The 52,426-nt window shown below is 61.3% G+C and carries 59 protein-coding genes and 4 pseudogenes; 39 read left to right on the forward strand and 24 right to left on the reverse strand.

From position 1 onward, the window contains the following. Nucleotides 1–555, reverse strand: a pseudogene (locus LRS09_RS26825) (DUF4158 domain-containing protein); the annotation flags it as partial. Between the two features lie 208 nt (nucleotides 556–763). Here LRS09_RS26825 and LRS09_RS26830 point away from each other — a divergent pair. From LRS09_RS26830 to LRS09_RS26900, 15 genes and pseudogenes are all read left to right on the forward strand, one after another. Further along, nucleotides 764–1,255 (forward strand): annotated as a pseudogene (locus tag LRS09_RS26830) (recombinase family protein); the annotation flags it as partial. Next, entirely contained in the window at nucleotides 1,252–1,809 is a 558-nt protein-coding gene (locus LRS09_RS26835; protein WP_203197005.1) for a hypothetical protein, read from the forward strand. The pseudogene LRS09_RS26830 and the gene LRS09_RS26835, both read left to right, overlap by 4 nt. 21 nt (nucleotides 1,810–1,830) lie before the next feature. Continuing rightward, nucleotides 1,831–2,364, forward strand: coding sequence for a hypothetical protein (locus tag LRS09_RS26840; protein ID WP_203195501.1), 534 nt, complete (start codon nucleotides 1,831–1,833; stop codon nucleotides 2,362–2,364). Between the two features lie 555 nt (nucleotides 2,365–2,919). Continuing rightward, entirely contained in the window at nucleotides 2,920–3,090 is a 171-nt protein-coding gene (locus LRS09_RS26845) for a hypothetical protein (protein WP_257810339.1), read from the forward strand. Between the two features lie 3 nt (nucleotides 3,091–3,093). Further along, nucleotides 3,094–3,291: a hypothetical protein gene (locus tag LRS09_RS26850; protein WP_257810340.1), complete on the forward strand. Its 198-nt coding sequence runs from the start codon at nucleotides 3,094–3,096 to the stop codon at nucleotides 3,289–3,291. Nucleotides 3,292–3,393: 102 nt separating this feature from the next. Next, nucleotides 3,394–3,741, forward strand: coding sequence for a hypothetical protein (locus LRS09_RS26855; RefSeq protein ID WP_257810341.1), 348 nt, complete (start codon nucleotides 3,394–3,396; stop codon nucleotides 3,739–3,741). Nucleotides 3,742–4,687: 946 nt separating this feature from the next. Beyond that, complete coding sequence (locus LRS09_RS26860) at nucleotides 4,688–5,056, forward strand: single-stranded DNA-binding protein (protein ID WP_257810342.1); 369 nt, start codon at nucleotides 4,688–4,690, stop codon at nucleotides 5,054–5,056. A gap of 27 nt (nucleotides 5,057–5,083) precedes the next feature. After that, nucleotides 5,084–5,479, forward strand: a complete 396-nt coding sequence (locus LRS09_RS26865) for a hypothetical protein (RefSeq protein ID WP_257810344.1) — start codon at nucleotides 5,084–5,086, stop codon at nucleotides 5,477–5,479. Continuing rightward, complete coding sequence (locus tag LRS09_RS26870) at nucleotides 5,476–6,276, forward strand: ParA family protein (RefSeq protein ID WP_257810346.1); 801 nt, start codon at nucleotides 5,476–5,478, stop codon at nucleotides 6,274–6,276. Before LRS09_RS26865 ends, LRS09_RS26870 begins: the two co-directional genes overlap by 4 nt. After that, on the forward strand, nucleotides 6,276–7,361 hold the full coding sequence (locus LRS09_RS26875; protein WP_257810348.1) for a ParB/RepB/Spo0J family partition protein: 1,086 nt from the start codon (nucleotides 6,276–6,278) through the stop codon (nucleotides 7,359–7,361). The genes LRS09_RS26870 and LRS09_RS26875 overlap by 1 nt, the downstream gene beginning before the upstream one ends. Continuing rightward, on the forward strand, nucleotides 7,358–7,804 hold the full coding sequence (locus LRS09_RS26880) for a DUF192 domain-containing protein (protein WP_257810349.1): 447 nt from the start codon (nucleotides 7,358–7,360) through the stop codon (nucleotides 7,802–7,804). The genes LRS09_RS26875 and LRS09_RS26880 overlap by 4 nt, the downstream gene beginning before the upstream one ends. A 323-nt stretch (nucleotides 7,805–8,127) precedes the next feature. Beyond that, a complete protein-coding gene (locus LRS09_RS26885; RefSeq protein ID WP_257810350.1) occupies nucleotides 8,128–8,676 on the forward strand; it encodes a MobC family plasmid mobilization relaxosome protein in 549 nt (182 codons plus the stop codon). Continuing rightward, complete coding sequence (locus LRS09_RS26890; protein ID WP_257810351.1) at nucleotides 8,673–9,734, forward strand: relaxase/mobilization nuclease domain-containing protein; 1,062 nt, start codon at nucleotides 8,673–8,675, stop codon at nucleotides 9,732–9,734. The genes LRS09_RS26885 and LRS09_RS26890 overlap by 4 nt, the downstream gene beginning before the upstream one ends. A 230-nt stretch (nucleotides 9,735–9,964) precedes the next feature. Further along, nucleotides 9,965–11,830: a ParB/RepB/Spo0J family partition protein gene (locus LRS09_RS26895; protein ID WP_257810353.1), complete on the forward strand. Its 1,866-nt coding sequence runs from the start codon at nucleotides 9,965–9,967 to the stop codon at nucleotides 11,828–11,830. Further along, entirely contained in the window at nucleotides 11,743–11,961 is a 219-nt protein-coding gene (locus tag LRS09_RS26900) for a hypothetical protein (RefSeq protein WP_257810354.1), read from the forward strand. The genes LRS09_RS26895 and LRS09_RS26900 overlap by 88 nt, the downstream gene beginning before the upstream one ends. Before the next feature lie 177 nt (nucleotides 11,962–12,138). Here the strand turns inward: LRS09_RS26900 and LRS09_RS26905 are convergent, their stop codons facing one another. The 7 genes from LRS09_RS26905 to LRS09_RS26935 all read right to left on the reverse strand — a co-directional run bounded on the left by LRS09_RS26905 (nucleotide 12,139) and on the right by LRS09_RS26935 (nucleotide 17,461). Then, the gene (locus LRS09_RS26905) at nucleotides 12,139–12,744 is read right to left on the reverse strand and encodes a TrbM/KikA/MpfK family conjugal transfer protein (RefSeq protein WP_257810356.1); all 606 of its coding nucleotides are present in this window, start codon (nucleotides 12,742–12,744) and stop codon (nucleotides 12,139–12,141) included. 31 nt (nucleotides 12,745–12,775) lie between these two features. Then, nucleotides 12,776–13,312: an OmpA family protein gene (locus tag LRS09_RS26910; RefSeq protein WP_257810357.1), complete on the reverse strand. Its 537-nt coding sequence runs from the start codon at nucleotides 13,310–13,312 to the stop codon at nucleotides 12,776–12,778. Between the two features lie 128 nt (nucleotides 13,313–13,440). Beyond that, on the reverse strand, nucleotides 13,441–15,288 hold the full coding sequence (locus LRS09_RS26915) for an LPD7 domain-containing protein (protein ID WP_257810358.1): 1,848 nt from the start codon (nucleotides 15,286–15,288) through the stop codon (nucleotides 13,441–13,443). A 71-nt stretch (nucleotides 15,289–15,359) separates the two neighbouring features. Next, nucleotides 15,360–15,542: a hypothetical protein gene (locus LRS09_RS26920; RefSeq protein WP_257810359.1), complete on the reverse strand. Its 183-nt coding sequence runs from the start codon at nucleotides 15,540–15,542 to the stop codon at nucleotides 15,360–15,362. A 180-nt stretch (nucleotides 15,543–15,722) separates the two neighbouring features. Beyond that, complete coding sequence (locus tag LRS09_RS26925; protein ID WP_203195501.1) at nucleotides 15,723–16,256, reverse strand: hypothetical protein; 534 nt, start codon at nucleotides 16,254–16,256, stop codon at nucleotides 15,723–15,725. Nucleotides 16,257–16,277: 21 nt separating this feature from the next. Further along, nucleotides 16,278–16,835, reverse strand: coding sequence for a hypothetical protein (locus LRS09_RS26930; RefSeq protein ID WP_203197005.1), 558 nt, complete (start codon nucleotides 16,833–16,835; stop codon nucleotides 16,278–16,280). After that, nucleotides 16,832–17,461 carry a recombinase family protein gene (locus LRS09_RS26935; RefSeq protein WP_203197004.1) on the reverse strand — a complete coding sequence of 210 codons (630 nt, stop codon included), beginning with the start codon at nucleotides 17,459–17,461 and terminating at the stop codon, nucleotides 16,832–16,834. The genes LRS09_RS26930 and LRS09_RS26935 overlap by 4 nt, the downstream gene beginning before the upstream one ends. 94 nt (nucleotides 17,462–17,555) lie before the next feature. Here LRS09_RS26935 and LRS09_RS26940 point away from each other — a divergent pair, with 94 nt between their 5' ends. Beyond that, nucleotides 17,556–20,471 (forward strand): Tn3 family transposase, encoded by a 2,916-nt coding sequence (locus LRS09_RS26940; protein ID WP_257810360.1) that lies wholly within the window; start codon nucleotides 17,556–17,558, stop codon nucleotides 20,469–20,471. Here the strand turns inward: LRS09_RS26940 and LRS09_RS26945 are convergent. Both LRS09_RS26945 and LRS09_RS26950 read right to left on the reverse strand, forming a co-directional pair. Then, nucleotides 20,455–20,688, reverse strand: a complete 234-nt coding sequence (locus LRS09_RS26945; RefSeq protein ID WP_203197002.1) for a DUF6429 family protein — start codon at nucleotides 20,686–20,688, stop codon at nucleotides 20,455–20,457. The genes LRS09_RS26940 and LRS09_RS26945 overlap by 17 nt on opposite strands. Before the next feature lie 85 nt (nucleotides 20,689–20,773). Then, nucleotides 20,774–20,944, reverse strand: coding sequence for a hypothetical protein (locus tag LRS09_RS26950; RefSeq protein WP_257810364.1), 171 nt, complete (start codon nucleotides 20,942–20,944; stop codon nucleotides 20,774–20,776). 374 nt (nucleotides 20,945–21,318) lie between these two features. Here LRS09_RS26950 and LRS09_RS26955 point away from each other — a divergent pair, with 374 nt between their 5' ends. The 3 genes from LRS09_RS26955 to LRS09_RS26965 all read left to right on the forward strand — a co-directional run bounded on the left by LRS09_RS26955 (nucleotide 21,319) and on the right by LRS09_RS26965 (nucleotide 23,938). After that, nucleotides 21,319–21,657, forward strand: a complete 339-nt coding sequence (locus tag LRS09_RS26955) for an antitoxin VbhA family protein (protein WP_257810365.1) — start codon at nucleotides 21,319–21,321, stop codon at nucleotides 21,655–21,657. Further along, nucleotides 21,647–22,600, forward strand: coding sequence for a Fic family protein (locus LRS09_RS26960; protein WP_257810366.1), 954 nt, complete (start codon nucleotides 21,647–21,649; stop codon nucleotides 22,598–22,600). Before LRS09_RS26955 ends, LRS09_RS26960 begins: the two co-directional genes overlap by 11 nt. Nucleotides 22,601–22,663: 63 nt before the next feature. Continuing rightward, nucleotides 22,664–23,938 carry a replication protein RepA gene (locus LRS09_RS26965; protein WP_257810368.1) on the forward strand — a complete coding sequence of 425 codons (1,275 nt, stop codon included), beginning with the start codon at nucleotides 22,664–22,666 and terminating at the stop codon, nucleotides 23,936–23,938. Here the strand turns inward: LRS09_RS26965 and LRS09_RS26970 are convergent. Next, nucleotides 23,935–24,066, reverse strand: coding sequence for a hypothetical protein (locus tag LRS09_RS26970; protein ID WP_257810370.1), 132 nt, complete (start codon nucleotides 24,064–24,066; stop codon nucleotides 23,935–23,937). The genes LRS09_RS26965 and LRS09_RS26970 overlap by 4 nt on opposite strands. Before the next feature lie 171 nt (nucleotides 24,067–24,237). Between LRS09_RS26970 and LRS09_RS26975 the strand changes: the two genes are divergently transcribed. Next, the gene (locus tag LRS09_RS26975) at nucleotides 24,238–24,471 is read left to right on the forward strand and encodes a DUF6429 family protein (protein WP_203197002.1); all 234 of its coding nucleotides are present in this window, start codon (nucleotides 24,238–24,240) and stop codon (nucleotides 24,469–24,471) included. On the opposite strand, the gene LRS09_RS26980 is transcribed toward LRS09_RS26975, so the two are convergent. After that, entirely contained in the window at nucleotides 24,455–27,370 is a 2,916-nt protein-coding gene (locus tag LRS09_RS26980; RefSeq protein ID WP_257810371.1) for a Tn3 family transposase, read from the reverse strand. The two genes, LRS09_RS26975 and LRS09_RS26980, sit on opposite strands and share 17 nt — an antisense overlap. A gap of 94 nt (nucleotides 27,371–27,464) precedes the next feature. On the opposite strand from LRS09_RS26980, the gene LRS09_RS26985 reads away from it, so the two are divergent. The 14 genes from LRS09_RS26985 to LRS09_RS27050 all read left to right on the forward strand — a co-directional run bounded on the left by LRS09_RS26985 (nucleotide 27,465) and on the right by LRS09_RS27050 (nucleotide 38,787). Then, nucleotides 27,465–28,094 (forward strand): recombinase family protein, encoded by a 630-nt coding sequence (locus LRS09_RS26985; protein WP_203197004.1) that lies wholly within the window; start codon nucleotides 27,465–27,467, stop codon nucleotides 28,092–28,094. Then, nucleotides 28,091–28,648 carry a hypothetical protein gene (locus LRS09_RS26990; protein WP_203197005.1) on the forward strand — a complete coding sequence of 186 codons (558 nt, stop codon included), beginning with the start codon at nucleotides 28,091–28,093 and terminating at the stop codon, nucleotides 28,646–28,648. The genes LRS09_RS26985 and LRS09_RS26990 overlap by 4 nt, the downstream gene beginning before the upstream one ends. Nucleotides 28,649–28,669: 21 nt before the next feature. Next, complete coding sequence (locus tag LRS09_RS26995) at nucleotides 28,670–29,203, forward strand: hypothetical protein (RefSeq protein ID WP_203195501.1); 534 nt, start codon at nucleotides 28,670–28,672, stop codon at nucleotides 29,201–29,203. A 555-nt stretch (nucleotides 29,204–29,758) separates the two neighbouring features. Further along, on the forward strand, nucleotides 29,759–29,929 hold the full coding sequence (locus LRS09_RS27000; RefSeq protein ID WP_257810339.1) for a hypothetical protein: 171 nt from the start codon (nucleotides 29,759–29,761) through the stop codon (nucleotides 29,927–29,929). 3 nt (nucleotides 29,930–29,932) lie between these two features. Further along, nucleotides 29,933–30,130, forward strand: a complete 198-nt coding sequence (locus LRS09_RS27005) for a hypothetical protein (RefSeq protein ID WP_257810372.1) — start codon at nucleotides 29,933–29,935, stop codon at nucleotides 30,128–30,130. Nucleotides 30,131–30,135: 5 nt separating this feature from the next. Next, nucleotides 30,136–30,579: a hypothetical protein gene (locus LRS09_RS27010; protein WP_257810373.1), complete on the forward strand. Its 444-nt coding sequence runs from the start codon at nucleotides 30,136–30,138 to the stop codon at nucleotides 30,577–30,579. A gap of 946 nt (nucleotides 30,580–31,525) precedes the next feature. Continuing rightward, nucleotides 31,526–31,894 carry a single-stranded DNA-binding protein gene (locus LRS09_RS27015; RefSeq protein WP_257810342.1) on the forward strand — a complete coding sequence of 123 codons (369 nt, stop codon included), beginning with the start codon at nucleotides 31,526–31,528 and terminating at the stop codon, nucleotides 31,892–31,894. 27 nt (nucleotides 31,895–31,921) lie between these two features. Then, a complete protein-coding gene (locus tag LRS09_RS27020) occupies nucleotides 31,922–32,317 on the forward strand; it encodes a hypothetical protein (RefSeq protein WP_257810344.1) in 396 nt (131 codons plus the stop codon). Then, nucleotides 32,314–33,114: a ParA family protein gene (locus tag LRS09_RS27025; RefSeq protein ID WP_257810374.1), complete on the forward strand. Its 801-nt coding sequence runs from the start codon at nucleotides 32,314–32,316 to the stop codon at nucleotides 33,112–33,114. The genes LRS09_RS27020 and LRS09_RS27025 overlap by 4 nt, the downstream gene beginning before the upstream one ends. After that, nucleotides 33,114–34,199: a ParB/RepB/Spo0J family partition protein gene (locus LRS09_RS27030; RefSeq protein WP_257810348.1), complete on the forward strand. Its 1,086-nt coding sequence runs from the start codon at nucleotides 33,114–33,116 to the stop codon at nucleotides 34,197–34,199. The genes LRS09_RS27025 and LRS09_RS27030 overlap by 1 nt, the downstream gene beginning before the upstream one ends. After that, the gene (locus LRS09_RS27035; protein WP_257810375.1) at nucleotides 34,196–34,777 is read left to right on the forward strand and encodes a DUF192 domain-containing protein; all 582 of its coding nucleotides are present in this window, start codon (nucleotides 34,196–34,198) and stop codon (nucleotides 34,775–34,777) included. Before LRS09_RS27030 ends, LRS09_RS27035 begins: the two co-directional genes overlap by 4 nt. 178 nt (nucleotides 34,778–34,955) lie before the next feature. Beyond that, entirely contained in the window at nucleotides 34,956–35,504 is a 549-nt protein-coding gene (locus LRS09_RS27040) for a MobC family plasmid mobilization relaxosome protein (protein ID WP_257810350.1), read from the forward strand. After that, entirely contained in the window at nucleotides 35,501–36,562 is a 1,062-nt protein-coding gene (locus tag LRS09_RS27045) for a relaxase/mobilization nuclease domain-containing protein (protein WP_257810351.1), read from the forward strand. The genes LRS09_RS27040 and LRS09_RS27045 overlap by 4 nt, the downstream gene beginning before the upstream one ends. Nucleotides 36,563–36,792: 230 nt before the next feature. Beyond that, the gene (locus LRS09_RS27050) at nucleotides 36,793–38,787 is read left to right on the forward strand and encodes a ParB/RepB/Spo0J family partition protein (RefSeq protein WP_257810376.1); all 1,995 of its coding nucleotides are present in this window, start codon (nucleotides 36,793–36,795) and stop codon (nucleotides 38,785–38,787) included. Between the two features lie 178 nt (nucleotides 38,788–38,965). Here LRS09_RS27050 and LRS09_RS27055 read toward each other — a convergent pair whose 3' ends face one another. The 7 genes from LRS09_RS27055 to LRS09_RS27085 form a co-directional block, all read right to left on the reverse strand. Continuing rightward, the gene (locus LRS09_RS27055) at nucleotides 38,966–39,571 is read right to left on the reverse strand and encodes a TrbM/KikA/MpfK family conjugal transfer protein (RefSeq protein ID WP_257810356.1); all 606 of its coding nucleotides are present in this window, start codon (nucleotides 39,569–39,571) and stop codon (nucleotides 38,966–38,968) included. 31 nt (nucleotides 39,572–39,602) lie between these two features. Further along, complete coding sequence (locus tag LRS09_RS27060) at nucleotides 39,603–39,821, reverse strand: OmpA family protein (RefSeq protein WP_374684941.1); 219 nt, start codon at nucleotides 39,819–39,821, stop codon at nucleotides 39,603–39,605. Further along, nucleotides 39,781–42,114 (reverse strand): LPD7 domain-containing protein, encoded by a 2,334-nt coding sequence (locus LRS09_RS27065; RefSeq protein ID WP_257810377.1) that lies wholly within the window; start codon nucleotides 42,112–42,114, stop codon nucleotides 39,781–39,783. Before LRS09_RS27065 ends, LRS09_RS27060 begins: the two co-directional genes overlap by 41 nt. Before the next feature lie 70 nt (nucleotides 42,115–42,184). After that, a complete protein-coding gene (locus LRS09_RS27070; protein ID WP_257810359.1) occupies nucleotides 42,185–42,367 on the reverse strand; it encodes a hypothetical protein in 183 nt (60 codons plus the stop codon). A gap of 181 nt (nucleotides 42,368–42,548) precedes the next feature. Next, nucleotides 42,549–43,082, reverse strand: coding sequence for a hypothetical protein (locus LRS09_RS27075; RefSeq protein WP_203195501.1), 534 nt, complete (start codon nucleotides 43,080–43,082; stop codon nucleotides 42,549–42,551). A 21-nt stretch (nucleotides 43,083–43,103) separates the two neighbouring features. Next, nucleotides 43,104–43,661, reverse strand: coding sequence for a hypothetical protein (locus tag LRS09_RS27080; RefSeq protein WP_203197005.1), 558 nt, complete (start codon nucleotides 43,659–43,661; stop codon nucleotides 43,104–43,106). Further along, complete coding sequence (locus LRS09_RS27085) at nucleotides 43,658–44,287, reverse strand: recombinase family protein (protein WP_203197004.1); 630 nt, start codon at nucleotides 44,285–44,287, stop codon at nucleotides 43,658–43,660. Before LRS09_RS27085 ends, LRS09_RS27080 begins: the two co-directional genes overlap by 4 nt. Before the next feature lie 94 nt (nucleotides 44,288–44,381). Between LRS09_RS27085 and LRS09_RS27090 the strand changes: the two are divergent. Beyond that, nucleotides 44,382–47,295 (forward strand): annotated as a pseudogene (locus LRS09_RS27090) (Tn3 family transposase). Here the strand turns inward: LRS09_RS27090 and LRS09_RS27095 are convergent. Beyond that, entirely contained in the window at nucleotides 47,279–47,512 is a 234-nt protein-coding gene (locus LRS09_RS27095) for a DUF6429 family protein (protein ID WP_203197002.1), read from the reverse strand. The pseudogene LRS09_RS27090 and the gene LRS09_RS27095 overlap by 17 nt on opposite strands. 85 nt (nucleotides 47,513–47,597) lie before the next feature. Then, entirely contained in the window at nucleotides 47,598–47,768 is a 171-nt protein-coding gene (locus LRS09_RS27100; RefSeq protein WP_257810364.1) for a hypothetical protein, read from the reverse strand. A 374-nt stretch (nucleotides 47,769–48,142) separates the two neighbouring features. Between LRS09_RS27100 and LRS09_RS27105 the strand changes: the two genes are divergently transcribed. The 3 genes from LRS09_RS27105 (at nucleotide 48,143) to LRS09_RS27115 (ending at nucleotide 50,763) form a co-directional block, all read left to right on the forward strand. Then, entirely contained in the window at nucleotides 48,143–48,481 is a 339-nt protein-coding gene (locus LRS09_RS27105; RefSeq protein ID WP_257810365.1) for an antitoxin VbhA family protein, read from the forward strand. Next, entirely contained in the window at nucleotides 48,471–49,424 is a 954-nt protein-coding gene (locus LRS09_RS27110) for a Fic family protein (RefSeq protein WP_257810366.1), read from the forward strand. Before LRS09_RS27105 ends, LRS09_RS27110 begins: the two co-directional genes overlap by 11 nt. A 193-nt stretch (nucleotides 49,425–49,617) precedes the next feature. Next, nucleotides 49,618–50,763, forward strand: a complete 1,146-nt coding sequence (locus tag LRS09_RS27115; RefSeq protein WP_257810379.1) for a replication protein RepA — start codon at nucleotides 49,618–49,620, stop codon at nucleotides 50,761–50,763. On the opposite strand, the gene LRS09_RS27120 is transcribed toward LRS09_RS27115, so the two are convergent. Beyond that, nucleotides 50,760–50,891 carry a hypothetical protein gene (locus LRS09_RS27120; protein WP_257810370.1) on the reverse strand — a complete coding sequence of 44 codons (132 nt, stop codon included), beginning with the start codon at nucleotides 50,889–50,891 and terminating at the stop codon, nucleotides 50,760–50,762. The two genes, LRS09_RS27115 and LRS09_RS27120, sit on opposite strands and share 4 nt — an antisense overlap. A gap of 171 nt (nucleotides 50,892–51,062) precedes the next feature. Between LRS09_RS27120 and LRS09_RS27125 the strand changes: the two genes are divergently transcribed. Beyond that, a complete protein-coding gene (locus LRS09_RS27125; protein ID WP_203197002.1) occupies nucleotides 51,063–51,296 on the forward strand; it encodes a DUF6429 family protein in 234 nt (77 codons plus the stop codon). On the opposite strand, the pseudogene LRS09_RS27130 reads toward LRS09_RS27125, so the two are convergent. Together LRS09_RS27130 and LRS09_RS30470 are read right to left on the reverse strand one after the other, a co-directional pair. Beyond that, nucleotides 51,280–52,052, reverse strand: a pseudogene (locus tag LRS09_RS27130) (Tn3 family transposase). The gene LRS09_RS27125 and the pseudogene LRS09_RS27130 overlap by 17 nt on opposite strands. After that, nucleotides 52,001–52,426 (reverse strand): Tn3 family transposase (locus LRS09_RS30470; protein ID WP_374684942.1); only part of this gene is annotated, 426 nt, incomplete at its 5' end. The gene LRS09_RS30470 and the pseudogene LRS09_RS27130, both read right to left, overlap by 52 nt.

A 52,426-nucleotide genomic window follows, 5' to 3' on the forward strand; every position in this document is an offset into this window, starting at 1 on the left:
CGATCCGGCGCTCGGCTTCCACCAGAGCATCGGCGCACAACCGCTCGATCGTCGTGATTGCCGGAAGAATGATCTGGGTTTGGCGGCATCGTTCGACAAACCGGCGCACGAGGTCCTCGTTTGAACGCGCGTCTTCGGCTTGAGTGGCAAGCCAGTCCCGCAGTTCCTGGGCGCCACGATTCGGCAAAGCTCCTGTAGCTGTAGATCGCACAACGCGGCCAGATGCTCATGGCGTGTTTCCTCCCGCGCCGCGTATTCGGCCAGGTCCCCGACGCTCAGCCCAAGCTGCGCTGCCAGAAACCGGGACAGCTCTTGCGGGATAAGCTCTCCAGGGGACAGCAGCCGACCGGGATAGCGCAGGGCACACAGTTGCAGGGCAAAGCCGAAACGATTGCGCGCTCGGCGTCGCTCCCGAATATGGGTGAGATCGTCATCGGACAAAATGTAGTGCCGCAACAGTGACGCTTCGTCCGTCGGCAGATCAAAGAGTGCGGAGCGCTGTCGCTCGGTCAGAATTTGGCGTCCGAGGCATAAACAATCGTCCCTCTTGAACATTAGTCTGTTTTGGACAAAAATCGGACCAGCAAAATCAACGGCTTGCAAGGGCAAAATCCAAAGGGGTTCTATTGGGACAGCGCGCCGCCATCTACTGCCGCGTTTCGACCGCCGACCAGTCCTGTGAGCGGCAGGTCGATGAACGACCGCGTTCGCGGAGCGCGGCGACTATGAAGTCCTCGGCGTCTTCAAGGAAACCGCCTCCGGAGCATCGGCAAACCGGACTGCCCGCAACCGGATCATCGATCTGGCCCAGGCCAGGCAAATCGATGCCGTCCTCGTGACGGAACTGTCGCGTTGGGGCCGTTCCACACAAGACCTGCTGAACACACTCGACAAACTGGCCGGCTGGAAGGTCTCGGTTGTCGCCATGAGCGGCATGACCTTCGAACTCGACACACCGCACGGCCGCATGATGGCGACCCTGCTCGCCGGCATCGCTCAGTTCGAGCGCGATCTTCTGAGCGAGCGCGTGAAATCAGGCCTGGCCGCAGCAAAGGCACGCGGTAAGAAACTCGGCCGACAATCTGGACAACGTCCTAAATCCGATCGGCTCGCACCGAAGGTCATTGCGTTGAGCGCCGAAGGTCGCAGCTACCGATGGATCGCTCGCGATCTCGGCATCAGCAAGAATACCGTCGCGGAGATCGTCAAGCGCCGCAAGTCTTCTGAGGCTCCACAGGTGGAGACCGCATTATGACCAAGCCAGTAAGACTGCCTCGGCCCGATCCGTATCGCAAGGCGCGCTTCAGGGAAATTGCCCGGGAAATCGTTGCGAAAGACCGCTACAATCGAAAATACGGTCTGTCCGTCGATACGGCGGGCGCAATCGCCAATGCGCTTGAGAGGGCCTACCGGGAAGGCATCAACGGCGGCGAAAACAGGCCCGCTCCCATAATCGAATATCCAGACAACGGGCCAATGGATTGGGCGTTGATACCGCCACGTCCAAGAAACGCGTTCTGGAGCATCTGCCTGTTCACGCTTTCGCGCGGCGACAGGCCCGCCCGAGGCGGACGCCTTGTCCCTGCCATCACCGAACGCGGAACATCGGGATGGATGCTTGTCGTGCCCGGGCACACCTATGAAAAGCAATTCGGTGACAAGACGGTCGCACCGCTCGTACGTCTTGGCCTGCTTGAGGCTGATGACGATGATCCTGCACACCGGGTCGTCTCGAAACGTGGCGAGGAAACCTGGAGCCAATTCGTCCAGAGAGGCGGTCAGTTCCCGGAAGACCTGACCAATCTCTAGCCCTATTCAGAAAGCTATTCCATGTCACAAGAAAACCATCGGATCGCCGCCGCCATCGATCTGCGAATGCGACAACTGGAAAAGCAGGGCATTCAAGGAGCGGCGGTCGTCCATCATATGCTTGGCTATATGCAGGGTCTTCAGCAGATTTACGACACGGCTTCGGACAAGGTGCTGTCGAACCTGTGTCAGCGCTATCCGGGCTTCTATCGCTATGCGGATATGATGGAGTCCATGTCCGAGAGAAATCAGCAAATGATCGAGGCGGGAACGCACCCCTACCGCGATCTGCCTGAACTTCCCGAGAAGCTGAAGCGGAGCTTGGCTGCATTGATGGCCAGTGCGGCCGATCTCGAACGTGCCTTCCAGTCTGCCGTGGATTGCGGTGACTTCGCCCGTCACGTCGACCAACTCGACAGCCTGAAACGGCAATGGGGCGCGGATTTGCAGCGCCTGGTCGAGTTGTTTCGCTCTTCAGACGTTGCTCCCCAAAGCCAACTCATCGTGCAAAGCGCCCTCAAAGCCATGGCTGAGCGAATTAATCGGCTCGGGTGAGCAATTGGTGAGCAATCTGGTCCCTGAAGCCGCCGCTAAACGTAGGACATTGATAAAACCCTTAACGTAGGATTCCGCCCTCAGCCGGAGCCGACCCCTTATTGGCGCAATTTCCCATGCGGTTTCGTCGTTCACCGCTCTATCCCCGTGTCCCGAGGCGCGTGCCCTGATCGTAGCCGCGTCGCTGCCGGCACAAAGGTAGCTTCGCCAACGCCTACGCTGCGCTTCTGGCGTCGCCTTTGCGCTCTGCAGCTCGATCCGCGGCTGATCCCCGGGCAACGGCTCAGGGCTCTCGGCGAAGCAGCGGAAATCGATGGACGGTTCCGTCCTGGTCGCCTGCAGCCGCGACCTATGACGGCAGAGAGCCACTGTTCCGGCTAAGGCAACTCGCAAAGCAGCGGAGCAAAAGCGGTCTGCAGTGAGAAGCTGGTCGGTCTCGAATCCCTCGCAAAAACGAGGGGTTGACATTCCGATAAGTGGTGACACAACATCGCCAAAATATGCTATTGTGGCGTTGTGTCGTCACCATTCCGAAACGACGGCAAAGGAGGAGGTATGAAGTTCTTCGATGATCTGGTGGTGGGTTTCGCGACGCGTGTGATCCGTGGCGCGTTGGCGGTCGGAACTGTGTTCGTCTATGTCCAGGCGGCGGGCCTATTTCTGCTGCTGGCTGGCGCGGTGGTGCTGGCCGTCTACTACGCCGGCCGCCTCGCCCTGGGAATCTAAGCCATGAGCACCCCGACCTACGCTGAAATCGCCGCCAGCTGGGATATTTGGATCGAGTGCGTCGACACCGACGCCACAATGACCGCCGAAGAGTTCGACGCGATGAGCATCGAAGACAAGGTTGCGCTTCAGGTCGTGGCGTTCGGCGCGGAGATCCCCTCGCCTACCGAAAGGGCCGCTGTCGTGGATCGGGAGCGGTAATCGCCATGGCCCGACCTCTCGCCCAGGAGATGAGAGTACAGGGCTCGCTTACCGGCGAGCTGCAAAACCTGATCTATGACCTGCTGCCAACGCTCGAAGAGCTTGAGGCCAAGCGACGTCGACCTCGTAGGTCAGACTGCGAAACTCAAAGCTGCCGGACTGATCTACGCAACGGAGTGGTGGCGGCCGGACGGCAATGGCGCCCCCCGCTACCTCTATCTGCTCTACCCACAGCAGCCCGGCCAACCGCGACGCCGCGACTACGTTGGTGCGGACGACGACAAGATCCAGGAAGCGCGGGAGAGCATCGCCAGGGCCAAGCAATTCGACACGCTGACTGCGGAGGCGCAGCAGATACGAGAGAAGATTGAGAACGCAGCCGAATTCCTCGATCAAGGCTGCGCCGTCCTCAAGGGCAAACCGCGCTTCATGCTACGCCGACGGCCGTAGTCAATACTGTTAAGCGCTGCCCTCCGCAGGCCCGGCTACCGCCGGGCCTTTCACATGGTCCCTCGGCAGCCACTGCCATATCGCAATCATGGCGATAAGCGGTGGGTAAGTCTGTGCATAACCCTGTGGATCAAAGACGTTATCCACGCTGAAATTGTCTTGTGTGCAATCTCTTGGATTCATTGCGGAAAACACGCTTGTCCACAGAAACTGACGCTGAAACACTCTTATGCCCAGACGCTGAAACAGTCTTGCGTCCGGAATCGAAAATGAGCGTTAAAGCATTGAAAAAAAAACGGATTTCGCGCAGGCGGTGAACTCTCCCTATATTGATTCAGATTTACCTATATCTATACCTGTAGCTAGAGCACTTCAATCAACCACTCCCCCAGCTAGAAGCTCACAACAACACCTACCCTCCGCGCCTTCGGCGCTCCGCCCCGTCGCCATTGGCGACGGCCTGTCGGCGGCAAGCCGCCTCCAATAGCGTGCCCTACGGGCACTGGTCTACTACTTGATCTTCCATCAACCACCAGAACTCACACTTCCAACGTCGAGCCCGGCAGAACCGCCGCAATGGCTTTTGAAAAAAATGGGGGCGACCGTTGAGTTTTAAGTGGCTCAAATCGGCTCGCATTCGACCGTGGAAGGCGCTCTAGCGCATCAGGTGGAGCGAAGCGGCCGCCGGCGCGGTCACGCTCCTAGGGCCTCCCAGGCGCTTTTGGTGCGATTTGTCTTTTCGGGGCGGCGCTGCGGTTTTGCAGCTCGCTTTTCAGCCCGCGCGAATTGGCGGTGAACTGGCGAAGAAGATGGAAAAATCCCCTCGATTTTGGATGCTCAGCCCACGGAAACTGTTTTCCGGATTGTTGTCTAGTTGTTGTCTGTTTGTTTTCCCTTCTGTTATACTTGATTCGCGGCGAATTCCGTCGCTCCATCGGAGAAATCCATGCAAAGCAATACCTTTGCCGGCCGCCTCGCAGACGCGCCGGCTCTGCGCAGAACGGCATCTGGCGCCGTCTGCAGGTTCACGCTGATTTCCAACGAGTACGCGGGCAAGGACGACAACAACAACAGCCTCGAACGCGCGGTGAGGGTCCAGTTCGTGGCCTTCAACAAGAAGGGCGAAGCCATCGCCGAAAACTGTCGCAGGGGCGATCAGCTGATCGTCCAGTGGTCGTTGCGCAACAACGACTACCAGGACAGCAAGACTGGCGAGACCGTCTATGGCTTCGATTTCCGGGTCGAAGATTTCGAATTCGGTGCGCCGGGTTCGATCAAGCGAGCCGAGCTGCAAGAGCGCCAGGGCGCAAACTGAACCATGACGCAAGGGACAGTGCCACAGATGGACGCCGTGCAGTTCGCAGCTGTAGCGGCGTCGTGTCGATGGTCCAAAAAATCGCTGGCCATCGCGCGCCACATTCTCGTGGATGGTGTTTCGCTGCCGGAAACGGCGGCGAAACACGCCGTTACGCCGAAGCACGCTCGCGTGCTTCTGGCGCGGTTTAAGGAGAAGGCCGAGCGAATGGCCGAACGAATGACCGAGCGGAAGCGGCTCGAAGCATTCATGCAAAAAGAGCAGCCCAAGCTGGCGGTGCACCCCCTCACCTCTTTTCTCAACGACATGCAGACCCTTCGCGAGAAGGGTTACACCTTCGCACAAGTCGTCGCCTACCTCAAAACCAACGGCGTGACGACTTCGGAGACGACAGTTCGCAATTTCCTACGGAGCAACGGATGAAAACGATTGTCCTGGCCAATCAGAAGGGCGGCGTCGGCAAAAGCGCCGTCGCCTGTCAACTGGCTTATTTTTTTAGCCAGCCGATCAACCAACCCATGAACAAGCGCGTCCTGGTGATCGACCTCGACCACCAGCGCAACACCACCAAAGCGTTGAGAACCGGCGGTTTTTGCGTCGTGTCCGCTACGACCAGCAGCAAGCTCCTGACCGACCCGAAAGCCGACATCGAGCACGCTGAATTTGTCTTGGTCCCGGGCGATGGCGACTTGCTCAAGATGGAAAAGAAGGCGGCGGAACACAACGCCTACGCCTCGAATCTTCTGGCGTTCCTGGCTCGCGTTGCAGACAGTTTCGATGTCTGCATCATCGACACGAACCCGAATCCGGACATCCGCCAACTGTCTCCGCTCGTCGTCGCCGATTACGTGCTCGCGCCGATCGAACTCAACCAGGAGGCCATCGATGGGATCGGCGACCTGTTGAACCACGAAAATATCGGCATCCGGCGAATTCAGGCAACGCTCAACAAGAAGCTGAAATTCCTCGGCATCTTGCCAAACAAAGTGGAGCCGACGCCGTTCCAGCGCGACAACTTCCGCGCCCTTTCCACGGCGTACCCGAAATACCTCATCGCAATGTCGCCCGGCTTCGCTGCAATCAAGAAATCGACAGCGATCGCCGAGGCGCAAGCGGCCGGCGTGCCGGTGTGGCGGCTCGGCAAAACGTCCGGCCGCGACGCTTGGCGCGAAATGCGCCCCGTCTTCGACAAAATCGCACAACTGATGGAGGTTGCATAATGGCGCTCGACCTTTCTGCGCTCGATGAAGCGCCCCCTACCCCGGCCACCGCCGCCGGCGAGCCTTTGATGATCCGTCTCGCCGACATCGAAGTCGATCCAAACCAGCCGCGAAAGTCGTTCGATCCGGTCAAGATGGCCGAAATGGTCGCTTCCGTGAAGGCGCGCGGCGTTAAGTCGCCGGTTTCGGTGCGCCCTCACCCGGACAAGCCCGGCAAATGGATCTTGAACTACGGCGAGCGTCGCTATCGTGCTTCGATAGACGCTGGCCGCGAGGAAATCCCCGCTTTCGTCGATCAGCAGCACGACGACTACGATCAGGTTATCGAAAACCTGCAGCGCGAAGACCTGCGGCCCATGGAACTCGCACTGTTCATCAACCGCAAAAAGAAGGACGGTGACAGGAACGCGAAGATAGCCCGGGAACTCGGAGTCGATGCGTCGTTCATCACTTACCATCTGGCCCTGATCGACCCACCGGCCGCAATCGAAGCGCTCTATGCGAGCGGCCGCTGTACGTCGCCGAAAATTCTCTATGACCTGTCTACGCTTCACGGCAAATACCCCGACGAAGTGGATGCATGGGTGGAGCAAGCGGAAGAGGTGACGCGGGCGGCCGTGTCCGCGCTTTCCACCTCGCTCAAGAATGGTACGAGCCAAGAACCGCCGCAGCCGCCGAACGGCAGCGGTATCTCCGGCGGCGGAAACCTTGGAATGTTCCAAGGTTCCGGCCCTGATGGCGGCCATGGAGGATCAGCCACCGTGGCTAAGGACGAAGGCAAACCGGCCAAGACAAAGCCGGGTGCAAGTGCTGACGGCAGGGGCAACAACGGGGAAGGCGGTGAGGGCGGCGAACCTCCCGAGGAAGGTCGCACCAGCTGGCCGAGGGGGAAAGTCGCGTCCGACCCGACGCTGATGCGCAAGCCATTGCTGCTGGTGACCATCGACGGTCGAAGCGCTGCCATCCTGCTGAATCGCAAACCGACTTCGACGGGTCTGGTGCATATTCGCTACGAGAACGGCGAGAACGCGGAAGTCTCCGCCGCGGACTGCGTCATCGAAAGCCTCAGCGAGGAAAACGGGTGAGGGCGGTTCTCGCCGCCTTCGCCCTGGTACTAGCGCTTCCGGCAGCAAGCGCTAGTGCCGCCGGACCGGATGAGGTCTGCGACCTGCATTTTTCCGGCGGCGCGATCCTACCTGCCGTCCCGGTTGCCAAGACAGTTGCAGCGCAGGCGACCGGGCTCGCGAACCGCGACGACGCAGGCCCGGGGCTGCTGTTTAGTTGGCCCAAGGCCGAACCTCGCGTGTTCTGGATGCGGGACACCCATTTCCCGCTGACCGTTGGCTTTTTCGGCGCAGACGGCGTGCTATTCGCCCAGGCGAACATGCAGCCGATGACCGACACCTACCACTTCTCGGTGAGCCCGGCGGCCGACGCGCTCGAACTCGCGCAAGGTCAGTTCGAGCGGCACGGCTTGCGGATCGGCTCGAGAATCGTTTCTCGTGAGTGCCGGCCGGCGGGTCCATAGCCGGCGTAGGGTAGGGCGCGTCAGAAATCGGCCGAAAAAGGGACAGGCGATGCCTGTCCCTTTTTCATTTCCGCCGCCTGATGGGCGAGGCGCGATGCGCCCGCCGCTGTCGCCCAACGGGCGCAGCTTAACTCGTCTGCGTGACCGCAGACTGAATAGCCCACCCCTGCGCCTCGTAAGAGGGCAGGGGCGGCGTAGCTCCTTGGAACCTTCCAAGGAGCGGAGGCGCGTAGTGGGCTATTGCAGGATAGGCCGAAGGCCGGTAGAGTACGCGCGTACAGCGCTCCTCTGGCACCCTGTCGGGTGCGTATGACAGGCCCACAATGACCACTGAGAAGCCGAACAGCCCCTATCTCAATCTCTACCTCGGCGAACTGAAAGAGCCGTGGGAGGCCTATTGCGCCGCGCGCAATCTCAAGCCCGGCGCTGCCATCCGCGCAGCCATCCAGGCACAGTTGAAAGCAGCACGGCCGCCGTATGACTCGCAGCCCTTGGCCGCATCGCAGGCCCCAGCGCAGGCCGAGCCGCGCAGGCGTTACGAAATCACCTTGATCCCTTCCGAAATGGACGCCATCCGCCGCAGGCTGGACGGCAAGCGCACTCCGCGCGATTGGATTGCGGCCGTGATCCGCGCCGCCCTTACTCGTGAACCTCAGTTCGGCGACGCCGAGGTCCAAGTCCTCGCGAACTCCAATTACCAGCTGCAGGCGATCGGTCGGAACCTCAACCAGATCGCTCGCAGGCTCAACGAGCGCAAGGCGCAGGACTTTCCCGCGAGGCGCGTCGCGGACATTGAGCGCACCATCGCCCAGCACACCGAGGCCGTCACCGCCCTCATGCGCGCCTGTCAGGAGCGCTGGCCCCTCGCATGAGCGCGTCGATTGACCATTGGCTTGACGAATTCGGAGCCGAGCTAGACCCGATCTATTCGCGTGGCCGCCATGTCAAAGCGCCCCGTAAGGCGCCCGGCACAGGCTCCAAGGCGAAGCGCGGTAAACCCACGGGGCCGGCGACCAGGGAAAGTCGGCGCGCAACCCTTGAACGGATTGCGCGGAAGTCGCCGGAAGTCATGGTCAAAATCACCGGGGGCGGGCGAAACATGCGTCAAATCAAGGCGCACATGGATTACATCTCGCGCAACGGTCTTGTGGAACTCGAAGACGAGCAAGGGCTCGCCTATCTCGGCAAGAAGGATGTCCGCAGCGTTCGCGATACATGGCGCGATGGCGGTCATTCCATTCCCAGCGACGGCGACGACGGGCCGCGCGAGGCTTTCAACATCATGCTTTCAATGCCTCCGGGTACCCCGCGGGATGAAGTCAAGGCGGCTGTGCGTGCCTTCGCCGCTGATGAGTTCCAGGGCTTCCAGTACTGTTTCGCCGCTCACAACGACGAGAAACATCCGCACGTCCATTTGACGGTGAAGGCAACCGCCTTGGACGGTTCGCGGCTCAACCCGCGCAAGGGCGATTTGCATCGCTGGCGCGTGAAGTTCGCCCAAGAGCTTCGCGACAGAGGCGTTGACGCCAATGCTTCTCCCCGCAAGGCTCGGGGCGTCGTGCGGAAGGCACAACGCCAGGCATTGATCCGAATCGCCGAACGTGGCGGTCAATCGCGCGTCGCGCGCACGCAGGAAGACCAAGCGAATCGCGAGGCGATGGGGAAGGGCGCTCATCCCAATCCTGCGCAAGACAGAATCAGCGTGACGCGCAAGCGCGTCCTGCTGGGGTATGGGCAGATGGCAAAGGCGCTGGCGAGAGGGTCCGCCAACGATCGCGCGCTTGCCGTCAGCCTCGTCGACCTGGTGCGAGCTATGCCCGCACCAACCACCGCGCACGAGGCGCGCGTAGAGGCCGCCAGAGCGGCCATTGCGGAGCGCCAAGGGCAAAGAGAGGCCGCACGCGGCCGCGAGGGCCAGAACCGCGCCTAAGCGCGCCTATTGCGGGCTGCGCCATCTTTTTTCGACGCCAATAGCACCTTCGGGCCGGCTGCCCCGCCCGTGCGTTCGACTGCGCCATACGTTCGTCCGACCTCGCAGTCGCGCAAGGGGCGCTTCGCTCAAGCCCTTGCCCGCCTGCTTTCCCGGGTCGGACGTATCGAGGCGCTACGTCGAAAGCACTCAAGAGCGTGGCATCAACACCAACCCCGAAGGAGGGAACCATGGCAACGCAAACGAAAAAGTCGCAGACCCCGAAGAAGGCCGCCAGGGCGGCATCCGAAAAGCCGTCTCTTGCATCTAAGAGCGTGGTGGGAGCGGAGCAGAACGCAGTCAAGGGCGAGGCTAACCCGGAGATCGTATTCATCCCGGTTTCCAATCTGGTCTGGTCGGCGCGGAACGTGCGCAGGGCACCGAGTGGCGACGTTTCCGACCTGAAAGCGAGCATTGCGGCGCTGGCTGGCCGCTTGGTGCAAAACCTCGTGGTCGTGAAGGAAGGCGAGGGGTTCGGCGTGGTGGCGGGCGGGCGTCGGCTCAAGGCGTTGATGGAACTGGTGGCGGAAGGCGTTTTGAGCGCGAGCCATGCAGTGGCGTGCGTCGTCGTGGACGATAGCGAAGCGGTCGAATTCAGCCTTACCGAAAACCTGCAGCGTGAAGCGATGCACCCGGCGGACGAGTGCGCGGCATTTCTGGCCCTGACCGAACAGGGCAAGTCTCCGGATGCGGTCGCCGCGTTCTTCGGCGTCGAACCGGCATACGTCAAGCGGCGTCTAGTGCTCGCATCCGTGGCTCCGGCGGTGTTCGAGCGGTTCAGGGCAGGCGAAATTGACCTCGATCAAATCATGGCGCTGACCCTCACCGACGATCATGCGTTGCAAGAGAGCATCGTTGGCAAGGGTCGCGTGCCGGGGGCGCACGAAATCCGCCGCCAACTGTCGCAAGCCAGTGTGCGGGCGAGTGACCGGCGGGCGAGGTTCGTCACGGTGAAGGCCTACGAAAAGGCAGGCGGGGCGGTGCATCGCGATCTTTTCGCCAATGCTCGCGACGACATGGACGATGGTCAGGTGGAAGTGGTGCTGCTGGACGCCGGGCTGTTGGAACGGCTCGCCATCGAAAAGGCGGCAAGGCTCGGCGCGGACGAGCAGAGCAAGGCAGGCGGGGCGTGGGTGGACGTGGTGCTGAATTACGAGACTTACCACGATCAGGGCTATTCGCGTGCGCCGTCGGTGCTGCGGCCGGAAACCGAAGCCGAGGCGGCGGAGCGGGCGCGGCTGGAAGCCGAGCATGAGCGTCTTGAACAGGCCTATCAGAAGGAAGACGACGACGAAGCCAGCGAAGCCCTCTATGCGCAGCAGGAGGAAGTTTCCGAAGCACTGGACCGGTTGACGGAAGCCCGCAGCGGCGAGCATCCCGACATTGCCCGCCTTACCGGTATCGTCGTGAGCCTCGGCCATGACGGCAAGGCGCGGTTCCATCATGGCCTGATCCGTCCGGGCGACAAGAAGGCCGCGCAGCAGATCGCGAAAGGCGGTGAAGCAGGGGAGGGCGGTTTGGGTGCTGCCAGCAATGGCGGGTCGGACCAGACCGAGCCGCAATCGCTTGTGCAGGAACTGACCGCGATCCGCAGTGCCGTCATCCGCGACGCGCTCGCGAAGAATGTGGACTATTCGTTGCGCCTGCTGGCGTTCCAGCTTTGGGGATCACTGGCGCGTCACTGGACCGGTTCCCAGCTGCACATCAGCACGACCGCATGCCATCGCGAACTGACCCGACGCGTTCCCGCGATGGAGGGCATCCGATCCACATCGAGCAGGAGCAGCGCGCCGAAACGTGGGCCGAAAAGCTGGGCGGCGGCATGGAGGAGGACGACTTCGACGCGGCATGGGCTTGGTGCCTCGCTGCCGATCAGGCCGAAATCCTCGATCTGCTGGCCTACTGCACGTCCTGCTGTTTCGATGACGTGCGCCAGTTCGTCGGGAACGACGGAGGCCGCAGCCGGGTCATGCTGTCGGACCTCGGGGCGAGTGTTGCCGCGCACTGGACGCCCACGGCGGACAACTATTTCGGCAAGCTCAAGAAAGGGCCGCTGATTGGTCTGCTGGGTGAGCATGCGCCGGCCGGTGCCGACAAGGCGAAGCGTGCAGCCCTCGCGAGCGTCGCCGAGGACAAGCTCGGAAATGCTGGCTGGATGCCGGAAGTCCTGTTGCCGCTGGCCAGCTGATCCGGCGAGCAGGGAGCCAAGAGGCCGGGGAACCCCGGCCTCTTCATAGCTTGTGTCATTGGGCAACAGCGCCATCAGGGCGGGCAAAAAAGAAACCCCGGCGAAAGCCGGGGTTTCGGTTGTGCTGCGTTTGGTGACGCAGGCGGCGCGATCGCCGGCGAGATCCGTCACCAAACTTCAATGGCCGCCGCCCAGCCAGTAAACGCCGCCGGCATTTCCGCCGGTGTTCTGGCTGCGGTTCCGCAGCTCGGCGTTGTATCTGGCCAGGGCGGCGTCGTAGTCGGCCGCATCGACCCAGAAGCCACCATTGTTCGGGTCGCCCACGTAGCGGGCGACTGTGCCGTTCGTGTGGTCGGTGTAGCCGTGACTTCCGTAGGCGGCGCAGTGCGACGGCAGGGTGTTGCGGATGTAGGTCGGGCGATCGTCGTCCCGAGGACGCCACACGCGCATCGAGGCGTTCAGCGCGGCCGCGTCGCAGCGACCGGCGCCGTTGGCGATGGAATCGACGAGCGACCGCATGTTGTCGTCCTGCGACGCGCTCGGGCACAGGTTCAGGAAGTTCTTGCGCGCTTTGATCGTGTCCGAAATGCGCCGCGCATCGATGCTGAAATACCGCCGGATCGAGGGAGCGCATTCGCTCGGCTGCTGCCCGGTGGACAGGCAGAGGATTGCTTCGCAAGCCAGTTTGGTGTCGCCGGTGAACATGCCTTCGGCCTTCGCCGGCGAGGCCAGGCCGGCGATCGCGATCGCGAGCGCGAGCAGGGTGCCGATTACCGTCTTCATCAGTCATTCTCCTTGGTGGTTGCCGCAAGGCTCACTTGCGGATGATTTCGATGTCCACGCGCCTGTTGAGCGCGCGACCTCCCGAATAGTTGTTGCCGCCGATGGGATCGGCGGCCGACGCGTAGTTCACGCTGATGACCCGGGCCGGGACGCCCTGATGGATGAGCCAGTCACGCGCGGCGGCGGCACGCCTGGCAGCGATCGTCTCGTCACCCGCGCTCGGGCGGGCGGCATCGGTGCGGCCACGCACTTCGATCCGTGCATAGCCGTCGCCCAGCAGCGACCTCAGCGCGGCCGCTTGCTGTCGAGTCGGCTGGAACGTCGACCTGTTCCAGGGGAAATGCACCGACACGGTTCTCGACGCCGGCGCGACGGCATCGACCTTGTGCGCAGGCTCTACGGCCGCAGGTGCTTCCGGAAAAACCTGCAGCGCCAGCCCTCGCACGTCGGCGGTGCTGTTGATGTCGACGCGCTTTCGGCCGCTCACATTCGGCGGCTTCGGCGCAGAGGCACATGCGGCCAACATCGAGGCGATGACCGCGGCCAGTATTGCGGAATGGATCTTCACGTTGGTCTCCGAGATAGATGGTGGTGACGCCGGCGGCGCGTCGACGCGCTGCAGTTGTCACCAAACGGAAAGGGCAGGGGTGGTGACAGGGGATGCGCCTTGATCGGCGATCCCCGTCACCAAATGCGCTAACGGGTGCGCTCCGCTCGACGCTCGACCTGCGGCCGGGTCTTATCTGCGCCGTGATCCTTCGACGGCGCGCTGTGGTCGTACACCTGGACGGGCGGGAGCCGCCCGGCCTTGTCTTCACGGTCGATGCGAGCGTTGAGCGCGTCAAGCGCGATTTGCCTCGCCTCGGGATCTTTCACCTTTTCGGCGACTACGGCCGCGGCGACAGACTTGACGATTTTCGCCCGGTCGCTGTCGGGCGCCTTCGCGACCTCCCAGCTGTTGCGATGCGTATTGACCGGTTCGCGACCGATGGCTTTGCCTTGGGCGTCACGTTTCACGGCATCTACCGTCACCGGTTCATTGCCACGGTAGCTGATCGTGATCGCGTCGCCACGCTGTGCCGCGCTTTCCCTGATCGACCGGGCCAGATCCTTGCCCCAAACAGTTTCGTCGCCCTTGGCCGTGGCCAGCGTGACGAAATAGCTCTGGTTCTCCTTCGGGTCGTTCCGGTAGGGCGCGGCTCCATGTGCCACCAGAAGGCCCGTGAAGGCCTTCAGAGCGTGTTCCGTAGCGCTTTCTGTTGCCGCGGCCCGTTCGTGTCCCCTCCCGGTCTCCTGTGCCCTCTCCGGGGCCTTGGCGGGGGATTTCTCCGCATTTGCGTCAAGCCCAGGCTTGGAACGCTCCGGCACGCGCTCGATCCCGTTGCGCTCCTGTCGCTCGCGTAGCGCCTGCAGATCCTTCAAGTCCTGGTCCTGCGGCTTGTAACCCCGAACTTCCAGCCCGCGCAGGCTCGCTTCGAGCCAGACCTCGCGCCGGAAGTCCGGATGACCGGAAACCGAAATGGTCTTCCAGCCCTTGGCTTCCGCCATCGTCGCCATCGCCCGCGCCACGCGATCATCGTTGGAAGCGGTCTTGAGGGTATCGCCAGCATCACGGAACGCGATCTTGCCCGGCTGATCCTTGAACCGGTATTCCGACCCATGGACGCGGAATTGCGCATGCAGCTGTTCGCTCAGCTCGATCCGCCGATTCTTTTCATGTTCCGTCATCGTCAGCGGTGCGAAACTCGGTTTGCGGCCCGCCAGCTCGTCGAGATCGTTCTCGTTGTCGCGGCGCTTGGCGTCCTGAGCGAGATTGCCGACGCGCAGCCGTTCGGTCTCGATCGCATCGCGATCACGCTCGCGCAGACGTTGGGCCGCCTGCAGCGCTTCGTCGACGTCGACCATATCGCGGGTCCGCACCCGGTCCGGTCTGACCTGGTTTGGCTCTCGCTCTTCGATCAGTTCGCGGAAGCCGGAACGGACGTGATATTCCGCCACGCGTTCGCCGCGTCGTTTCTCGTCCGGCGAATAGTCGGCTGCGAAATCGCCGATCTTGTTATCGAGGACGCGAAACTGCGGGCCCTGCTGAAACAGACGATGCGCCTCATGGGCGTCGTCTGTTGTCACGAGGTCGCGGTAGAGCCCGTCAGACTGGCGGATCTGAACGGTCCACTGTCCGGCGGCCGCGTCTTGTACCGCAGGATGGCGGCTCTGCATTTCCTGGACGAAGGACGCCGCGCGGTCGCCCTGAGACTTCGCCGTCTCGCGAGCCTCCCGTTCGGCGGGGCTCAAGCCATAGGCATTCGCCAGCGACTCGCCCGACAGGGTTCCGCGAAGGTTGCCGCCCGCCAAGCCGAGATCCGATCGTGTGAGGATCTTCTCGGCATTCTCCTCGCCGACTATGCCCTCCAGTTCCGCGGGCTTGATGCCCTTGAAACGCGCCACTTGCAGGCCGGCCAGATGGAAAGACAATGTGAATGAATCGTCGTCGCCCTTCTCCTGGCGCTCGAAACGCAGGGAAGTCGCCGGCATGTCGTTGATCATCGTGACCCCCCCAGGCTGGCACAGGGCCAGCCTGGGGGGCGTCGTTTGTCGTCGTCGCCATGGTGTTTACCTCACCGCTCGATCGGGGCGGATTCGCGCGACTTGCTCTTGTCCGGCGCTTCCTGCCTCTGCTCGGCCGGAACAGCAGCCCGCTCCATGGCCGTGTCCATCACATTGCGAAGATGGTCCATGAACGTCGTGCGCTGTTTCGGCGACGAGATATTTTTCTCGGCGTATTCCTGCGCCGTGGCCATGATCCGCTCTGCGGTGTTCTGCCGGCGTTCGGAGGCCGAGGCCGCACGCTGCTCGGACTCCTTGTCCGGATTGAACGGGCATGGGGTCGGCTCCGGCTGAGGGCGGAATCCTACGTTAAGGGTTTTATCAATGTCCTACGTTTAGCGGCGGCTTCAGGGACCAGATTGCTCACCAATTGCTCACCCGAGCCGATTAATTCGCTCAGCCATGGCTTTGAGGGCGCTTTGCACGATGAGTTGGCTTTGGGGAGCAACGTCTGAAGAGCGAAACAACTCGACCAGGCGCTGCAAATCCGCGCCCCATTGCCGTTTCAGGCTGTCGAGTTGGTCGACGTGACGGGCGAAGTCACCGCAATCCACGGCAGACTGGAAGGCACGTTCGAGATCGGCCGCACTGGCCATCAATGCAGCCAAGCTCCGCTTCAGCTTCTCGGGAAGTTCAGGCAGATCGCGGTAGGGGTGCGTTCCCGCCTCGATCATTTGCTGATTTCTCTCGGACATGGACTCCATCATATCCGCATAGCGATAGAAGCCCGGATAGCGCTGACACAGGTTCGACAGCACCTTGTCCGAAGCCGTGTCGTAAATCTGCTGAAGACCCTGCATATAGCCAAGCATATGATGGACGACCGCCGCTCCTTGAATGCCCTGCTTTTCCAGTTGTCGCATTCGCAGATCGATGGCGGCGGCGATCCGATGGTTTTCTTGTGACATGGAATAGCTTTCTGAATAGGGCTAGAGATTGGTCAGGTCTTCCGGGAACTGACCGCCTCTCTGGACGAATTGGCTCCAGGTTTCCTCGCCACGTTTCGAGACGACCCGGTGTGCAGGATCATCGTCATCAGCCTCAAGCAGGCCAAGACGTACGAGCGGTGCGACCGTCTTGTCACCGAATTGCTTTTCATAGGTGTGCCCGGGCACGACAAGCATCCATCCCGATGTTCCGCGTTCGGTGATGGCAGGGACAAGGCGTCCGCCTCGGGCGGGCCTGTCGCCGCGCGAAAGCGTGAACAGGCAGATGCTCCAGAACGCGTTTCTTGGACGTGGCGGTATCAACGCCCAATCCATTGGCCCGTTGTCTGGATATTCGATTATGGGAGCGGGCCTGTTTTCGCCGCCGTTGATGCCTTCCCGGTAGGCCCTCTCAAGCGCATTGGCGATTGCGCCCGCCGTATCGACGGACAGACCGTATTTTCGATTGTAGCGGTCTTTCGCAACGATTTCCCGGGCAATTTCCCTGAAGCGCGCCTTGCGATACGGATCGGGCCGAGGCAGTCTTACTGGCTTGGTCATAATGCGGTCTCCACCTGTGGAGCCTCAGAAGACTTGCGGCGCTTGACGATCTCCGCGACGGTATTCTTGCTGATGCCGAGATCGCGAGCGATCCATCGGTAGCTGCGACCTTCGGCGCTCAACGCAATGACCTTCGGTGCGAGCCGATCGGATTTAGGACGTTGTCCAGATTGTCGGCCGAGTTTCTTACCGCGTGCCTTTGCTGCGGCCAGGCCTGATTTCACGCGCTCGCTCAGAAGATCGCGCTCGAACTGAGCGATGCCGGCGAGCAGGGTCGCCATCATGCGGCCGTGCGGTGTGTCGAGTTCGAAGGTCATGCCGCTCATGGCGACAACCGAGACCTTCCAGCCGGCCAGTTTGTCGAGTGTGTTCAGCAGGTCTTGTGTGGAACGGCCCCAACGCGACAGTTCCGTCACGAGGACGGCATCGATTTGCCTGGCCTGGGCCAGATCGATGATCCGGTTGCGGGCAGTCCGGTTTGCCGATGCTCCGGAGGCGGTTTCCTTGAAGACGCCGAGGACTTCATAGTCGCCGCGCTCCGCGAACGCGGTCAGTTCATCGACCTGCCGCTCACAGGACTGGTCGGCGGTCGAAACGCGGCAGTAGATGGCGGCGCGCTGTCCCAATAGAACCCCTTTGGATTTTGCCCTTGCAAGCCGTTGATTTTGCTGGTCCGATTTTTGTCCAAAACAGACTAATGTTCAAGAGGGACGATTGTTTATGCCTCGACGCCAAATTCTGACCGAGCGACAGCGCTCCGCACTCTTTGATCTGCCGACGGACGAAGCGTCACTGTTGCGGCACTACATTTTGTCCGATGACGATCTCACCCATATTCGGGAGCGACGCCGAGCGCGCAATCGTTTCGGCTTTGCCCTGCAACTGTGTGCCCTGCGCTATCCCGGTCGGCTGCTGTCCCCTGGAGAGCTTATCCCGCAAGAGCTGTCCCGGTTTCTGGCAGCGCAGCTTGGGCTGAGCGTCGGGGACCTGGCCGAATACGCGGCGCGGGAGGAAACACGCCATGAGCATCTGGCCGCGTTGCGTACGATCTACAGCTACAGGAGCTTTGCCGGTCGTGGCGCCCAGGAACTGCGGGACTGGCTTGCCACTCAAGCCGAAGACGCGCGTTCAAACGAGGACCTCGTGCGCCGGTTTGTCGAACGATGCCGCCAAACCCAGATCATTCTTCCGGCAATCACGACGATCGAGCGGTTGTGCGCCGATGCTCTGGTGGAAGCCGAGCGCCGGATCGAGATGAGGATTGCCGAGCGTCTTGATCAACCCATGCGTGACCAGCTCAACGCGCTGCTGACGGAAATGGTCGAGGGCAACATCAGCCGCTTCATCTGGTTGCGCAAAATCGAGACCGGCGACAATTCGGCCATGGCCAATCGTTTGCTCGACAGGCTCGAATTCCTGCAAAACCTCGCTCTCGACCCACAGGTGCTGGCCGGTGTTCCGCCACACCGGGTTGCTCGGCTCCGCCGACAGGGTGAGCGGTATTTCACCGATGGTTTGCGCGATATTGGCACAGACAGGCGTCTGGCTACACTCGCTGTCTGCGCGGTGGAATGGGCCGCCGCGACCGCCGATGCCATTGTCGAAACCCATGATCGAATCGTCGGCAAAACCTGGCAGGAAGCCAAACGGCTCTGCGACGGACGAGCCGCAGATGCCAGGACCGCCGTAACCGATACCTTGCGGGCCTTTTCCGGTCTCGGCATGGTGATGCTCGAAGCGCGAGACGACGGCACCTCCCTGGAAGCGGCGATCGCCACATCACCAGGCTGGACGGAACTGGAGAAACTGGTCGCCACTGCCTCGCAACTCACCGATACACTTGCCGCCGATCCGCTGGCCCATGTCACGCAAGGTTTTCATCGCTTCCGGCGTTATGCGCCGCGTATGCTGCGCAGGCTGGATATCAAGGCGGCCGCCGTGGCCACGCCGCTCATGGAGGCGATTGCCCTGGTCAGGGGAAAATGCGATCCACCGTCACTGCCTACAGCTTTTTTGCGATCGACCTCCAAATGGAACCGGCATCTCAAAACGCAAGACGAAGGCGACAATCGTTTGTGGGAGGTGGCGGTCCTGTTTCACTTGCGCGACGCATTCCGCTCCGGCGATGTCTGGCTTGCGCACTCACGCCGCTATGCCGATCTCAAACAGGCACTGGTGCCGATGGCGGCCGCCCAGGCCACGGCAAGATTGGCGGTTCCATTCGAAGCCGAGGCGTGGCTTGCCGATCGCAAGGCCAGAATGTCGGACGGGCTGAAACGCCTGGCGAAAGCTGCCCGAACCGGGACCCTTCCGCTCGGCAGCATCGAGGACGGTGTCCTGCACATGGAACGCCTGACAGCAGTGGCGCCCAAGGATGCCGACGAGCTGATCCTCGATCTTTACCGGCGTATGCCGGAGGTGCGCATAACCGACATTCTACTGGATGTTGAAGCGGCGACGGGGTTTGCCGATGCCTTCACCCATCTTCGCACCGGCGCACCCTGTCAGGACAAAATCGGTTTGCTGAATGTGATGCTTGCCGAAGGCCTCAACTTCGGACTGAGAAAGATGGCCGAGGCTTCAAATACCCATGACTACTGGCAATTGTCGCGCCTGTCGCGCTGGCATGTCGACAGCGACGCCATCGACCAGGCTCTCGCCATGGTCGTCGCGGCCCAGGGGCGTTTGCCCATGGCCCAATTCTGGGGAATGGGCACTTCGGCTTCCAGCGACGGTCAGTTCTTCCCGACCGCCCGACAGGGCGAGGCGATGAATCTCGTCAACGCCAAATACGGCAACGATCCCGGCCTGAAAGCCTATACGCACCTGTCAGATCAGTTTGCCCCTTTCGCAACCCAGCTCATTCCGGCAACCGTCAGCGAGGCACCTTACATTCTCGACGGACTGCTCATGAACGAGGCCGGCCAACGCGCACGGGAGCAATATGCCGATACCGGCGGCTTCACCGATCATGTCTTCGCCACCGCCTCGATCCTCGGCTACCGCTTCATCCCCCATATCCGGGATTTGCCATCGAAGCGCCTTTATGTGTTCAACCCCGCCGGGACACCGAGCGAGTTGCGCGGCCTGGTCGGCGGCAGGGTCAGGGAAGACTTGATCGTCTCGAACTGGCCCGACATCCTGCGCAGCGCCGCGACCATGGTCGCCGGCATCATGCCGCCGAGTCAGTTGCTGCGAAAATTCGCATCCTATCCGCGCCAGCACGATCTCGCGCTCGCCCTTCGTGAGGTTGGCCGCATTGAGCGTACGCTCTTCATCATAGAATGGATCCTCGATGCCGACATGCAGCGGCGGGCTCGTATCGGCCTCAACAAGGGCGAGGCGCATCACGCGCTCAAGAATGCCTTGCGCATCGGCCGGCAAGGCGAAATCCGCGACCGAACGACTGAGGGCCAGCACTATCGCCTCGCCGCCCTCAACCTGCTTGCCGCCATCATCATCTACTGGAACACGGTGCATCTTGGTCAGGCCGTCGCGCAACGTAGCAATGCCGGCCTCCCCGTACCGCTAGAATTGCTCTCCCATATCTCGCCGCTTGGATGGGCGCACATCCTGCTGACCGGCGAATACAGATGGCCAAAAAATGGCAGCAGGCAATCTATTTTGGGGAGGTGAACAAGATCTGGAAAAGCTCCTCCGCTCGCTTCAACCCTTCATCCGTCAGAACGACAGATTTCGCCTTATTGACCGGATCGGCAATCAGCCCCTTGCGGTGCAACCGATCCAACGCATCCCAGTCATGCCCCCTCCAGGCTCGCCGCTCGTCATGCACCGTCAGCCACAGCAGCCCCAAAACCGCATCATCAATTCTATCGATATCAACGTCATCCATGCCGCCAAAACTACCACAAAGCGCTCAAAATCACTCGCTTGCTATCCAATTCAGACCAGAAATCCCTTAACGTAGGATTCCGCCCTCAGCCGGAGCCGACCCGCACATGGCCGTCCTTATGTTCGTGGATCTGATCGCGGGTCGGCCGCACTGCGGCCCCGGCGTGGTGAACTTCGGCCCGCATCGGCTGCGTAATAAGCCACCCGTGGCGGGTAGGATGCCGGTAGATTTTCGACGTGGCATCGATGAAATTCATGCGGGCAGCCTGTTGTAAGGACCGTTTATGTGACGCACGAGCCGGCCATCTCTGCCGTAGCGGCCGTTTCTACGAGAGAAACGAAGCGCGTCGCCAAACCGGCACGCGCATTCATACACGCGGCAAGGGATGTGATAGGCGAGCGACGACATCTCGCCGTCCAGCAGCGCCCTCTCAAAACCACGGACGAGCCGTGCGGCTCGGTATTGGGAGCGCCAGTGGGCGCGGATAGTGTTTGTCTGCATGTCCTGCTCCCTGTTGGCGTGAGCCAATTATAGCAGGAAGCGCGGCGCGTGTTATTACAATGAACATACATTGTAATAACAGCCGATGAGCGGTATCCTCCACTCAGTGCCGATTCTCAGGAGAATGTAATGTCCGAAGTGTCAGAAGTCACCATCACGTTCCGCGTTCCGCGCGATCTTAAGGATGGTTTCGCCAAGATCGCCAAGAACAACCATCGGAATTCGTCCCTGCTCTTGCGCGATTTCATGCGCGAAACGGTCGAATCCGGCGGCCGAAATGTCGCTCCGCTCACCGATGCTCAGCAACTGGAAAGAGCGCGGGCGGTTGCCTACGGTCAGGCCTCGGCCGCGCTTGAAGGCTTCCCCGTCTCTCCCGAAGCGGCAGACCTCGGCAAGCGCTTTGTCTCTGGCCAGATCGAGTTGAGCGAATTCGCGGCCGCCAGCCACGGTGCCGGCCGTGGCCGCTGAAACCGAGCGGTCGGAGCTTCGCGAACGCCTTGAGGGTTTTCATACCTCCAAGCGGCTGACCGAGCTTTACCTCTCGCCTGTCGGGGGAAACTTCGACAGCGCGCATCTGCGCGAAATCAATCGCCGGATCTTCCAGGACTTGCCCGCGGCCGGATTTCCCGAAGTGAAGCCCGGCCAGTTCCGCGAGCCGGCTCCGGCAGGCATGGATTGGGTGAAGCATCGGCAGCTGGACGGGCTGAATGTTATCTCCCACGTCGCCTACTCGCCGATGGACAACGCCTCGATCGCGCGTCTCGACGACGCCCTGCAGCAGATCGACGTTGCCAAGCTGTCGCGCCTCAAGACAACACCCTTCGTCCGCGCCATCGGACGCCTTTATTCCGAACTCGACTACATCCATCCGTTTCCGGATGGAAACAGCCGCACGCTTCGCGAATTTACCCGCGAGCTGGCCGAGGCCTGCGGCTACAACATCGACTGGACCCGCTTTGCGGCCCATCCGAACGGACGCAACCTGCTCTACGTCGGCCGAGACCTGGCTGTGAACGAACTGGCGATGCCGCATCTGCGCAACGACCAGACGCGGCGCAGCGTGGCATTCACTCAGGACCAGCTTGCGGGGAACCGCGACCTTACCGACCTGCTGCGCGATGCCGTGCTGCCGGGCCGCGCTATCGCCTTCCGGAAGCTGCGCGAGCCTGCAGCTCTTGCCGCCTTTCCGGAACTCGCAACCGCCTTCGAGACAATGCACAAGGCCGAGGCCTTCAGCCGCGAGAAATATGCAGACGATGCCGGACAGCGGCGCGAATTCATGGACGCCGTGCGTAAGACGGTCCTTGAACGCCTGGACGCCGGACACACGAATGATTTCGGGATGAAGAAGAACAGGCCGCAGGAGGCGGAACGCGTCCGTTCCCCTCCTTCGGGAGAACGCGACAGATAAGAAAAAGCCGACAGGTCGCACAACCTGCCGGCTTTGGCCACCATCGAGTGATTGAGGACTGCAATGATGACGAAAAACCACTCTAGCACAGGTGTACTAGACCGATCCAGTTACGTTGACCCGCACGCCGAGGAACGCAATCGGTATTACCGCGAAATGATCGCGGAAGGGTTTCTGCCGGAGGACGCCCGGATGATCGCTGACAAAACGAATTACAACATGCGGACGAGGCAATCGCCCGAAGCACGAGAGCGAGAGCCGGTCGCCATCGGCGACTTCTTCGGCCATGTGCCGAAACCCAAGCCCACTTCAAAGCGCACGCAGACCAAGATCGACGCGCAGATCGCTATCGACGCCCGTGCCGACGCGGCCGACAAACCGAAACCGCGCAAGCGTGTCGCCGAGAAACCGGTTGTAGCTGTCTACGACTACAACCGCTACGAAGACCTGCCAGCGCGTGTCCGCGACCTGATCGAGGCGTATCTCGCCATCGAGAAGACCGACGCCAAGGCCGCCGGCTCCCTCGGTTTTATGACCCGGGCCCTCGCCATTGCCACCCTGCCGCACAAACGCGTGCAGGATCACCGGTTCATGCGCAAAAACGGCGATTTCACCCTAACCATGCTGACAGCGCATCCCGATGGCCTCCCCTATGGCACCCTGCCCCGCCTGTTGCTGACCTGGGTATGTTCGGAGGCGGTTCGCACGGGCGAGCCCGTCCTATCCCTCGGCCCGACGCTCGCCGCGTACCTGCGGGAGCTGGGCCTCAAGAACACGGGCGGCGCCCGTGGCGACATTACGCGGCTCAAGCACGCAATGACGACGCTATTCAGCTCGATCATTTCCTGCCGTTACGAGGGCCGCGACTCCTGGGCACTGCAGAACGTGCTGCTTGCCGATCGCGTCGAATGGTGGCAACCGCAGGACCGCGAAGATGCGGGCGCTTGGCAATCGAAATTGCACCTGTCGCGCCCATTTTTTAAAGAGTGCGTCGATCACCCGGTTCCGGTCAATCTGGTCGCGATGAAAGCACTGCGCCATTCGCCGCTGGCGCTCGACATCTATGTCTGGATGACGCACCGCATGTCATATCTGTCCAAGCGCACTGTGATCCCGTGGTTCTCGCTCAGCGCGCAGTTCGGCGCTTCCTACGCTCAGAATGATCAGGGCCTGCGGGACTTCAAGCGCGCATTCCTGCGCGAGTTGAAACACGTCGTCACCATCTATACCGAAGCCCGAATTTCCACATCGGAACACGGCTTGGTGCTGTATCCCAGCCCGACCCACGTCCCGCCGAGAATCACGAAACAGCAAGCCATTTTGCCATTCCTCGACTAACCGTTGGTGACGGTCGCGGCGCGATCGCCGGCGAGATCCGTCACCAACAGCACCGCGGCCGCCTCCGGGCGGCCGTTTTGTTTCTTGGTGACCGGCGCAGCGCCTCGATGCGCTACAACTGTCACCATGGCGCTTGACAGCGCGGACGGCGCGCATCCGCAAGACAGAATCAGCGCTACATTTCCAGTCGCTTATTCGGGTCGGCTCCGGCTGAGGGCGGAATCCTACGTTAAGGGATTTCTGGTCTGAATTGGATAGCAAGCGAGTGATTTTGAGCGCTTTGTGGTAGTTTTGGCGGCATGGATGACGTTGATATCGATAGAATTGATGATGCGGTTTTGGGGCTGCTGTGGCTGACGGTGCATGACGAGCGGCGAGCCTGGAGGGGGCATGACTGGGATGCGTTGGATCGGTTGCACCGCAAGGGGCTGATTGCCGATCCGGTCAATAAGGCGAAATCTGTCGTTCTGACGGATGAAGGGTTGAAGCGAGCGGAGGAGCTTTTCCAGATCTTGTTCACCTCCCCAAAATAGATTGCCTGCTGCCATTTTTTGGCCATCTGTATTCGCCGGTCAGCAGGATGTGCGCCCATCCAAGCGGCGAGATATGGGAGAGCAATTCTAGCGGTACGGGGAGGCCGGCATTGCTACGTTGCGCGACGGCCTGACCAAGATGCACCGTGTTCCAGTAGATGATGATGGCGGCAAGCAGGTTGAGGGCGGCGAGGCGATAGTGCTGGCCCTCAGTCGTTCGGTCGCGGATTTCGCCTTGCCGGCCGATGCGCAAGGCATTCTTGAGCGCGTGATGCGCCTCGCCCTTGTTGAGGCCGATACGAGCCCGCCGCTGCATGTCGGCATCGAGGATCCATTCTATGATGAAGAGCGTACGCTCAATGCGGCCAACCTCACGAAGGGCGAGCGCGAGATCGTGCTGGCGCGGATAGGATGCGAATTTTCGCAGCAACTGACTCGGCGGCATGATGCCGGCGACCATGGTCGCGGCGCTGCGCAGGATGTCGGGCCAGTTCGAGACGATCAAGTCTTCCCTGACCCTGCCGCCGACCAGGCCGCGCAACTCGCTCGGTGTCCCGGCGGGGTTGAACACATAAAGGCGCTTCGATGGCAAATCCCGGATATGGGGGATGAAGCGGTAGCCGAGGATCGAGGCGGTGGCGAAGACATGATCGGTGAAGCCGCCGGTATCGGCATATTGCTCCCATGCGCGTTGGCCGGCCTCGTTCATGAGCAGTCCGTCGAGAATGTAAGGTGCCTCGCTGACGGTTGCCGGAATGAGCTGGGTTGCGAAAGGGGCAAACTGATCTGACAGGTGCGTATAGGCTTTCAGGCCGGGATCGTTGCCGTATTTGGCGTTGACGAGATTCATCGCCTCGCCCTGTCGGGCGGTCGGGAAGAACTGACCGTCGCTGGAAGCCGAAGTGCCCATTCCCCAGAATTGGGCCATGGGCAAACGCCCCTGGGCCGCGACGACCATGGCGAGAGCCTGGTCGATGGCGTCGCTGTCGACATGCCAGCGCGACAGGCGCGACAATTGCCAGTAGTCATGGGTATTTGAAGCCTCGGCCATCTTTCTCAGTCCGAAGTTGAGGCCTTCGGCAAGCATCACATTCAGCAAACCGATTTTGTCCTGACAGGGTGCGCCGGTGCGAAGATGGGTGAAGGCATCGGCAAACCCCGTCGCCGCTTCAACATCCAGTAGAATGTCGGTTATGCGCACCTCCGGCATACGCCGGTAAAGATCGAGGATCAGCTCGTCGGCATCCTTGGGCGCCACTGCTGTCAGGCGTTCCATGTGCAGGACACCGTCCTCGATGCTGCCGAGCGGAAGGGTCCCGGTTCGGGCAGCTTTCGCCAGGCGTTTCAGCCCGTCCGACATTCTGGCCTTGCGATCGGCAAGCCACGCCTCGGCTTCGAATGGAACCGCCAATCTTGCCGTGGCCTGGGCGGCCGCCATCGGCACCAGTGCCTGTTTGAGATCGGCATAGCGGCGTGAGTGCGCAAGCCAGACATCGCCGGAGCGGAATGCGTCGCGCAAGTGAAACAGGACCGCCACCTCCCACAAACGATTGTCGCCTTCGTCTTGCGTTTTGAGATGCCGGTTCCATTTGGAGGTCGATCGCAAAAAAGCTGTAGGCAGTGACGGTGGATCGCATTTTCCCCTGACCAGGGCAATCGCCTCCATGAGCGGCGTGGCCACGGCGGCCGCCTTGATATCCAGCCTGCGCAGCATACGCGGCGCATAACGCCGGAAGCGATGAAAACCTTGCGTGACATGGGCCAGCGGATCGGCGGCAAGTGTATCGGTGAGTTGCGAGGCAGTGGCGACCAGTTTCTCCAGTTCCGTCCAGCCTGGTGATGTGGCGATCGCCGCTTCCAGGGAGGTGCCGTCGTCTCGCGCTTCGAGCATCACCATGCCGAGACCGGAAAAGGCCCGCAAGGTATCGGTTACGGCGGTCCTGGCATCTGCGGCTCGTCCGTCGCAGAGCCGTTTGGCTTCCTGCCAGGTTTTGCCGACGATTCGATCATGGGTTTCGACAATGGCATCGGCGGTCGCGGCGGCCCATTCCACCGCGCAGACAGCGAGTGTAGCCAGACGCCTGTCTGTGCCAATATCGCGCAAACCATCGGTGAAATACCGCTCACCCTGTCGGCGGAGCCGAGCAACCCGGTGTGGCGGAACACCGGCCAGCACCTGTGGGTCGAGAGCGAGGTTTTGCAGGAATTCGAGCCTGTCGAGCAAACGATTGGCCATGGCCGAATTGTCGCCGGTCTCGATTTTGCGCAACCAGATGAAGCGGCTGATGTTGCCCTCGACCATTTCCGTCAGCAGCGCGTTGAGCTGGTCACGCATGGGTTGATCAAGACGCTCGGCAATCCTCATCTCGATCCGGCGCTCGGCTTCCACCAGAGCATCGGCGCACAACCGCTCGATCGTCGTGATTGCCGGAAGAATGATCTGGGTTTGGCGGCATCGTTCGACAAACCGGCGCACGAGGTCCTCGTTTGAACGCGCGTCTTCGGCTTGAGTGGCAAGCCAGTCCCGCAGTTCCTGGGCGCCACGACCGGCAAAGCTCCTGTAGCTGTAGATCGTACGCAACGCGGCCAGATGCTCATGGCGTGTTTCCTCCCGCGCCGCGTATTCGGCCAGGTCCCCGACGCTCAGCCCAAGCTGCGCTGCCAGAAACCGGGACAGCTCTTGCGGGATAAGCTCTCCAGGGGACAGCAGCCGACCGGGATAGCGCAGGGCACACAGTTGCAGGGCAAAGCCGAAACGATTGCGCGCTCGGCGTCGCTCCCGAATATGGGTGAGATCGTCATCGGACAAAATGTAGTGCCGCAACAGTGACGCTTCGTCCGTCGGCAGATCAAAGAGTGCGGAGCGCTGTCGCTCGGTCAGAATTTGGCGTCGAGGCATAAACAATCGTCCCTCTTGAACATTAGTCTGTTTTGGACAAAAATCGGACCAGCAAAATCAACGGCTTGCAAGGGCAAAATCCAAAGGGGTTCTATTGGGACAGCGCGCCGCCATCTACTGCCGCGTTTCGACCGCCGACCAGTCCTGTGAGCGGCAGGTCGATGAACTGACCGCGTTCGCGGAGCGCGGCGACTATGAAGTCCTCGGCGTCTTCAAGGAAACCGCCTCCGGAGCATCGGCAAACCGGACTGCCCGCAACCGGATCATCGATCTGGCCCAGGCCAGGCAAATCGATGCCGTCCTCGTGACGGAACTGTCGCGTTGGGGCCGTTCCACACAAGACCTGCTGAACACACTCGACAAACTGGCCGGCTGGAAGGTCTCGGTTGTCGCCATGAGCGGCATGACCTTCGAACTCGACACACCGCACGGCCGCATGATGGCGACCCTGCTCGCCGGCATCGCTCAGTTCGAGCGCGATCTTCTGAGCGAGCGCGTGAAATCAGGCCTGGCCGCAGCAAAGGCACGCGGTAAGAAACTCGGCCGACAATCTGGACAACGTCCTAAATCCGATCGGCTCGCACCGAAGGTCATTGCGTTGAGCGCCGAAGGTCGCAGCTACCGATGGATCGCTCGCGATCTCGGCATCAGCAAGAATACCGTCGCGGAGATCGTCAAGCGCCGCAAGTCTTCTGAGGCTCCACAGGTGGAGACCGCATTATGACCAAGCCAGTAAGACTGCCTCGGCCCGATCCGTATCGCAAGGCGCGCTTCAGGGAAATTGCCCGGGAAATCGTTGCGAAAGACCGCTACAATCGAAAATACGGTCTGTCCGTCGATACGGCGGGCGCAATCGCCAATGCGCTTGAGAGGGCCTACCGGGAAGGCATCAACGGCGGCGAAAACAGGCCCGCTCCCATAATCGAATATCCAGACAACGGGCCAATGGATTGGGCGTTGATACCGCCACGTCCAAGAAACGCGTTCTGGAGCATCTGCCTGTTCACGCTTTCGCGCGGCGACAGGCCCGCCCGAGGCGGACGCCTTGTCCCTGCCATCACCGAACGCGGAACATCGGGATGGATGCTTGTCGTGCCCGGGCACACCTATGAAAAGCAATTCGGTGACAAGACGGTCGCACCGCTCGTACGTCTTGGCCTGCTTGAGGCTGATGACGATGATCCTGCACACCGGGTCGTCTCGAAACGTGGCGAGGAAACCTGGAGCCAATTCGTCCAGAGAGGCGGTCAGTTCCCGGAAGACCTGACCAATCTCTAGCCCTATTCAGAAAGCTATTCCATGTCACAAGAAAACCATCGGATCGCCGCCGCCATCGATCTGCGAATGCGACAACTGGAAAAGCAGGGCATTCAAGGAGCGGCGGTCGTCCATCATATGCTTGGCTATATGCAGGGTCTTCAGCAGATTTACGACACGGCTTCGGACAAGGTGCTGTCGAACCTGTGTCAGCGCTATCCGGGCTTCTATCGCTATGCGGATATGATGGAGTCCATGTCCGAGAGAAATCAGCAAATGATCGAGGCGGGAACGCACCCCTACCGCGATCTGCCTGAACTTCCCGAGAAGCTGAAGCGGAGCTTGGCTGCATTGATGGCCAGTGCGGCCGATCTCGAACGTGCCTTCCAGTCTGCCGTGGATTGCGGTGACTTCGCCCGTCACGTCGACCAACTCGACAGCCTGAAACGGCAATGGGGCGCGGATTTGCAGCGCCTGGTCGAGTTGTTTCGCTCTTCAGACGTTGCTCCCCAAAGCCAACTCATCGTGCAAAGCGCCCTCAAAGCCATGGCTGAGCGAATTAATCGGCTCGGGTGAGCAATTGGTGAGCAATCTGGTCCCTGAAGCCGCCGCTAAACGTAGGACATTGATAAAACCCTTAACGTAGGATTCCGCCCTCAGCCGGAGCCGACCCCTTATTGGCGCAATTTCCCATGCGGTTTCGTCGTTCACCGCTCTATCCCCGTGTCCCGAGGCGCGTGCCCTGATCGTAGCCGCGTCGCTGCCGGCACAAAGGTAGCTTCGCCAACGCCTACGCTGCGCTTCTGGCGTCGCCTTTGCGCTCTGCAGCTCGATCCGCGGCTGATCCCCGGGCAACGGCTCAGGGCTCTCGGCGAAGCAGCGGAAATCGATGGACGGTTCCGTCCTGGTCGCCTGCAGCCGCGACCTATGACGGCAGAGAGCCACTGTTCCGGCTAAGGCAACTCGCAAAGCAGCGGAGCAAAAGCGGTCTGCAGTGAGAAGCTGGTCGGTCTCGAATCCCTCGCAAAAACGAGGGGTTGACATTCCGATAAGTGGTGACACAACATCGCCAAAATATGCTATTGTGGCGTTGTGTCGTCACCATTCCGAAACGACGGCAAAGGAGGAGGTATGAAGTTCTTCGATGATCTGGTGGTGGGTTTCGCGACGCGTGTGATCCGTGGCGCGTTGGCGGTCGGAACTGTGTTCGTCTATGTCCAGGCGGCGGGCCTATTTCTGCTGCTGGCTGGCGCGGTGGTGCTGGCCGTCTACTACGCCGGCCGCCTCGCCCTGGGAATCTAAGCCATGAGCACCCCGACCTACGCTGAAATCGCCGCCAGCTGGGATATTTGGATCGAGCACGTCGACACCGACGCCACAATGACCGCCGAAGAGTTCGACGCGATGAGCATCGAAGACAAGGTTGCGCTTCAGGTCGTGGCGTTCGGCGCGGAGATCCCCTCGCCTACCGAAAGGGCCGCTGTCGTGGATCGGGAGCGGTAATCGCCATGGCCCGACCTCTCGCCCAGGAGATGAGGGTACAGGGCTCGCTTACCGGCGAGCTGCAAAACCTGATCTATGACCTGCTGCCAACGCTCGAAGAGCTTGAGGCCAAGTACGTCGACCTCGTAGGTCAGACTGCGAAACTCAAAGCTGCCGGACTGATCTACGCAACGGAGTGGTGGCGGCCGGACGGCAATGGCGCCCCCCGCTACCTCTATCTGCTCTACCCACAGCAGCCCGGCCAACCGCGACGCCGCGACTACGTTGGTGCGGACGACGACAAGATCCAGGAAGCGCGGGAGAGCATCGCCAGGGCCAAGCAATTCGACACGCTGACTGCGGAGGCGCAGCAGATACGAGAGAAGATTGAGAACGCAGCCGAATTCCTCGATCAAGGCTGCGCCGTCCTCAAGGGCAAACCGCGCTTCATGCTACGCCGACGGCCGTAGTCAATACTGTTAAGCGCTGCCCTCCGCAGGCCCGGCTACCGCCGGGCCTTTCACATGGTCCCTCGGCAGCCACTGCCATATCGCAATCATGGCGATAAGCGGTGGGTAAGTCTGTGCATAACCCTGTGGATCAAAGACGTTATCCACGCTGAAATTGTCTTGTGTGCAATCTCTTGGATTCATTGCGGAAAACACGCTTGTCCACAGAAACTGACGCTGAAACACTCTTATGCCCAGACGCTGAAACAGTCTTGCGTCCGGAATCGAAAATGAGCGTTAAAGCATTGAAAAAAAAACGGATTTCGCGCAGGCGGTGAACTCTCCCTATATTGATTCAGATTTACCTATATCTATACCTGTAGCTAGAGCACTTCAATCAACCACTCCCCCAGCTAGAAGCTCACAACAACACCTACCCTCCGCGCCTTCGGCGCTCCGCCCCGTCGCCATTGGCGACGGCCTGTCGGCGGCAAGCCGCCTCCAATAGCGTGCCCTACGGGCACTGGTCTACTACTTGATCTTCCATCAACCACCAGAACTCACACTTCCAACGTCGAGCCCGGCAGAACCGCCGCAATGGCTTTTGAAAAAAATGGGGGCGACCGTTGAGTTTTAAGTGGCTCAAATCGGCTCGCATTCGACCGTGGAAGGCGCTCTAGCGCATCAGGTGGAGCGAAGCGGCCGCCGGCGCGGTCACGCTCCTAGGGCCTCCCAGGCGCTTTTGGTGCGATTTGTCTTTTCGGGGCGGCGCTGCGGTTTTGCAGCTCGCTTTTCAGCCCGCGCGAATTGGCGGTGAACTGGCGAAGAAGATGGAAAAATCCCCTCGATTTTGGATGCTCAGCCCACGGAAACTGTTTTCCGGATTGTTGTCTAGTTGTTGTCTGTTTGTTTTCCCTTCTGTTATACTTGATTCGCGGCGAATTCCGTCGCTCCATCGGAGAAATCCATGCAAAGCAATACCTTTGCCGGCCGCCTCGCAGACGCGCCGGCTCTGCGCAGAACGGCATCTGGCGCCGTCTGCAGGTTCACGCTGATTTCCAACGAGTACGCGGGCAAGGACGACAACAACAACAGCCTCGAACGCGCGGTGAGGGTCCAGTTCGTGGCCTTCAACAAGAAGGGCGAAGCCATCGCCGAAAACTGTCGCAGGGGCGATCAGCTGATCGTCCAGTGGTCGTTGCGCAACAACGACTACCAGGACAGCAAGACTGGCGAGACCGTCTATGGCTTCGATTTCCGGGTCGAAGATTTCGAATTCGGTGCGCCGGGTTCGATCAAGCGAGCCGAGCTGCAAGAGCGCCAGGGCGCAAACTGAACCATGACGCAAGGGACAGTGCCACAGATGGACGCCGTGCAGTTCGCAGCTGTAGCGGCGTCGTGTCGATGGTCCAAAAAATCGCTGGCCATCGCGCGCCACATTCTCGTGGATGGTGTTTCGCTGCCGGAAACGGCGGCGAAACACGCCGTTACGCCGAAGCACGCTCGCGTGCTTCTGGCGCGGTTTAAGGAGAAGGCCGAGCGAATGGCCGAACGAATGACCGAGCGGAAGCGGCTCGAAGCATTCATGCAAAAAGAGCAGCCCAAGCTGGCGGTGCACCCCCTCACCTCTTTTCTCAACGACATGCAGACCCTTCGCGAGAAGGGTTACACCTTCGCACAAGTCGTCGCCTACCTCAAAACCAACGGCGTGACGACTTCGGAGACGACAGTTCGCAATTTCCTACGGAGCAACGGATGAAAACGATTGTCCTGGCCAATCAGAAGGGCGGCGTCGGCAAAAGCGCCGTCGCCTGTCAACTGGCTTATTTTTTTAGCCAGCCGATCAACCAACCCATGAACAAGCGCGTCCTGGTGATCGACCTCGACCACCAGCGCAACACCACCAAAGCGTTGAGAACCGGCGGTTTTTGCGTCGTGTCCGCTACGACCAGCAGCAAGCTCCTGACCGACCCGAAAGCCGACATCGAGCACGCTGAATTTGTCTTGGTCCCGGGCGATGGCGACTTGCTCAAGATGGAAAAGAAGGCGGCGGAACACAACGCCTACGCCTCGAATCTTCTGGCGTTCCTGGCTCGCGTTGCAGACAGTTTCGATGTCTGCATCATCGACACGAACCCGAATCCGGACATCCGCCAACTGTCTCCGCTCGTCGTCGCCGATTACGTGCTCGCGCCGATCGAACTCAACCAGGAGGCCATCGATGGGATCGGCGACCTGTTGAACCACGAAAATATCGGCATCCGGCGAATTCAGGCAACGCTCAACAAGAAGCTGAAATTCCTCGGCATCTTGCCAAACAAAGTGGAGCCGACGCCGTTCCAGCGCGACAACTTCCGCGCCCTTTCCACGGCTGCCCCGAAATACCTCATCGCAATGTCGCCCGGCTTCGCTGCAATCAAGAAATCGACAGCGATCGCCGAGGCGCAAGCGGCCGGCGTGCCGGTGTGGCGGCTCGGCAAAACGTCCGGCCGCGACGCTTGGCGCGAAATGCGCCCCGTCTTCGACAAAATCGCACAACTGATGGAGGTTGCATAATGGCGCTCGACCTTTCTGCGCTCGATGAAGCGCCCCCTACCCCGGCCACCGCCGCCGGCGAGCCTTTGATGATCCGTCTCGCCGACATCGAAGTCGATCCAAACCAGCCGCGAAAGTCGTTCGATCCGGTCAAGATGGCCGAAATGGTCGCTTCCGTGAAGGCGCGCGGCGTTAAGTCGCCGGTTTCGGTGCGCCCTCACCCGGACAAGCCCGGCAAATGGATCTTGAACTACGGCGAGCGTCGCTATCGTGCTTCGATAGACGCTGGCCGCGAGGAAATCCCCGCTTTCGTCGATCAGCAGCACGACGACTACGATCAGGTTATCGAAAACCTGCAGCGCGAAGACCTGCGGCCCATGGAACTCGCACTGTTCATCAACCGCAAAAAGAAGGACGGTGACAGGAACGCGAAGATAGCCCGGGAACTCGGAGTCGATGCGTCGTTCATCACTTACCATCTGGCCCTGATCGACCCACCGGCCGCAATCGAAGCGCTCTATGCGAGCGGCCGCTGTACGTCGCCGAAAATTCTCTATGACCTGTCTACGCTTCACGGCAAATACCCCGACGAAGTGGATGCATGGGTGGAGCAAGCGGAAGAGGTGACGCGGGCGGCCGTGTCCGCGCTTTCCACCTCGCTCAAGAATGGTACGAGCCAAGAACCGCCGCAGCCGCCGAACGGCAGCGGTATCTCCGGCGGCGGAAACCTTGGAATGTTCCAAGGTTCCGGCCCTGATGGCGGCCATGGAGGATCAGCCACCGTGGCTAAGGACGAAGGCAAACCGGCCAAGACAAAGCCGGGTGCAAGTGCTGACGGCAGGGGCAACAACGGGGAAGGCGGTGAGGGCGGCGAACCTCCCGAGGAAGGTCGCACCAGCTGGCCGAGGGGGAAAGTCGCGTCCGACCCGACGCTGATGCGCAAGCCATTGCTGCTGGTGACCATCGACGGTCGAAGCGCTGCCATCCTGCTGAATCGCAAACCGACTTCGACGGGTCTGGTGCATATTCGCTACGAGAACGGCGAGAACGCGGAAGTCTCCGCCGCGGACTGCGTCATCGAAAGCCTCAGCGAGGAAAACGGGTGAGGGCGGTTCTCGCCGCCTTCGCCCTGGTACTAGCGCTTCCGGCAGCAAGCGCTAGTGCCGCCGGACCGGATGAGGTCTGCGACCTGCATTTTTCCGGCGGCGCGATCCTACCTGCCGTCCCGGTTGCCAAGACAGTTGCAGCGCAGGCGACCGGGCTCGCGAACCGCGACGACGCAGGCCCGGGGCTGCTGTTTAGTTGGCCCAAGGCCGAACCTCGCGTGTTCTGGATGCGGGACACCCATTTCCCGCTGACCGTTGGCTTTTTCGGCGCAGACGGCGTGCTATTCGCCCAGGCGAACATGCAGCCGATGACCGACACCTACCACTTCTCGGTGAGCCCGGCGGCCGACGCGCTCGAACTCGCGCAAGGTCAGTTCGAGCGGCACGGCTTTCGAATCGCCTCAAAAATTTTTTTTTGTAAGTGCCCCCCCGCGCCCAAAAACCCCCCAAAAGGGGGGGGCCAAAAAAAAAAAAAAAAAAAAAAAAAAACCCCCCTCCCCTTTTTTTTTCTCCCCCGCGGGAGGGGGGGGGGGCGCCCCCCCCCCCCCCCCCCCAAAACACAACCAAAAAAACCCTAACACAAAAAAAAAAAAAAAAAACCCACCCCCCCCCCCAAAAAAGAGGGGGGGGGGGGAAAAAAAAAAAAAAAAAAAAAAAAGGGGGGAAGGGGGGGATAAAAAAAAAAACGAAGGCCGGTAGAGTACGCGCGTACAGCGCTCCTCTGGCACCCTGTCGGGTGCGTATGACAGGCCCACAATGACCACTGAGAAGCCGAACAGCCCCTATCTCAATCTCTACCTCGGCGAACTGAAAGAGCCGTGGGAGGCCTATTGCGCCGCGCGCAATCTCAAGCCCGGCGCTGCCATCCGCGCAGCCATCCAGGCACAGTTGAAAGCAGCACGGCCGCCGTATGACTCGCAGCCCTTGGCCGCATCGCAGGCCCCAGCGCAGGCCGAGCCGCGCAGGCGTTACGAAATCACCTTGATCCCTTCCGAAATGGACGCCATCCGCCGCAGGCTGGACGGCAAGCGCACTCCGCGCGATTGGATTGCGGCCGTGATCCGCGCCGCCCTTACTCGTGAACCTCAGTTCGGCGACGCCGAGGTCCAAGTCCTCGCGAACTCCAATTACCAGCTGCAGGCGATCGGTCGGAACCTCAACCAGATCGCTCGCAGGCTCAACGAGCGCAAGGCGCAGGACTTTCCCGCGAGGCGCGTCGCGGACATTGAGCGCACCATCGCCCAGCACACCGAGGCCGTCACCGCCCTCATGCGCGCCTGTCAGGAGCGCTGGCCCCTCGCATGAGCGCGTCGATTGACCATTGGCTTGACGAATTCGGAGCCGAGCTAGACCCGATCTATTCGCGTGGCCGCCATGTCAAAGCGCCCCGTAAGGCGCCCGGCACAGGCTCCAAGGCGAAGCGCGGTAAACCCACGGGGCCGGCGACCAGGGAAAGTCGGCGCGCAACCCTTGAACGGATTGCGCGGAAGTCGCCGGAAGTCATGGTCAAAATCACCGGGGGCGGGCGAAACATGCGTCAAATCAAGGCGCACATGGATTACATCTCGCGCAACGGTCTTGTGGAACTCGAAGACGAGCAAGGGCTCGCCTATCTCGGCAAGAAGGATGTCCGCAGCGTTCGCGATACATGGCGCGATGGCGGTCATTCCATTCCCAGCGACGGCGACGACGGGCCGCGCGAGGCTTTCAACATCATGCTTTCAATGCCTCCGGGTACCCCGCGGGATGAAGTCAAGGCGGCTGTGCGTGCCTTCGCCGCTGATGAGTTCCAGGGCTTCCAGTACTGTTTCGCCGCTCACAACGACGAGAAACATCCGCACGTCCATTTGACGGTGAAGGCAACCGCCTTGGACGGTTCGCGGCTCAACCCGCGCAAGGGCGATTTGCATCGCTGGCGCGTGAAGTTCGCCCAAGAGCTTCGCGACAGAGGCGTTGACGCCAATGCTTCTCCCCGCAAGGCTCGGGGCGTCGTGCGGAAGGCACAACGCCAGGCATTGATCCGAATCGCCGAACGTGGCGGTCAATCGCGCGTCGCGCGTACGCAGGAAGACCAAGCGAATCGCGAGGCGATGGGGAAGGGCGCTCATCCCAATCCTGCGCAAGACAGAATCAGCGTGACGCGCAAGCGCGTCCTGCTGGGGTATGGGCAGATGGCAAAGGCGCTGGCGAGAGGGTCCGCCAACGATCGCGCGCTTGCCGTCAGCCTCGTCGACCTGGTGCGAGCTATGCCCGCACCAACCACCGCGCACGAGGCGCGCGTAGAGGCCGCCAGAGCGGCCATTGCGGAGCGCCAAGGGCAAAGAGAGGCCGCACGCGGCCGCGAGGGCCAGAACCGCGCCTAAGCGCGCCTATTGCGGGCTGCGCCATCTTTTTTCGACGCCAATAGCACCTTCGGGCCGGCTGCCCCGCCCGTGCGTTCGACTGCGCCATACGTTCGTCCGACCTCGCAGTCGCGCAAGGGGCGCTTCGCTCAAGCCCTTGCCCGCCTGCTTTCCCGGGTCGGACGTATCGAGGCGCTACGTCGAAAGCACTCAAGAGCGTGGCATCAACACCAACCCCGAAGGAGGGAACCATGGCAACGCAAACGAAAAAGTCGCAGACCCCGAAGAAGGCCGCCAGGGCGGCATCCGAAAAGCCGTCTCTTGCATCTAAGAGCGTGGTGGGAGCGGAGCAGAACGCAGTCAAGGGCGAGGCTAACCCGGAGATCGTATTCATCCCGGTTTCCAATCTGGTCTGGTCGGCGCGGAACGTGCGCAGGGCACCGAGTGGCGACGTTTCCGACCTGAAAGCGAGCATTGCGGCGCTGGCTGGCCGCTTGGTGCAAAACCTCGTGGTCGTGAAGGAAGGCGAGGGGTTCGGCGTGGTGGCGGGCGGGCGTCGGCTCAAGGCGTTGATGGAACTGGTGGCGGAAGGCGTTTTGAGCGCGAGCCATGCAGTGGCGTGCGTCGTCGTGGACGATAGCGAAGCGGTCGAATTCAGCCTTACCGAAAACCTGCAGCGTGAAGCGATGCACCCGGCGGACGAGTGCGCGGCATTTCTGGCCCTGACCGAACAGGGCAAGTCTCCGGATGCGGTCGCCGCGTTCTTCGGCGTCGAACCGGCATACGTCAAGCGGCGTCTAGTGCTCGCATCCGTGGCTCCGGCGGTGTTCGAGCGGTTCAGGGCAGGCGAAATTGACCTCGATCAAATCATGGCGCTGACCCTCACCGACGATCATGCGTTGCAAGAGAGCATCGTTGGCAAGGGTCGCGTGCCGGGGGCGCACGAAATCCGCCGCCAACTGTCGCAAGCCAGTGTGCGGGCGAGTGACCGGCGGGCGAGGTTCGTCACGGTGAAGGCCTACGAAAAGGCAGGCGGGGCGGTGCATCGCGATCTTTTCGCCAATGCTCGCGACGACATGGACGATGGTCAGGTGGAAGTGGTGCTGCTGGACGCCGGGCTGTTGGAACGGCTCGCCATCGAAAAGGCGGCAAGGCTCGGCGCGGACGAGCAGAGCAAGGCAGGCGGGGCGTGGGTGGACGTGGTGCTGAATTACGAGACTTACCACGATCAGGGCTATTCGCGTGCGCCGTCGGTGCTGCGGCCGGAAACCGAAGCCGAGGCGGCGGAGCGGGCGCGGCTGGAAGCCGAGCATGAGCGTCTTGAACAGGCCTATCAGAAGGAAGACGACGACGAAGCCAGCGAAGCCCTCTATGCGCAGCAGGAGGAAGTTTCCGAAGCACTGGACCGGTTGACGGAAGCCCGCAGCGGCGAGCATCCCGACATTGCCCGCCTTACCGGTATCGTCGTGAGCCTCGGCCATGACGGCAAGGCGCGGTTCCATCATGGCCTGATCCGTCCGGGCGACAAGAAGGCCGCGCAGCAGATCGCGAAAGGCGGTGAAGCAGGGGAGGGCGGTTTGGGTGCTGCCAGCAATGGCGGGTCGGACCAGACCGAGCCGCAATCGCTTGTGCAGGAACTGACCGCGATCCGCAGTGCCGTCATCCGCGACGCGCTCGCGAAGAATGTGGACTATTCGTTGCGCCTGCTGGCGTTCCAGCTTTGGGGATCACTGGCGCGTCACTGGACCGGTTCCCAGCTGCACATCAGCACGACCGCATGCCATCGCGAACTGACCCGACGCGTTCCCGCGATGGAGGCTCCGATCCACATCGAGCAGGAGCAGCGCGCCGAAACGTGGGCCGAAAAGCTGGGCGGCGGCATGGAGGAGGACGACTTCGACGCGGCATGGGCTTGGTGCCTCGCTGCCGATCAGGCCGAAATCCTCGATCTGCTGGCCTACTGCACGTCCTGCTGTTTCGATGACGTGCGCCAGTTCGTCGGGAACGACGGAGGCCGCAGCCGGGTCATGCTGTCGGACCTCGGGGCGAGTGTTGCCGCGCACTGGACGCCCACGGCGGACAACTATTTCGGCAAGCTCAAGAAAGGGCCGCTGATTGGTCTGCTGGGTGAGCATGCGCCGGCCGGTGCCGACAAGGCGAAGCGTGCAGCCCTCGCGAGCGTCGCCGAGGACAAGCTCGGAAATGCTGGCTGGATGCCGGAAGTCCTGTTGCCGCTGGCCAGCTGATCCGGCGAGCAGGGAGCCAAGAGGCCGGGGAACCCCGGCCTCTTCATAGCTTGTGTCATTGGGCAACAGCGCCATCAGGGCGGGCAAAAAAAGAAACCCCGGCGAAAGCCGGGGTTTCGGTTGTGCTGCGTTTGGTGACGCAGGCGGCGCGATCGCCGGCGAGATCCGTCACCAAACTTCAATGGCCGCCGCCCAGCCAGTAAACGCCGCCGGCATTTCCGCCGGTGTTCTGGCTGCGGTTCCGCAGCTCGGCGTTGTATCTGGCCAGGGCGGCGTCGTAGTCGGCCGCATCGACCCAGAAGCCACCATTGTTCGGGTCGCCCACGTAGCGGGCGACTGTGCCGTTCGTGTGGTCGGTGTAGCCGTGACTTCCGTAGGCGGCGCAGTGCGACGGCAGGGTGTTGCGGATGTAGGTCGGGCGATCGTCGTCCCGAGGACGCCACACGCGCATCGAGGCGTTCAGCGCGGCCGCGTCGCAGCGACCGGCGCCGTTGGCGATGGAATCGACGAGCGACCGCATGTTGTCGTCCTGCGACGCGCTCGGGCACAGGTTCAGGAAGTTCTTGCGCGCTTTGATCGTGTCCGAAATGCGCCGCGCATCGATGCTGAAATACCGCCGGATCGAGGGAGCGCATTCGCTCGGCTGCTGCCCGGTGGACAGGCAGAGGATTGCTTCGCAAGCCAGTTTGGTGTCGCCGGTGAACATGCCTTCGGCCTTCGCCGGCGAGGCCAGGCCGGCGATCGCGATCGCGAGCGCGAGCAGGGTGCCGATTACCGTCTTCATCAGTCATTCTCCTTGGTGGTTGCCGCAAGGCTCACTTGCGGATGATTTCGATGTCCACGCGCCTGTTGAGCGCGCGACCTCCCGAATAGTTGTTGCCGCCGATGGGATCGGCGGCCGACGCGTAGTTCACGCTGATGACCCGGGCCGGGACGCCCTGATGGATGAGCCAGTCACGCGCGGCGGCGGCACGCCTGGCAGCGATCGTCTCGTCACCCGCGCTCGGGCGGGCGGCATCGGTGCGGCCACGCACTTCGATCCGTGCATAGCCGTCGCCCAGCAGCGACCTCAGCGCGGCCGCTTGCTGTCGAGTCGGCTGGAACGTCGACCTGTTCCAGGGGAAATGCACCGACACGGTTCTCGACGCCGGCGCGACGGCATCGACCTTGTGCGCAGGCTCTACGGCCGCAGGTGCTTCCGGAAAAACCTGCAGCGCCAGCCCTCGCACGTCGGCGGTGCTGTTGATGTCGACGCGCTTTCGGCCGCTCACATTCGGCGGCTTCGGCGCAGAGGCACATGCGGCCAACATCGAGGCGATGACCGCGGCCAGTATTGCGGAATGGATCTTCACGTTGGTCTCCGAGATAGATGGTGGTGACGCCGGCGGCGCGTCGACGCGCTGCAGTTGTCACCAAACGGAAAGGGCAGGGGTGGTGACAGGGGATGCGCCTTGATCGGCGATCCCCGTCACCAAATGCGCTAACGGGTGCGCTCCGCTCGACGCTCGACCTGCGGCCGGGTCTTATCTGCGCCGTGATCCTTCGACGGCGCGCTGTGGTCGACACCTGGACGGGCGGGAGCCGCCCGGCCTTGTCTTCACGGTCGATGCGAGCGTTGAGCGCGTCAAGCGCGATTTGCCTCGCCTCGGGATCTTTCACCTTTTCGGCGACTACGGCCGCGGCGACAGACTTGACGATTTTCGCCCGGTCGCTGTCGGGCGCCTTCGCGACCTCCCAGCTGTTGCGATGCGTATTGACCGGTTCGCGACCGATGGCTTTGCCTTGGGCGTCACGTTTCACGGCATCTACCGTCACCGGTTCATTGCCACGGTAGCTGATCGTGATCGCGTCGCCACGCTGTGCCGCGCTTTCCCTGATCGACCGGGCCAGATCCTTGCCCCAAACAGTTTCGTCGCCCTTGGCCGTGGCCAGCGTGACGAAATAGCTCTGGTTCTCCTTCGGGTCGTTCCGGTAGGGCGCGGCTCCATGTGCCACCAGAAGGCCCGTGAAGGCCTTCAGAGCGTGTTCCGTAGCGCTTTCTGTTGCCGCGGCCCGTTCGTGTCCCCTCCCGGTCTCCTGTGCCCTCTCCGGGGCCTTGGCGGGGGATTTCTCCGCATTTGCGTCAAGCCCAGGCTTGGAACGCTCCGGCACGCGCTCGATCCCGTTGCGCTCCTGTCGCTCGCGTAGCGCCTGCAGATCCTTCAAGTCCTGGTCCTGCGGCTTGTAACCCCGAACTTCCAGCCCGCGCAGGCTCGCTTCGAGCCAGACCTCGCGCCGGAAGTCCGGATGACCGGAAACCGAAATGGTCTTCCAGCCCTTGGCTTCCGCCATCGTCGCCATCGCCCGCGCCACGCGATCATCGTTGGAAGCGGTCTTGAGGGTATCGCCAGCATCACGGAACGCGATCTTGCCCGGCTGATCCTTGAACCGGTATTCCGACCCATGGACGCGGAATTGCGCATGCAGCTGTTCGCTCAGCTCGATCCGCCGATTCTTTTCATGTTCCGTCATCGTCAGCGGTGCGAAACTCGGTTTGCGGCCCGCCAGCTCGTCGAGATCGTTCTCGTTGTCGCGGCGCTTGGCGTCCTGAGCGAGATTGCCGACGCGCAGCCGTTCGGTCTCGATCGCATCGCGATCACGCTCGCGCAGACGTTGGGCCGCCTGCAGCGCTTCGTCGACGTCGACCATATCGCGGGTCCGCACCCGGTCCGGTCTGACCTGGTTTGGCTCTCGCTCTTCGATCAGTTCGCGGAAGCCGGAACGGACGTGATATTCCGCCACGCGTTCGCCGCGTCGTTTCTCGTCCGGCGAATAGTCGGCTGCGAAATCGCCGATCTTGTTATCGAGGACGCGAAACTGCGGGCCCTGCTGAAACAGACGATGCGCCTCATGGGCGTCGTCTGTTGTCACGAGGTCGCGGTAGAGCCCGTCAGACTGGCGGATCTGAACGGTCCACTGTCCGGCGGCCGCGTCTTGTACCGCAGGATGGCGGCTCTGCATTTCCTGGACGAAGGACGCCGCGCGGTCGCCCTGAGACTTCGCCGTCTCGCGAGCCTCCCGTTCGGCGGGGCTCAAGCCATAGGCATTCGCCAGCGACTCGCCCGACAGGGTTCCGCGAAGGTTGCCGCCCGCCAAGCCGAGATCCGATCGTGTGAGGATCTTCTCGGCATTCTCCTCGCCGACTATGCCCTCCAGTTCCGCGGGCTTGATGCCCTTGAAACGCGCCACTTGCAGGCCGGCCAGATGGAAAGACAATGTGAATGAATCGTCGTCGCCCTTCTCCTGGCGCTCGAAACGCAGGGAAGTCGCCGGCATGTCGTTGATCATCGTGACCCCCCAGGCTGGCACAGGGCCAGCCTGGGGGGCGTCGTTTGTCGTCGTCGCCATGGTGTTTACCTCACCGCTCGATCGGGGCGGATTCGCGCGACTTGCTCTTGTCCGGCGCTTCCTGCCTCTGCTCGGCCGGAACAGCAGCCCGCTCCATGGCCGTGTCCATCACATTGCGAAGATGGTCCATGAACGTCGTGCGCTGTTTCGGCGACGAGATATTTTTCTCGGCGTATTCCTGCGCCGTGGCCATGATCCGCTCTGCGGTGTTCTGCCGGCGTTCGGAGGCCGAGGCCGCACGCTGCTCGGACTCCTTGTCCGGATTGAACGGGGCATGGGGTCGGCTCCGGCTGAGGGCGGAATCCTACGTTAAGGGTTTTATCAATGTCCTACGTTTAGCGGCGGCTTCAGGGACCAGATTGCTCACCAATTGCTCACCCGAGCCGATTAATTCGCTCAGCCATGGCTTTGAGGGCGCTTTGCACGATGAGTTGGCTTTGGGGAGCAACGTCTGAAGAGCGAAACAACTCGACCAGGCGCTGCAAATCCGCGCCCCATTGCCGTTTCAGGCTGTCGAGTTGGTCGACGTGACGGGCGAAGTCACCGCAATCCACGGCAGACTGGAAGGCACGTTCGAGATCGGCCGCACTGGCCATCAATGCAGCCAAGCTCCGCTTCAGCTTCTCGGGAAGTTCAGGCAGATCGCGGTAGGGGTGCGTTCCCGCCTCGATCATTTGCTGATTTCTCTCGGACATGGACTCCATCATATCCGCATAGCGATAGAAGCCCGGATAGCGCTGACACAGGTTCGACAGCACCTTGTCCGAAGCCGTGTCGTAAATCTGCTGAAGACCCTGCATATAGCCAAGCATATGATGGACGACCGCCGCTCCTTGAATGCCCTGCTTTTCCAGTTGTCGCATTCGCAGATCGATGGCGGCGGCGATCCGATGGTTTTCTTGTGACATGGAATAGCTTTCTGAATAGGGCTAGAGATTGGTCAGGTCTTCCGGGAACTGACCGCCTCTCTGGACGAATTGGCTCCAGGTTTCCTCGCCACGTTTCGAGACGACCCGGTGTGCAGGATCATCGTCATCAGCCTCAAGCAGGCCAAGACGTACGAGCGGTGCGACCGTCTTGTCACCGAATTGCTTTTCATAGGTGTGCCCGGGCACGACAAGCATCCATCCCGATGTTCCGCGTTCGGTGATGGCAGGGACAAGGCGTCCGCCTCGGGCGGGCCTGTCGCCGCGCGAAAGCGTGAACAGGCAGATGCTCCAGAACGCGTTTCTTGGACGTGGCGGTATCAACGCCCAATCCATTGGCCCGTTGTCTGGATATTCGATTATGGGAGCGGGCCTGTTTTCGCCGCCGTTGATGCCTTCCCGGTAGGCCCTCTCAAGCGCATTGGCGATTGCGCCCGCCGTATCGACGGACAGACCGTATTTTCGATTGTAGCGGTCTTTCGCAACGATTTCCCGGGCAATTTCCCTGAAGCGCGCCTTGCGATACGGATCGGGCCGAGGCAGTCTTACTGGCTTGGTCATAATGCGGTCTCCACCTGTGGAGCCTCAGAAGACTTGCGGCGCTTGACGATCTCCGCGACGGTATTCTTGCTGATGCCGAGATCGCGAGCGATCCATCGGTAGCTGCGACCTTCGGCGCTCAACGCAATGACCTTCGGTGCGAGCCGATCGGATTTAGGACGTTGTCCAGATTGTCGGCCGAGTTTCTTACCGCGTGCCTTTGCTGCGGCCAGGCCTGATTTCACGCGCTCGCTCAGAAGATCGCGCTCGAACTGAGCGATGCCGGCGAGCAGGGTCGCCATCATGCGGCCGTGCGGTGTGTCGAGTTCGAAGGTCATGCCGCTCATGGCGACAACCGAGACCTTCCAGCCGGCCAGTTTGTCGAGTGTGTTCAGCAGGTCTTGTGTGGAACGGCCCCAACGCGACAGTTCCGTCACGAGGACGGCATCGATTTGCCTGGCCTGGGCCAGATCGATGATCCGGTTGCGGGCAGTCCGGTTTGCCGATGCTCCGGAGGCGGTTTCCTTGAAGACGCCGAGGACTTCATAGTCGCCGCGCTCCGCGAACGCGGTCAGTTCATCGACCTGCCGCTCACAGGACTGGTCGGCGGTCGAAACGCGGCAGTAGATGGCGGCGCGCTGTCCCAATAGAACCCCTTTGGATTTTGCCCTTGCAAGCCGTTGATTTTGCTGGTCCGATTTTTGTCCAAAACAGACTAATGTTCAAGAGGGACGATTGTTTATGCCTCGACGCCAAATTCTGACCGAGCGACAGCGCTCCGCACTCTTTGATCTGCCGACGGACGAAGCGTCACTGTTGCGGCACTACATTTTGTCCGATGACGATCTCACCCATATTCGGGAGCGACGCCGAGCGCGCAATCGTTTCGGCTTTGCCCTGCAACTGTGTGCCCTGCGCTATCCCGGTCGGCTGCTGTCCCCTGGAGAGCTTATCCCGCAAGAGCTGTCCCGGTTTCTGGCAGCGCAGCTTGGGCTGAGCGTCGGGGACCTGGCCGAATACGCGGCGCGGGAGGAAACACGCCATGAGCATCTGGCCGCGTTGCGTACGATCTACAGCTACAGGAGCTTTGCCGGTCGTGGCGCCCAGGAACTGCGGGACTGGCTTGCCACTCAAGCCGAAGACGCGCGTTCAAACGAGGACCTCGTGCGCCGGTTTGTCGAACGATGCCGCCAAACCCAGATCATTCTTCCGGCAATCACGACGATCGAGCGGTTGTGCGCCGATGCTCTGGTGGAAGCCGAGCGCCGGATCGAGATGAGGATTGCCGAGCGTCTTGATCAACCCATGCGTGACCAGCTCAACGCGCTGCTGACGGAAATGGTCGAGGGCAACATCAGCCGCTTCATCTGGTTGCGCAAAATCGAGACCGGCGACAATTCGGCCATGGCCAATCGTTTGCTCGACAGGCTCGAATTCCTGCAAAACCTCGCTCTCGACCCACAGGTGCTGGCCGGTGTTCCGCCACACCGGGTTGCTCGGCTCCGCCGACAGGGTGAGCGGTATTTCACCGATGGTTTGCGCGATATTGGCACAGACAGGCGTCTGGCTACACTCGCTGTCTGCGCGGTGGAATGGGCCGCCGCGACCGCCGATGCCATTGTCGAAACCCATGATCGAATCGTCGGCAAAACCTGGCAGGAAGCCAAACGGCTCTGCGACGGACGAGCCGCAGATGCCAGGACCGCCGTAACCGATACCTTGCGGGCCTTTTCCGGTCTCGGCATGGTGATGCTCGAAGCGCGAGACGACGGCACCTCCCTGGAAGCGGCGATCGCCACATCACCAGGCTGGACGGAACTGGAGAAACTGGTCGCCACTGCCTCGCAACTCACCGATACACTTGCCGCCGATCCGCTGGCCCATGTCACGCAAGGTTTTCATCGCTTCCGGCGTTATGCGCCGCGTATGCTGCGCAGGCTGGATATCAAGGCGGCCGCCGTGGCCACGCCGCTCATGGAGGCGATTGCCCTGGTCAGGGGAAAATGCGATCCACCGTCACTGCCTACAGCTTTTTTGCGATCGACCTCCAAATGGAACCGGCATCTCAAAACGCAAGACGAAGGCGACAATCGTTTGTGGGAGGTGGCGGTCCTGTTTCACTTGCGCGACGCATTCCGCTCCGGCGATGTCTGGCTTGCGCACTCACGCCGCTATGCCGATCTCAAACAGGCACTGGTGCCGATGGCGGCCGCCCAGGCCACGGCAAGATTGGCGGTTCCATTCGAAGCCGAGGCGTGGCTTGCCGATCGCAAGGCCAGAATGTCGGACGGGCTGAAACGCCTGGCGAAAGCTGCCCGAACCGGGACCCTTCCGCTCGGCAGCATCGAGGACGGTGTCCTGCACATGGAACGCCTGACAGCAGTGGCGCCCAAGGATGCCGACGAGCTGATCCTCGATCTTTACCGGCGTATGCCGGAGGTGCGCATAACCGACATTCTACTGGATGTTGAAGCGGCGACGGGGTTTGCCGATGCCTTCACCCATCTTCGCACCGGCGCACCCTGTCAGGACAAAATCGGTTTGCTGAATGTGATGCTTGCCGAAGGCCTCAACTTCGGACTGAGAAAGATGGCCGAGGCTTCAAATACCCATGACTACTGGCAATTGTCGCGCCTGTCGCGCTGGCATGTCGACAGCGACGCCATCGACCAGGCTCTCGCCATGGTCGTCGCGGCCCAGGGGCGTTTGCCCATGGCCCAATTCTGGGGAATGGGCACTTCGGCTTCCAGCGACGGTCAGTTCTTCCCGACCGCCCGACAGGGCGAGGCGATGAATCTCGTCAACGCCAAATACGGCAACGATCCCGGCCTGAAAGCCTATACGCACCTGTCAGATCAGTTTGCCCCTTTCGCAACCCAGCTCATTCCGGCAACCGTCAGCGAGGCACCTTACATTCTCGACGGACTGCTCATGAACGAGGCCGGCCAACGCATGGGAGCAATATGCCGATACCGGCGGCTTCACCGATCATGTCTTCGCCACCGCCTCGATCCTCGGCTACCGCTTCATCCCCCATATCCGGGATTTGCCATCGAAGCGCCTTTATGTGTTCAACCCCGCCGGGACACCGAGCGAGTTGCGCGGCCTGGTCGGCGGCAGGGTCAGGGAAGACTTGATCGTCTCGAACTGGCCCGACATCCTGCGCAGCGCCGCGACCATGGTCGCCGGCATCATGCCGCCGAGTCAGTTGCTGCGAAAATTCGCATCCTATCCGCGCCAGCACGATCTCGCGCTCGCCCTTCGTGAGGTTGGCCGCATTGAGCGTACGCTCTTCATCATAGAATGGATCCTCGATGCCGACATGCAGCGGCGGGCTCGTATCGGCCTCAACAAGGGCGAGGCGCATCACGCGCTCAAGAATGCCTTGCGCATCGGCCGGCAAGGCGAAATCCGCGACCGAACGACTGAGGGCCAGCACTATCGCCTCGCCGCCCTCAACCTGCTTGCCGCCATCATCATCTACTGGAACACGGTGCATCTTGGTCAGGCCGTCGCGCAACGTAGCAATGCCGGCCTCCCCGTACCGCTAGAATTGCTCTCCCATATCTCGCCGCTTGGATGGGCGCACATCCTGCTGACCGGCGAATACAGATGGCCAAAAAATGGCAGCAGGCAATCTATTTTGGGGAGGTGAACAAGATCTGGAAAAGCTCCTCCGCTCGCTTCAACCCTTCATCCGTCAGAACGACAGATTTCGCCTTATTGACCGGATCGGCAATCAGCCCCTTGCGGTGCAACCGATCCAACGCATCCCAGTCATGCCCCCTCCAGGCTCGCCGCTCGTCATGCACCGTCAGCCACAGCAGCCCCAAAACCGCATCATCAATTCTATCGATATCAACGTCATCCATGCCGCCAAAACTACCACAAAGCGCTCAAAATCACTCGCTTGCTATCCAATTCAGACCAGAAATCCCTTAACGTAGGATTCCGCCCTCAGCCGGAGCCGACCCGCACATGGCCGTCCTTATGTTCGTGGATCTGATCGCGGGTCGGCCGCACTGCGGCCCCGGCGTGGTGAACTTCGGCCCGCATCGGCTGCGTAATAAGCCACCCGTGGCGGGTAGGATGCCGGTAGATTTTCGACGTGGCATCGATGAAATTCATGCGGGCAGCCTGTTGTAAGGACCGTTTATGTGACGCACGAGCCGGCCATCTCTGCCGTAGCGGCCGTTTCTACGAGAGAAACGAAGCGCGTCGCCAAACCGGCACGCGCATTCATACACGCGGCAAGGGATGTGATAGGCGAGCGACGACATCTCGCCGTCCAGCAGCGCCCTCTCAAAACCACGGACGAGCCGTGCGGCTCGGTATTGGGAGCGCCAGTGGGCGCGGATAGTGTTTGTCTGCATGTCCTGCTCCCTGTTGGCGTGAGCCAATTATAGCAGGAAGCGCGGCGCGTGTTATTACAATGAACATACATTGTAATAACAGCCGATGAGCGGTATCCTCCACTCAGTGCCGATTCTCAGGAGAATGTAATGTCCGAAGTGTCAGAAGTCACCATCACGTTCCGCGTTCCGCGCGATCTTAAGGATGGTTTCGCCAAGATCGCCAAGAACAACCATCGGAATTCGTCCCTGCTCTTGCGCGATTTCATGCGCGAAACGGTCGAATCCGGCGGCCGAAATGTCGCTCCGCTCACCGATGCTCAGCAACTGGAAAGAGCGCGGGCGGTTGCCTACGGTCAGGCCTCGGCCGCGCTTGAAGGCTTCCCCGTCTCTCCCGAAGCGGCAGACCTCGGCAAGCGCTTTGTCTCTGGCCAGATCGAGTTGAGCGAATTCGCGGCCGCCAGCCACGGTGCCGGCCGTGGCCGCTGAAACCGAGCGGTCGGAGCTTCGCGAACGCCTTGAGGGTTTTCATACCTCCAAGCGGCTGACCGAGCTTTACCTCTCGCCTGTCGGGGGAAACTTCGACAGCGCGCATCTGCGCGAAATCAATCGCCGGATCTTCCAGGACTTGCCCGCGGCCGGATTTCCCGAAGTGAAGCCCGGCCAGTTCCGCGAGCCGGCTCCGGCAGGCATGGATTGGGTGAAGCATCGGCAGCTGGACGGGCTGAATGTTATCTCCCACGTCGCCTACTCGCCGATGGACAACGCCTCGATCGCGCGTCTCGACGACGCCCTGCAGCAGATCGACGTTGCCAAGCTGTCGCGCCTCAAGACAACACCCTTCGTCCGCGCCATCGGACGCCTTTATTCCGAACTCGACTACATCCATCCGTTTCCGGATGGAAACAGCCGCACGCTTCGCGAATTTACCCGCGAGCTGGCCGAGGCCTGCGGCTACAACATCGACTGGACCCGCTTTGCGGCCCATCCGAACGGACGCAACCTGCTCTACGTCGGCCGAGACCTGGCTGTGAACGAACTGGCGATGCCGCATCTGCGCAACGACCAGACGCGGCGCAGCGTGGCATTCACTCAGGACCAGCTTGCGGGGAACCGCGACCTTACCGACCTGCTGCGCGATGCCGTGCTGCCGGGCCGCGCTATCGCCTTCCGGAAGCTGCGCGAGCCTGCAGCTCTTGCCGCCTTTCCGGAACTCGCAACCGCCTTCGAGACAATGCACAAGGCCGAGGCCTTCAGCCGCGAGAAATATGCAGACGATGCCGGACAGCGGCGCGAATTCATGGACGCCGTGCGTAAGACGGTCCTTGAACGCCTGGACGCCGGACACACGAATGATTTCGGGATGAAGAAGAACAGGCCGCAGGAGGCGGAACGCGTCCGTTCCCCTCCTTCGGGAGAACGCGACAGATAAGAAAAAGCCGACAGGTCGCACAACCTGCCGGCTTTGGCCACCATCGAGTGATTGAGGACTGCAATGATGACGAAAAACCACTCTAGCACAGGTGTTTCTAGACCGATCCAGTTACGTTGACCCGCACGCCGAGGAACGCAATCGGTATTACCGCGAAATGATCGCGGAAGGGTTTCTGCCGGAGGACGCCCGGATGATCGCTGACAAAACGAATTACAACATGCGGACGAGGCAATCGCCCGAAGCACGAGAGCGAGAGCCGGTCGCCATCGGCGACTTCTTCGGCCATGTGCCGAAACCCAAGCCCACTTCAAAGCGCACGCAGACCAAGATCGACGCGCAGATCGCTATCGACGCCCGTGCCGACGCGGCCGACAAACCGAAACCGCGCAAGCGTGTCGCCGAGAAACCGGTTGTAGCTGTCTACGACTACAACCGCTACGAAGACCTGCCAGCGCGTGTCCGCGACCTGATCGAGGCGTATCTCGCCATCGAGAAGACCGACGCCAAGGCCGCCGGCTCCCTCGGTTTTATGACCCGGGCCCTCGCCATTGCCACCCTGCCGCACAAACGCGTGCAGGATCACCGGTTCATGCGCAAAAACGGCGATTTCACCCTAACCATGCTGACAGCGCATCCCGATGGCCTCCCCTATGGCACCCTGCCCCGCCTGTTGCTGACCTGGGTATGTTCGGAGGCGGTTCGCACGGGCGAGCCCGTCCTATCCCTCGGCCCGACGCTCGCCGCGTACCTGCGGGAGCTGGGCCTCAAGAACACGGGCGGCGCCCGTGGCGACATTACGCGGCTCAAGCACGCAATGACGACGCTATTCAGCTCGATCATTTCCTGCCGTTACGAGGGCCGCGACTCCTGGGCACTGCAGAACGTGCTGCTTGCCGATCGCGTCGAATGGTGGCAACCGCAGGACCGCGAAGATGCGGGCGCTTGGCAATCGAAATTGCACCTGTCGCGCCCATTTTTTAAAGAGTGCGTCGATCACCCGGTTCCGGTCAATCTGGTCGCGATGAAAGCACTGCGCCATTCGCCGCTGGCGCTCGACATCTATGTCTGGATGACGCACCGCATGTCATATCTGTCCAAGCGCACTGTGATCCCGTGGTTCTCGCTCAGCGCGCAGTTCGGCGCTTCCTACGCTCAGAATGATCAGGGCCTGCGGGACTTCAAGCGCGCATTCCTGCGCGAGTTGAAACACGTCGTCACCATCTATACCGAAGCCCGAATTTCCACATCGGAACACGGCTTGGTGCTGTATCCCAGCCCGACCCACGTCCCGCCGAGAATCACGAAACAGCAAGCCATTTTGCCATTCCTCGACTAACCGTTGGTGACGGTCGCGGCGCGATCGCCGGCGAGATCCGTCACCAACAGCACCGCGGCCGCCTCCGGGCGGCCGTTTTGTTTCTTGGTGACCGGCGCAGCGCCTCGATGCGCTACAACTGTCACCATGGCGCTTGACAGCGCGGACGGCGCGCATCCGCAAGACAGAATCAGCGCTACATTTCCAGTCGCTTATTCGGGTCGGCTCCGGCTGAGGGCGGAATCCTACGTTAAGGGATTTCTGGTCTGAATTGGATAGCAAGCGAGTGATTTTGAGCGCTTTGTGGTAGTTTTGGCGGCATGGATGACGTTGATATCGATAGAATTGATGATGCGGTTTTGGGGCTGCTGTGGCTGACGGTGCATGACGAGCGGCGAGCCTGGAGGGGGCATGACTGGGATGCGTTGGATCGGTTGCACCGCAAGGGGCTGATTGCCGATCCGGTCAATAAGGCGAAATCTGTCGTTCTGACGGATGAAGGGTTGAAGCGAGCGGAGGAGCTTTTCCAGATCTTGTTCACCTCCCCAAAATAGATTGCCTGCTGCCATTTTTTGGCCATCTGTATTCGCCGGTCAGCAGGATGTGCGCCCATCCAAGCGGCGAGATATGGGAGAGCAATTCTAGCGGTACGGGGAGGCCGGCATTGCTACGTTGCGCGACGGCCTGACCAAGATGCACCGTGTTCCAGTAGATGATGATGGCGGCAAGCAGGTTGAGGGCGGCGAGGCGATAGTGCTGGCCCTCAGTCGTTCGGTCGCGGATTTCGCCTTGCCGGCCGATGCGCAAGGCATTCTTGAGCGCGTGATGCGCCTCGCCCTTGTTGAGGCCGATACGAGCCCGCCGCTGCATGTCGGCATCGAGGATCCATTCTATGATGAAGAGCGTACGCTCAATGCGGCCAACCTCACGAAGGGCGAGCGCGAGATCGTGCTGGCGCGGATAGGATGCGAATTTTCGCGGCAACTGACTCGGCGGCATGATGCCGGCGACCATGGTCGCGGCGCTGCGCAGGATGTCGGGCCAGTTCGAGACGATCAAGTCTTCCCTGACCCTGCCGCCGACCAGGCCGCGCAACTCGCTCGGTGTCCCGGCGGGGTTGAACACATAAAGGCGCTTCGATGGCAAATCCGGATATGGGGGATGAAGCGGTAGCCGAGGATCGAGGCGGTGGCGAAGACATGATCGGTGAAGCCGCCGGTATCGGCATATTGCTCCCATGCGCGTTGGCCGGCCTCGTTCATGAGCAGTCCGTCGAGAATGTAAGGTGCCTCGCTGACGGTTGCCGGAATGAGCTGGGTTGCGAAAGGGCAAACTGATCTGACAGGTGCGTATAGGCTTTCAGGCCGGGATCGTTGCCGTATTTGGCGTTGACGAGATTCATCGCCTCGCCCTGTCGGGCGGTCGGGAAGAACTGACCGTCGCTGGAAGCCGAAGTGCCCATTCCCCGGAGTTGGGCCATGGGCAAACGCCCCTGGGCCGCGACGACCATGGCGAGAGCCTGGTCGATGGCGTCGCTGTCGACATGCCAGCGCGACAGGCGCGACAATTGCCAGTAGTCATGGGTATTTGAAGCCTCGGCCATCTTTCTCAGTCCGAAGTTGAGGCCTTCGGCAAGCATCACATTCAGCAAACCGATTTTGTCCTGACAGGGTGCGCCGGTGCG

It is taken from the genome of Mesorhizobium sp. J428, assembly GCF_024699925.1.
Lineage (GTDB): Bacteria > Pseudomonadota > Alphaproteobacteria > Rhizobiales > Rhizobiaceae > Mesorhizobium_A.

Coding starts and splice junctions, on each gene's coding strand:
- LRS09_RS26870 (WP_257810346.1), top strand. CDS start 5,476: ATGAAAACGATTGTCCTGGCCAATCAGAAGGGCGGCGTCGGCAAAAGC.
- LRS09_RS26930 (WP_203197005.1), bottom strand. CDS start 16,835: ATGACCAAGCCAGTAAGACTGCCTCGGCCCGATCCGTATCGCAAGGCG.
- LRS09_RS26920 (WP_257810359.1), bottom strand. CDS start 15,542: ATGGCCACGGCGCAGGAATACGCCGAGAAAAATATCTCGTCGCCGAAA.
- LRS09_RS27025 (WP_257810374.1), top strand. CDS start 32,314: ATGAAAACGATTGTCCTGGCCAATCAGAAGGGCGGCGTCGGCAAAAGC.
- LRS09_RS26885 (WP_257810350.1), top strand. CDS start 8,128: ATGACCACTGAGAAGCCGAACAGCCCCTATCTCAATCTCTACCTCGGC.
- LRS09_RS26905 (WP_257810356.1), bottom strand. CDS start 12,744: ATGAAGACGGTAATCGGCACCCTGCTCGCGCTCGCGATCGCGATCGCC.
- LRS09_RS27030 (WP_257810348.1), top strand. CDS start 33,114: ATGGCGCTCGACCTTTCTGCGCTCGATGAAGCGCCCCCTACCCCGGCC.
- LRS09_RS26840 (WP_203195501.1), top strand. CDS start 1,831: ATGTCACAAGAAAACCATCGGATCGCCGCCGCCATCGATCTGCGAATG.
- LRS09_RS27070 (WP_257810359.1), bottom strand. CDS start 42,367: ATGGCCACGGCGCAGGAATACGCCGAGAAAAATATCTCGTCGCCGAAA.
- LRS09_RS27055 (WP_257810356.1), bottom strand. CDS start 39,571: ATGAAGACGGTAATCGGCACCCTGCTCGCGCTCGCGATCGCGATCGCC.
- LRS09_RS26965 (WP_257810368.1), top strand. CDS start 22,664: ATGATGACGAAAAACCACTCTAGCACAGGTGTACTAGACCGATCCAGT.
- LRS09_RS26900 (WP_257810354.1), top strand. CDS start 11,743: ATGCTGTCGGACCTCGGGGCGAGTGTTGCCGCGCACTGGACGCCCACG.
- LRS09_RS27040 (WP_257810350.1), top strand. CDS start 34,956: ATGACCACTGAGAAGCCGAACAGCCCCTATCTCAATCTCTACCTCGGC.
- LRS09_RS26895 (WP_257810353.1), top strand. CDS start 9,965: ATGGCAACGCAAACGAAAAAGTCGCAGACCCCGAAGAAGGCCGCCAGG.
- LRS09_RS26955 (WP_257810365.1), top strand. CDS start 21,319: ATGTCCGAAGTGTCAGAAGTCACCATCACGTTCCGCGTTCCGCGCGAT.
- LRS09_RS27100 (WP_257810364.1), bottom strand. CDS start 47,768: ATGAATTTCATCGATGCCACGTCGAAAATCTACCGGCATCCTACCCGC.
- LRS09_RS27065 (WP_257810377.1), bottom strand. CDS start 42,114: ATGATCAACGACATGCCGGCGACTTCCCTGCGTTTCGAGCGCCAGGAG.
- LRS09_RS26850 (WP_257810340.1), top strand. CDS start 3,094: ATGAGCACCCCGACCTACGCTGAAATCGCCGCCAGCTGGGATATTTGG.
- LRS09_RS27115 (WP_257810379.1), top strand. CDS start 49,618: ATGATCGCTGACAAAACGAATTACAACATGCGGACGAGGCAATCGCCC.
- LRS09_RS26995 (WP_203195501.1), top strand. CDS start 28,670: ATGTCACAAGAAAACCATCGGATCGCCGCCGCCATCGATCTGCGAATG.
- LRS09_RS27015 (WP_257810342.1), top strand. CDS start 31,526: ATGCAAAGCAATACCTTTGCCGGCCGCCTCGCAGACGCGCCGGCTCTG.
- LRS09_RS27080 (WP_203197005.1), bottom strand. CDS start 43,661: ATGACCAAGCCAGTAAGACTGCCTCGGCCCGATCCGTATCGCAAGGCG.
- LRS09_RS27105 (WP_257810365.1), top strand. CDS start 48,143: ATGTCCGAAGTGTCAGAAGTCACCATCACGTTCCGCGTTCCGCGCGAT.
- LRS09_RS26975 (WP_203197002.1), top strand. CDS start 24,238: ATGGATGACGTTGATATCGATAGAATTGATGATGCGGTTTTGGGGCTG.
- LRS09_RS27075 (WP_203195501.1), bottom strand. CDS start 43,082: ATGTCACAAGAAAACCATCGGATCGCCGCCGCCATCGATCTGCGAATG.
- LRS09_RS27095 (WP_203197002.1), bottom strand. CDS start 47,512: ATGGATGACGTTGATATCGATAGAATTGATGATGCGGTTTTGGGGCTG.
- LRS09_RS26890 (WP_257810351.1), top strand. CDS start 8,673: ATGAGCGCGTCGATTGACCATTGGCTTGACGAATTCGGAGCCGAGCTA.
- LRS09_RS27050 (WP_257810376.1), top strand. CDS start 36,793: ATGGCAACGCAAACGAAAAAGTCGCAGACCCCGAAGAAGGCCGCCAGG.
- LRS09_RS26915 (WP_257810358.1), bottom strand. CDS start 15,288: ATGATCAACGACATGCCGGCGACTTCCCTGCGTTTCGAGCGCCAGGAG.
- LRS09_RS26950 (WP_257810364.1), bottom strand. CDS start 20,944: ATGAATTTCATCGATGCCACGTCGAAAATCTACCGGCATCCTACCCGC.
- LRS09_RS26845 (WP_257810339.1), top strand. CDS start 2,920: ATGAAGTTCTTCGATGATCTGGTGGTGGGTTTCGCGACGCGTGTGATC.
- LRS09_RS26835 (WP_203197005.1), top strand. CDS start 1,252: ATGACCAAGCCAGTAAGACTGCCTCGGCCCGATCCGTATCGCAAGGCG.
- LRS09_RS26990 (WP_203197005.1), top strand. CDS start 28,091: ATGACCAAGCCAGTAAGACTGCCTCGGCCCGATCCGTATCGCAAGGCG.
- LRS09_RS27000 (WP_257810339.1), top strand. CDS start 29,759: ATGAAGTTCTTCGATGATCTGGTGGTGGGTTTCGCGACGCGTGTGATC.
- LRS09_RS26970 (WP_257810370.1), bottom strand. CDS start 24,066: ATGGTGACAGTTGTAGCGCATCGAGGCGCTGCGCCGGTCACCAAGAAA.
- LRS09_RS26865 (WP_257810344.1), top strand. CDS start 5,084: ATGGACGCCGTGCAGTTCGCAGCTGTAGCGGCGTCGTGTCGATGGTCC.
- LRS09_RS26940 (WP_257810360.1), top strand. CDS start 17,556: ATGCCTCGACGCCAAATTCTGACCGAGCGACAGCGCTCCGCACTCTTT.
- LRS09_RS26875 (WP_257810348.1), top strand. CDS start 6,276: ATGGCGCTCGACCTTTCTGCGCTCGATGAAGCGCCCCCTACCCCGGCC.
- LRS09_RS27020 (WP_257810344.1), top strand. CDS start 31,922: ATGGACGCCGTGCAGTTCGCAGCTGTAGCGGCGTCGTGTCGATGGTCC.
- LRS09_RS27045 (WP_257810351.1), top strand. CDS start 35,501: ATGAGCGCGTCGATTGACCATTGGCTTGACGAATTCGGAGCCGAGCTA.
- LRS09_RS26945 (WP_203197002.1), bottom strand. CDS start 20,688: ATGGATGACGTTGATATCGATAGAATTGATGATGCGGTTTTGGGGCTG.
- LRS09_RS27010 (WP_257810373.1), top strand. CDS start 30,136: ATGGCCCGACCTCTCGCCCAGGAGATGAGGGTACAGGGCTCGCTTACC.
- LRS09_RS27005 (WP_257810372.1), top strand. CDS start 29,933: ATGAGCACCCCGACCTACGCTGAAATCGCCGCCAGCTGGGATATTTGG.
- LRS09_RS27125 (WP_203197002.1), top strand. CDS start 51,063: ATGGATGACGTTGATATCGATAGAATTGATGATGCGGTTTTGGGGCTG.
- LRS09_RS27120 (WP_257810370.1), bottom strand. CDS start 50,891: ATGGTGACAGTTGTAGCGCATCGAGGCGCTGCGCCGGTCACCAAGAAA.
- LRS09_RS26925 (WP_203195501.1), bottom strand. CDS start 16,256: ATGTCACAAGAAAACCATCGGATCGCCGCCGCCATCGATCTGCGAATG.
- LRS09_RS26980 (WP_257810371.1), bottom strand. CDS start 27,370: ATGCCTCGACGCCAAATTCTGACCGAGCGACAGCGCTCCGCACTCTTT.
- LRS09_RS26860 (WP_257810342.1), top strand. CDS start 4,688: ATGCAAAGCAATACCTTTGCCGGCCGCCTCGCAGACGCGCCGGCTCTG.